This window comes from Ornithinimicrobium jinqii, assembly GCF_045032595.1.
Taxonomy (GTDB): domain Bacteria; phylum Actinomycetota; class Actinomycetes; order Actinomycetales; family Dermatophilaceae; genus Ornithinicoccus.
Window position 1 is genome coordinate 1 of sequence record NZ_JBJFZS010000019.1, and the last position, 57,671, is coordinate 57,671.

A 57,671-nucleotide genomic window follows, 5' to 3' on the forward strand; every position below is an offset into this window, starting at 1 on the left:
GGTAAAGCGCCCGGTGGCCGGGTTGTAGAACCGGGCGCCCATGAGGGTGAGGCCGAAGGTCTCGGGTGCGGTGGCGCGTTCTTTGGTGCCGAGCCATCCGTGGCCGAGGGGTCCACCGACGGTGGCGGCGGCGGTGGGGGTGCGGGGGGTGCCGTACTCGGTGTGGTCGGACCAGGCGGTGATGCCGTTGACCGCCCCGGTGGCCGGGAGGGTGATGGTGGTGACGACGTCGCCGTGGGGGTTGGCCACGGTGAGCTCGGCGGTGGTGGCCCCGCCGGTGGTGGTGGCGGACACGCCGAGGTCGCCGCCGATCCCGGACAGGAACCGGGTGGTCGTCCCGCCGTTGTCGTAGGAGCTCCAGGCGGGGTTGTCGGAGTCGTCGCCGTAGTGGCGGACCACCTGCGCCTTCGGGGTCGCGTCCGCGGGCAGGGGGCCTTGGCCGGTGGTGGTCTGGGTCAGGCGCCGCCCGGCCGGGTCGAGGGTGAACGTGGTCGTGGTGGTGCCGGACTTCACCAGGCGCGGGGCGTCGTTGTCGTAGTAGCCCAGGGTCAGGTCGTTGGTCCCCATGGGGGTGTCGGCCACCGGGATGAGGGTCTGCCGCCCGAGCTGGTCATAGACGTAGGTCCCCTGCCCGTTCGCGCCGGTGGTGGCGGCGTCACCGGTGTTGTACGCCCACGTGGTCGTGGTCCCGGTGGCGCTCCCGCAGGGGGTGGTCTTCAACGAGGTCCGGTTGGAGTTGGCGTCGAAGCCGTAGGTGCGGGTCTGGCACACCCCGGGCGCGGGAACCTCACCCTCGCCCGGGGTGGTGGTGACGGTGCCGGCGTGGGTGGTCGCGGTGAGGTCGTCGACCCGGGTCAGGCGGGACAGGGCGTCGTAGGTGTAGGCGCGTTCGTAGCCGTACCCGTCGCCGACACCACCGGTCCCGTCGGGCGTGGTGGTGTCCGAGCCGTCCAGCACCGCGCCGGCCGGGGTGGACTCCAGCGCGATCCGTCCCAGGGGGTCGTTGAGGATGCCCCACCCGAGCCAGGTCCCGGTGGTGCTGGTGCCGGTGTCGGGGTCGGTCAGGGGTCCGGTGAGGAACTGCTCGACCGGTTCCCCGGCCGGGTCGGTGCGCCACCTCTGGGTGATCCCGCCGGGGGCGCCCTGGGCGATGAGGGTGCCGTTGGCGTCGTGGGCGCCGGTCAGGGCGAAGCTGCGCCCGCCGGTGGTGTGGACCACCTCGGTGGGCAGGCCTCGCCGCTCAACCCGGCCGAGGGTGTCGGCGCCGTCGTAGGTGTAGGTGGAGGACCCGTTGGGGTCGGTGACCGTGGCGACCCTGCCCGCGGCGTCGAAGCCCGTGGTGGTGGTCTGACCCTGGGCGTTGGTGTAGGCGGTCTGCCGACCCCAGGTGTCGTAGGCGGAGGAGATGGTGGAGGTCACGACCCCGGAGTCGTTGAGGGTCTCGGTCCTGGACACCGCGCCGGTGGTGGCGTCGTAGACGGTGCGGGTGGTCGGGACCGCCGCGGCCCCGGTCAACCCGCTGGTCGAGGTCGCGGCGGTCAGGACCCGCCCGGCGGTGTCGTAGGTGCTGGTGGTGGTGCGGGTCGCGCCGCCGGAGGTCTCCACGACGGTGGTCGGTGCCAGCCACATGGAGTAGGCGGTGGTGCGCTGCGTCGGGAACCCGGTGGCCGGGGTGGTGGCGGGTCCGGTCGTGCAGACCAACCCGGCCCAGGCCGCCTTGTTCCCGCACGCCGTGTCGGTGCTGTTCACCCCGGCGGTCCAGTACACGGTGGCCCGGGTGCCCGGACCGGTGCCGGTGGTGGCCTCCGACGGTTGGCGCTGCTGCACCACCCGGCCCTCGGTGTCCAGCACGGTGACCGCGGCCGAGGTCGTGGTCCCGTGCCCGGTGGTCACCGTGGTGGGGGTGGCGAACTGCCACCCGGACCCGGTGCCGGCCACGACCGGGTCATACGTGTTCACGGTCCTGGACAGCACGACCGGGGCACCACCCGCCTGCAGGTCGTTCAGCAGGGTGTCGGCGGCGGTGACGGTGATGGTGGTGGGCAGGTTGTACCCGGTCCCGGACCTCGGGTTCAGGCCGCCGTCGGGGGCGCCCTGGTCGTAGACGGTGCTGGTGTGCGGGCGCACGCCTTCGGTGACGCCCAGGCCGGGCACCTGGGAGGTGCGGGCCGGGCCCCAGGTGTCGGTGACCAGCGTCCCCGCGGGCGCGAGCACCTTCCCCGCGTGCTCGGGGTCGTTCCCGGAGTAGACCAGGTCCTGGTCGTTGTACCTGGTGATGGTGGCCAGCTGTGCGACCTGGTCCGCGGTCCACGGGTCTTCACCCTCCTCCAGGCCGGTCGTGCCGAACGCGCCGGTCTTGGCGGTCGCGGAGGCATCCAGCTCACGGACGACGTTGCCGTGCGTGTCGTACCCGGTGGCGGTGACCTGCCACTGCCCGGCACCGTAGGAGGCGGTGTTGACGGTGTACCCGCGGGCGGTGGTGAAGTACAGGTCGGCGAAGGCCCAGTCCGCCGCTGCTACGCCCGCCGCCGTGGTGGCGGTGAGCTGCTTGTCCTGCCCGAACACGGCCGCCGTCGTCGTCGGGACCTCGTCCTGGGCCTGCCCCCACTTCCCGACGGTGGCCTTGTCCAGGTTCGGCAGACCGGCCGGCGGCGCGGCCAGGTCGATGGCGTAGACGAACCGGTTCAGCTGGGCCGGTCCACGCTCCACGGCGGTGAGCTGGGCCGGGACGGTGCCGGTGCCGCCGATGTACCTCAGGGTGTAGGGCTCCAGGCCGGGCGGTGTCAGGCTGGTGAGCCGGCCCGCGGCATCGTAACCGTAGCTCGTGGACAGCCCGGGGAAGCCCGACTGACGCGGGTCCCCCCGGGGAATACAGTGGCCACGAAGGTTCAATGCCGCAATGCAATCACGATGGTTGCGACGCCGGCTAGACAAACACCCACGATCCATATCCAGCCCAGAATGTTCAGAGTGGGATCATCCGATAGGCCGAGCAGGAATATCGGTGGAGTGACGATCAGGATGACAATCCATCGCACACCAAGAAACCCTTTATACTCGGTCCATCCCTCGTTAGCATTCTTCATGTCTTCTATCCCCACTTTCTTCCAGCCCAGTAACCGGCTCCTACGACACCGGCACGCGCAGCCGAGTACCCTGGCCGAACCTTCCAATTTCCTCGGAAGTGCCTGGCAGAATTTCGCACACTATTTCCGAATCCTCGCGCATGCGATGAGGCAGACCAGCCCTGCCGATGGGTGCCAGTGTGCCCTCGAGATCGCTGCCAATTACTCCACGCTGCCCGAAGCGGTGTCCGCGTCCTATGCATGTAGCTCCCCCACCTAGCAGCAGGAAGGGCCGTCAGGGCGAAACTAACGGACGACCTGCGGTAGAAGGTTCGCGTGTTGCCATATGTCTTCCAATTGCTCCCGGCCGTCGCGGCAAAGGCGATGCCGCCAGCCACAGCGCAAGCGCCTACCGACGCCACGATGCAAACTCCTAGAGCAGCGTATCCGGTCCAGCGAGCTGCGCGACCCCACGCCTTCTTACTTCCCCACAGGGTTCCATCTATGTCGTGGCCATTGATGGGGTCGGTGGGGTAGGTGTAGGTGTTTGGGTTTCCTCCGTAGACGGGGTCGGTGGAGGTAAAGCGCCCGGTGGCCGGGTTGTAGAACCGGGCGCCCATGAGGGTGAGGCCGAAGGTCTCGGGTGCGGTGGCGCGTTCTTTGGTGCCGAGCCATCCGTGGCCGAGGGGTCCACCGACGGTGGCGGCGGCGGTGGGGGTGCGGGGGGTGCCGTACTCGGTGTGGTCGGACCAGGCGGTGATGCCGTTGACCGCCCCGGTGGCCGGGAGGGTGATGGTGGTGACGACGTCGCCGTGGGGGTTGGCCACGGTGAGCTCGGCGGTGGTGGCCCCGCCGGTGGTGGTGGCGGACACGCCGAGGTCGCCGCCGATCCCGGACAGGAACCGGGTGGTCGTCCCGCCGTTGTCGTAGGAGCTCCAGGCGGGGTTGTCGGAGTCGTCGCCGTAGTGGCGGACCACCTGCGCCTTCGGGGTCGCGTCCGCGGGCAGGGGGCCTTGGCCGGTGGTGGTCTGGGTCAGGCGCCGCCCGGCCGGGTCGAGGGTGAACGTGGTCGTGGTGGTGCCGGACTTCACCAGGCGCGGGGCGTCGTTGTCGTAGTAGCCCAGGGTCAGGTCGTTGGTCCCCATGGGGGTGTCGGCCACCGGGATGAGGGTCTGCCGCCCGAGCTGGTCATAGACGTAGGTCCCCTGCCCGTTCGCGCCGGTGGTGGCGGCGTCACCGGTGTTGTACGCCCACGTGGTCGTGGTCCCGGTGGCGCTCCCGCAGGGGGTGGTCTTCAACGAGGTCCGGTTGGAGTTGGCGTCGAAGCCGTAGGTGCGGGTCTGGCACACCCCGGGCGCGGGAACCTCACCCTCGCCCGGGGTGGTGGTGACGGTGCCGGCGTGGGTGGTCGCGGTGAGGTCGTCGACCCGGGTCAGGCGGGACAGGGCGTCGTAGGTGTAGGCGCGTTCGTAGCCGTACCCGTCGCCGACACCACCGGTCCCGTCGGGCGTGGTGGTGTCCGAGCCGTCCAGCACCGCGCCGGCCGGGGTGGACTCCAGCGCGATCCGTCCCAGGGGGTCGTTGAGGATGCCCCACCCGAGCCAGGTCCCGGTGGTGCTGGTGCCGGTGTCGGGGTCGGTCAGGGGTCCGGTGAGGAACTGCTCGACCGGTTCCCCGGCCGGGTCGGTGCGCCACCTCTGGGTGATCCCGCCGGGGGCGCCCTGGGCGATGAGGGTGCCGTTGGCGTCGTGGGCGCCGGTCAGGGCGAAGCTGCGCCCGCCGGTGGTGTGGACCACCTCGGTGGGCAGGCCTCGCCGCTCAACCCGGCCGAGGGTGTCGGCGCCGTCGTAGGTGTAGGTGGAGGACCCGTTGGGGTCGGTGACCGTGGCGACCCTGCCCGCGGCGTCGAAGCCCGTGGTGGTGGTCTGACCCTGGGCGTTGGTGTAGGCGGTCTGCCGACCCCAGGTGTCGTAGGCGGAGGAGATGGTGGAGGTCACGACCCCGGAGTCGTTGAGGGTCTCGGTCCTGGACACCGCGCCGGTGGTGGCGTCGTAGACGGTGCGGGTGGTCGGGACCGCCGCGGCCCCGGTCAACCCGCTGGTCGAGGTCGCGGCGGTCAGGACCCGCCCGGCGGTGTCGTAGGTGCTGGTGGTGGTGCGGGTCGCGCCGCCGGAGGTCTCCACGACGGTGGTCGGTGCCAGCCACATGGAGTAGGCGGTGGTGCGCTGCGTCGGGAACCCGGTGGCCGGGGTGGTGGCGGGTCCGGTCGTGCAGACCAACCCGGCCCAGGCCGCCTTGTTCCCGCACGCCGTGTCGGTGCTGTTCACCCCGGCGGTCCAGTACACGGTGGCCCGGGTGCCCGGACCGGTGCCGGTGGTGGCCTCCGACGGTTGGCGCTGCTGCACCACCCGGCCCTCGGTGTCCAGCACGGTGACCGCGGCCGAGGTCGTGGTCCCGTGCCCGGTGGTCACCGTGGTGGGGGTGGCGAACTGCCACCCGGACCCGGTGCCGGCCACGACCGGGTCATACGTGTTCACGGTCCTGGACAGCACGACCGGGGCACCACCCGCCTGCAGGTCGTTCAGCAGGGTGTCGGCGGCGGTGACGGTGATGGTGGTGGGCAGGTTGTACCCGGTCCCGGACCTCGGGTTCAGGCCGCCGTCGGGGGCGCCCTGGTCGTAGACGGTGCTGGTGTGCGGGCGCACGCCTTCGGTGACGCCCAGGCCGGGCACCTGGGAGGTGCGGGCCGGGCCCCAGGTGTCGGTGACCAGCGTCCCCGCGGGCGCGAGCACCTTCCCCGCGTGCTCGGGGTCGTTCCCGGAGTAGACCAGGTCCTGGTCGTTGTACCTGGTGATGGTGGCCAGCTGTGCGACCTGGTCCGCGGTCCACGGGTCTTCACCCTCCTCCAGGCCGGTCGTGCCGAACGCGCCGGTCTTGGCGGTCGCGGAGGCATCCAGCTCACGGACGACGTTGCCGTGCGTGTCGTACCCGGTGGCGGTGACCTGCCACTGCCCGGCACCGTAGGAGGCGGTGTTGACGGTGTACCCGCGGGCGGTGGTGAAGTACAGGTCGGCGAAGGCCCAGTCCGCCGCTGCTACGCCCGCCGCCGTGGTGGCGGTGAGCTGCTTGTCCTGCCCGAACACGGCCGCCGTCGTCGTCGGGACCTCGTCCTGGGCCTGCCCCCACTTCCCGACGGTGGCCTTGTCCAGGTTCGGCAGACCGGCCGGCGGCGCGGCCAGGTCGATGGCGTAGACGAACCGGTTGAGCTGGGTGCTGTCGCGGCGGACCGCGGTCAGCTGGGCCGGGGTGGTCCCGGTGCCGCCGGTGTACTGCAGGGTGAACCCGTCCACGCCCGGTGGGGTGAGCCCGGTCAGCCGGCCGGCCGTGTCGTAGGCATAGGTCGTGGCCAGGCCGGTGCGGGGGTCGGTGACCGACGTGAGCCGCTTGGCGGAGTTGTAGGCGAACTCGGCGACCGTCACGGTCTCCATCGCACCGGCGGTGCCCTTGGCGGGGTCGAACAGGGTCGCCGAGACCGACCGCACCTGCCCGGCCACCTCGGTCCCGGACGTGGTCGTCCCGTAGGTGATGTCCAGCACCCGGCACCCGGGCGTGGTGACCGGACCGGTGCCGGGACAGGAGACGTCGGCCGGTGCCGGCGCCACGATCCGGGTGACCCGCCCGGCGGTGTCACGGGCGAACGTCATGGCGCCGGGGACCCCGACCTCGACGACGGAGGCGGGGGCGAAGATGCCGGCCGTGGCGGTCGTGGGAGCGGTGGTGGGGGTGAAGGTGGTGATGTTGCCGTCGATGTCGGTGATGGCCAGCGCGGTCGAGGTGCCGGTCCCGGTCACCTTCAGGGTCATGCCGGAGGCGGCGGTGTCCTCGCTGCCCGCCAGCCACGTCCCGACCTCCAGGGTGGCGGTCGTGCGGGCACGGTAGGTCCCGTCCGCGGACGAGGGCGGGTCGAAGACGACCGCCTCCCCGTCGCCGTCGACCAGGACGAGGGACCCGTCCAGTCGGGTGTTGTCGATCAGGGTGGCCCCGGCCAGCCCGACCTCGGAGCCGTCGAGGTTGGCGACCCAGCCAGGCCCGAACACGCCCTGAGCGGGGGTGGTGGGCAGCCCGTACGTGGCGTGCGAGCGGGACAAGGACATGTCGCCGGTGTAACCCGGGACGGAGACGTCGGTGACGGTGGTGTTGAACTCGCCGGTGAACAGGGCGACCTGCCCCGGGCCGGCGTCGGTGACGGGGAAGCCGTTGCCGAAGGCGTGCGGGACCCGGAACACCGAGCGGGCGTCCTGCTCCCCGGTGCACTTGGTCACCCCGCCGCCGTAGGTGAAGCAGACCTGAACCTCGAGCACGACCGGGACCCGTTCGTCGGCGCCGGTGTTCGTGTTCACCGCCGCGGCTGCGGTGTTCCACGTCCCGGCAGCCTCAGACTGGCCGTTCTTCTGGCTCACGAGGATCGGGTCGGGCGCGTCGAACCAGTTGGTCGCGGTGGAGCCGCCCTCGGACCCGGCGACACGGTACTTGAGCGTGGCGGTGACGCTCTGCCCGGCCTGGGCCGGTGGTGCGGCGGCCTCCACCGGGACCACCCCGGTCACCGTGGGACGCGGGTCACCCAGGGGTGCGCGCATCCCGGCGGCACCGTAGCCGAAGGAGTGCAGGACCGTGCCGGTCTTGACCCCGGTGCGGGAGACGCCGGTGACCCGTATCGTGTGCCCGCCGCCCGTCCGTGGGACGGTGACGTCCACGCCGGCGACGGCCGGGTCGGAGCTGTTCGGGATCGGGTGCGAGGTGAGCGTGCCGCCGTCGACCTGCACCTCGAGCCTGACGTTCTGGTCCCACGTGGACGGCGCCGCCCCGGTGGCGCGGCAGGTCACGTCCGTCGCCGGTGGGGTGTCGGCCCAGGACCCGTCGGTATACGGGTCGGGGCAGGTGATCACCGGGGCTGCGCCGGCGGTCCAGTCCACGTAGAACTTCTTGAACCCCGACCACGACCCGGTCGTGCCGGTGGAGTCGAGCGCCTTGGCCCGCAGGTAGTACGCGCTGTGGTTGACCAGGTCGACCGTCGGGGTGCAGCCCAGGACGGTCCCGCCCGTGCCCAGGGCGGTGGTGCAGGTCGCCTTCAGCGTCGCGTCGGAGACGTTCGTGTTGGTGGTGTGGACCTCGAACTCGAGCTTGACGGTGTTGGCGTCCGGGTCGGTCGTGCTCGACTCGAACCGGGGCCGCTTGGCCGCGGTCCACGACTGCGTCGAGCCGTCACCGGCGTTGTAGTACTGAACCGCGGCCGGCAGCACCGGCACCGCAGGGGTGGCCGGGGGCCGGTTGTAGTTCACCCCGAGCACGGGGGCGTACTTGCCCTCGGAGGAGTAGAACCGCTTCCATCCGTTGTTGTCGCTCTCGCTGCCGGCCTTGACCATCACCGACCTGGTCGTCGAGGTGCCTGCGGCCCAGGACTGCACCAGCGAGGTGAGGGGGATGTTCACCCGGCCGCCGGGGCAGGAGGTGCTGGCCCCGCGGGCGGCGTTCACCGACCCGGCCGGTGTCGAGGTATAGGTCGGTTTGGTCGGCCACGTCACCGTCGAGGCCACCGTGGTGGTGGTCGCGTGGGCGCCGACCGGGCTGGCGGTGCAGGACCAGGACCAGTGCTCGTACAGCGACAGGTTCGCCGACATCACCTGCTTGCCCACGACCGCCGAGGTCGGGAAGTTCAGGAACGACCGGGCGATGTCACCCCCGCCGTTGTGGGTGCCGACCAGCAGCTCGTCATCGCTCGCGTACGTCTGGTACGTCGCCGACTTCAGCACGTAGGTGTCCATCGAGGGCGATACGCTCACCAGCGCGTAGGTAGGGTCCACGGTGACCGGGAACACCCGGGCCGCATCGGTCAGCCAGGCCCGGTCCACCGACACCACCAGCTCGGCCCGGCCCTTGCCGGCGGCCGGGACCACGTCCAGGTCCACCTGCGTGGTGCTGGTCGGCAGCCCGGAACGGTCGTCGACCTGGGCGTCGAACGCGACCGGCGCCACGATCGTGGAGACCACGACGCCCTGGGCGTCGACGAACTCGACCACACCCTCTCCACCGGTCCGGGCGGTCAGGCCCTTGGTCAGCAACGGCACCGACCAGGACACCTTGTCCGCTCCGGGCAGGGCGTCGGCTGCGGCCGGGTCGGTGAGCACGAACGTCTGCTCGAACCCCGACCGGCGGGCATCGATGACCACGTCCACCCCGGGCCAGGCGTCCACGTACCGGGCGGTCGTCTCCTCCAGGACCGGCCTGCCCTTCACGGGCAGCCGCCACGTCACCTGCCGCCCACCCCCGGGGTGGGTCACGCTGATCGCGTCGACCAGCTTCCCGCCCGCCCCGGCATCCCCCGGCAGCCGGATGCCCAACGGGTGCGCCTTCGGCCCGACCGACCCGTCGGCGCGCACCGCCAGGTCCAGGTCGACCTCGACCCACTCCCCGTCGGTCCCGCGGAAACGTTGCTGCCCGGCCGACATCTGCGTCGTGTACGACCCGTCCGGGTTGACCGCGGTGGTGGAGAACTCATCGGTCAACGACTCCACCGTGACTGGTTTCCCGCTGACACGTGCCGCCACCGACGCCGCGACCACGTCATCCTTACCCACGGCCGGGACCGGCAGGTCCTCATCCTCGGCCGTGGAGTTAGCGTCCGAGGGCTGCTCGTCCTGGGGACTGGTCGTGCTCGTGCCCTCCTTCTGCGGAGCGGCCACCGACGCTGGCCCACCGATCGTCACCGCGAGCACCATCACCAGGGCCCCGGTCAACCAGCGCACCCATGTCCGCCACGCCTCCGGCACCCCGGTCCAACCCAGCCCAGCCCCACCCCGACCACCCACGACGCAACCTTGCTTCCCGAAGGCCCCACCCGACGTGAAGCAACGCGCAGAACGTACCCGGCAACGTCACCCCCAGGAAGCACCCACGGATCACGATCCGGTAACGAAACCACGACGGCCAGTCAGGCCACGTGCCGCGCTCCGGCACTGCCACCAGGTACGCCGAACTCATGCCTACGGGCTGACGCGACCACGGCGGCGCGGCCCGACCCGCGCTGGTGGCCACTCACGGCTGTTCTGTGGCCTTACGGATGAGCGCGGCCAGATGAGCCGCCACCGACCCAGGAGACGACCATGGCTGCCACCCTCACCCGCAAGCTCGTGTCGCTGACCGAGGCGGCCGACGTCCTCGCGGTCTCGACCAAGACCGTGCGCCGCTACATCGCCGACGGGCACCTCGACGCCGTGCGGCTCGGGCGCAGGACGCTGCGGATCAAGCTCGACTCGATCGAGAGGTTCATCGACGCCCGGCCAGTTGGCGGGTGGCGTCGGACCGGCTGAGAGTCCCATGCGTGCCCGGAAGGACCGCCCGCTGTTCCTCGCTTGTTCCTCAGACACAAGCAGAGGCCCTCGAAAGGGCCTCTGACCTGCGGTTATATGGTGGGCGATACTGGGTTTGAACCAGTGACCTCTTCCGTGTCAAGGAAGCGCGCTACCACTGCGCCAATCGCCCTGATCGGCTTTGTGCTCCGAACGAGGTGGAGACGGGATTTGAACCCGTGTAGACGGCTTTGCAGGCCGTTGCCTCGCCTCTCGGCCACTCCACCATGTGAGGCATTTCGTTGGTGGTTGTGCCTCCGAGCGGACGACCGGGCTCGAACCGGCGACCTCAACCTTGGCAAGGTTGCGCTCTACCAACTGAGCTACGTCCGCACTGTGTGCCCCACCTCACGGTGGCGCGAGACGCAACATTAGCCGACGGATCCGGGTGGGTCCAAATCGGACGAGGGCCGCGTGTCGTCGCAGGCGTCACAGGGGCCCCAGCAGGACGCCCGACCTGCTCGGCTCGTCCGCAGGACCCGCCGTCCCTCACAATGGGGACCGACGACGCGTCGCCTCCGATCCCGCTCCCCCCACCTGAAGGTGTTCTCCCACATGGACCTCTGGCCCGGTACCGCCTATCCCCTGGGCGCCAACTTCGACGGAAGCGGCGTGAACTTCGCGATCTTCTCCGAGCACGCCACGGCCGTCGAGCTCTGCCTCGTCGGTGAGCGCGCCAAGGAGGTGCGGGTCCCGCTGACCGAGGTGGACGCGCACGTCTGGCACGGCTACCTGCCCAACTGCCAGCCCGGCCAGCGCTACGGCTACCGGGTCCACGGCCCGCACGAGCCCGGCCGGGGCCACCGCTTCAACCCCAACAAGGTGCTCCTGGACCCCTACGCCAAGGCGGTCAGCGGGCAGATCCGCAACCACCAGGGCATCTTCGGCTACGACTTCGGCGACCCTGGGTCGTTCAACGAGGACGACTCGCTGCTGCACACGATGCTCTCCGTGGTCGTCAACCCGTTCTTCGACTGGGGCCACGACCGACCACCGCGGCACGCCTACGCCGACAGCGTCATCTACGAGGCCCACGTGCGCGGACTGACGATGAACCACCCCGAGGTCCCGCCGGAGATCCGGGGGACCTATGCCGGCGTGGCCCACCCTGCGGTCATCGACCACCTGACCCGCCTCGGCGTCACCGCCATCGAGCTCCTGCCGGTCCACCAGTTCGTCAACGACCCGCACCTGCAGGACAAGAACCTGTCCAACTACTGGGGCTACAACACCATCGGCTTCCTGGCCCCGCACAACGGGTACTCGGCCTACGGCCACCGCGGCCAGCAGGTCACCGAGTTCAAATCGATGGTCAAGGCCCTGCACGAGGCCGACATCGAGGTCATCCTCGACGTCGTCTACAACCACACCGCCGAGGGCAACCACCTGGGCCCGACGCTCGCCTACCGGGGCATCGACAATGCGTCCTACTACCGTCTGGTCGAGTCCGACCCGTCGCACTACTACGACACGACCGGCACGGGCAACAGCCTGCTCATGCGCAGCCCCCACGTGCTCCAGCTGATCATGGACTCCCTGCGCTACTGGGTGACCGAGATGCACGTCGACGGGTTCCGCTTCGACCTTGCCGCCACCCTGGCCCGCCAGTTCCACGAGGTGGACAAGCTCTCGGCGTTCTTCGACATCATCCAGCAGGACCCGGTGATCTCGCAGGTCAAGCTGATCGCCGAGCCCTGGGACCTCGGTGACGGCGGATACCAGGTCGGCAACTTCCCGCCCCTGTGGACCGAGTGGAACGGGCAGTACCGCGACACCGTCCGCGACTTCTGGCGCGGTGCCCCCGCCACCATGGGCGAGTTCGCCTCGCGCCTGACCGGCTCCTCGGACCTCTACGAGCACAGCGGCCGGCGGCCGATCGCCTCCATCAACTTCGTCGTCGCCCACGACGGCTTCACGCTGCGCGACCTGGTCTCCTACAACGAGAAGCGCAACGAGGCCAACGGCGAGGGCGGCAACGACGGCGAGTCCCACAACCGCTCGTGGAACCACGGGGTCGAGGGCCTCACCGACGACCCCGAGGTCAACGCCCTGCGGCTGCGGCAGCAGAAGAACTTCCTGGCGACGCTGATGCTCAGCCAGGGGGTGCCGATGCTCGCGCACGGGGACGAGATGGGCCGCACGCAGTTCGGCAACAACAACGTCTACTGCCAGGACAACGAGCTCTCCTGGGTGGACTGGGAGCTGGAGCCCGAGCAGCAGGACCTGCTCGACTTCACCTCACGCCTGATCCGGCTGCGCCGCGACCACCCGGTCTTCCGGCGTCGCCGCTTCTTCGCCGGCGACGCCGACCACGGTGGGCAGAGCGAGCTCGGCGACATCGTCTGGTACTCCCCCGACGCCGAGGTGATGGACGACGCCGACTGGGTCTCCACCCAGCAGGCGGTCACCGTCTTCCTCAACGGTGAGGCGATCCCCGACAAGGACGACCGGGGACGTCCCGTGGTCGACGACCACTTCCTGCTGATCATCAACGGGCACCACGATCCCGTGGCCTTCACCGTGCCGGACGGCATCGACACCACCTCGTGGGCCGTCGTCGTGGACACCACGTCGGCCTTCCGGACCACGGACCGCTGGGAGACCGGGACGACGCACGAGGTGCCCGGCCGGGCCGTCGTGGTCCTCGAGGCCAGACCCGAGCCGGAGCTCAACGAGTCCTGAGCCGTCTGCTCAGAGGGCGGCGAGCCGCTCCTTCTCCGACTCCACGTCGAAGTCGGCCACCGGCCAGGCCAGGTCCAGGGCTCGCAGGTGCTCGAGGAGCAGCTGCTGCACGGCCAGCCGGGCATACCACTTCCGGTCGGCCGGGACCACGAACCACGGTGCGCCCTCGGGGCTGCACCGCTGGAGGAGAGCCTGGTACGCGGTCTGGTAGTCGTCCCAGTGGGCCCGCTCGCCGAGGTCCCCGGGGTTGTACTTCCAGTGCTTGTCGGGGCGTTCCAGCCGCTCCGAGAGTCGCTCCTTCTGCTCGTCGGCCGAGATGTGCATCATCACCTTGATGAGGGTCACCTCGTCCTCGACCAGCTCCTTCTCGAAGTCGTTGATGGTCGCGTAGCGACCCTGCCACTCCTTCTCCGGCACGAGGTCGTGCACCCGCACGATGAGAACGTCCTCGTAGTGGGAGCGGTCGAAGACGCCGATCATCCCCGGGGTCGGCAGCGCCCTGCGAATCCGCCACAGGAAGTCGTGCTTCTTCTCGGCCCTCGTCGGGGCCTTGAAGGCCTTCAGGTCCACGCCCTGCGGGTCGACCGAGCCGACGACGTGCCGCATGATCCCGCCCTTGCCCGAGGTGTCCATCCCCTGGATCACCAGCAGCACGCGGCGACGGCCCCCCGCCCTGCTCATGGCGTAGAGCCGTTCCTGCAGCTCGTCGAGCTCGTCGTCGGCCGCGACGAGGGCCTCCTTGCCGTCAGCCTTGTCGCCGTCGAAGGCGGGGGTGGCGCGGGGGTCGCGGTCGCTCAACCGCATTCCGTCCTCGAACCGGAGCGCGTCGCTGAAGGGCGTGGCGTTCTTCTTTGTCGTGGCCATCGGCCCATCGTGGCACGACGCACCGACGCCGGTCCGGCATCATGGCGGCCATGTCGACGTGCCGCACCGGGACGGGTCCTCTCACCGCAGCCGAGCTCGAGGACTGGTATGCCGTGCCGCTGGGTCGCGCGGACGGCACCTGGGTGCGCGCCGGGCTCGTCACGAGCCTGGACGGGAGAGCGGCCGGACCGGACGGTCTGAGCGGCAGCCTGAACCGTGGTTCGGCAGGGGACCACGCCGTCTTCGACCACCTGCGTCGCTGGGCGGACGTGGTGGTCGTGGGGGCCGGCACGGTGCGGGACGAGGGGTACGGGCCGTTGCCGGCCGTGCCCCTCGTGGTCGTGAGCCGCTCCGGGGACGTCCCTGCGCGGTTGCGCCGAGCTGCCGAGAGCGGCACCCGTGACGGCCCCGCGGTCGTCGTGCTCGACGGCCACGGCGAGGACGTCGACCCTGGGCGCGTCCTGACCGAGGTCGCCTCCCGCGGCTGGCGAAGGGTGCTCCTCGAGGGGGGTCCGCAGCTCCTCGGTACCTGGCTGGAGGCCGACGCCGTCGACGAGCTCTGCGCCACGGTCCGCCCGGTCCTCGTCGGCGGCGACGGGCCCCTGCTCGTGCCACGGTCGACGAGCCTGCGCGCCCCCGTGGGGTCCACCACGCACCTCCTGGCGTGGGAGGGCGACGTGCTGGTGCGCACCCGTCTGCGGTGAGAGGCGACCCGTCAGCGCAGGAAGCTCGCGACCAGGTCCTCCCACAGGCCCGGGTTGGTGTTCCACTCCTGGCAGTGCCTCGCCCTCGGCCAGACGAACGTGTGGACCAGTCCCGGCCGGCGCCGGGCGAGGTCCTGGGACGGGCCGAAGGGCACCGTCTCGTCGGTCGCCGAGTGGATGATGAACATCCGGTGGCTCACCTCGTCCGCGCGGTCCACCCAGTTGGTCGCCGCCACGTCCACGGGCTCGGAGATCCGCAGCAGGTGCCGCGAGGCTTTGCTCCGCAGCAGGCTGCGCGCCAGGTGGTCGATGGGGCGGGGTATGAAGTGGAGGTCGGCCTGGTGCGCCAGGACGGACCCCCAGTCGATGACGGGGCCGTTGAGCACGACCCTGTGCACGCGGTGGGCCACGTCCGAGCGGTTCAGCGCCTGCAGCACGATCGCCCCGCCCATCGACCACCCCACCATCACGAGCCGCCGGGCGCCGTGGGCGAGGGCGTAGCGCATCGCTGCGTCGACGTCCCGCCACTCGGACAGCCCCAGGCTGTAGCGTCCGTCCGCGCTCGGGGGTGCGCCGATGTCGTTGCGGTACATGGGGATCAGGCTGGTGTACCCCATCCGGTGCAGGACCGGGACGGCACGCAGGGTCTCTTCCCGCATCGCGCTCCGTCCGTGCACGAGGATCGCCCAGTCACCGGTCTCCGTGCCGGGGGCCGGGGGCACCCGCCAGGTGGGCAGGTCCCCGACGTCCGAGGTCACCAGCACGTCCTCGTGCTCCAGCCCGTGCGCGGACAGCGGTGTGCCGCAGTAGAAGTACTTGTTCCAGCGCGCCGGTCCGGGAGCCAGGACGCCCTTGTCGACCCCCAGCACCTCACGCGTGACGACACCCTTGCGCGGGGCCCCGGCCGGGGGGGCCTCGAGCACCGCGCCCAGCCGGGCGTGACCCGTGCCCTTGTCCAGCCAGAGACCGTAGCGCCCCGCGGATGTCGTCTCCGGGCTCGCCCGCAGGGTGACCGTCCCCTCCCCCACCTCCACGATGGTCGTGTCGTCCTTCTTCTCGTGCTCCGGCGTGATGATCTTGTGCGCGAAGTAGGTGGCGGTGCCCATCGACACCGCGCCCCCGAGGGCCGCCCCTCCTGCCACACCCGCGCTGACCACGACCGCGCGCCGCGCCGCCGTCGCCTCGGGGCTCATCCGCGCACCCCCAGGACCGAGGACAGGTCGTGGTCGACCGGCAGCTCCAGCTGCTCGTAGGTGCAGGAGCCCGGGTCCCGGTCCGGCCGCCACCGCACGAACTGCGCCGTGTGCCTGAACCGCTCCCCCTCGAGGTAGTCGTAGCGCACCTCCACCACGCGCTCCGGACGCAGCGGCACGAACGAGAGGTCCTTGCCAGCGGCCCACCGCGACTGCTCGTTCTTGCGCGGCGTCCGCTCCCCCTCCAGGTGCGCCGCCCAGTCCCACGGGTGGCCCTCGAAGGTCGTCACGAGCGGCTGGAGCTCGGCCAGCAGCTCCCGCCGCCTCGCCATCGTGAAGGAGGCCGCCACCCCGACGCTGTTGAGCACCCCCCGCTCGTCGTAGAGGCCCAGCAGCATCGACCCCAGCGCGTCGTCGCCGCTCTTGTGGACCCGGTAGCCCGCGACCACGCAGTCTGCGGTGCGCTCGTGCTTGAGCTTCGTCATCACCCGCTTGTCGGGCTGGTAGGGCGCGTCCGGGTCCTTGGCGATGATCCCGTCCAGGCCGGCCCCCTCGAGCTCGCTGAACCACCGCATGGCCACCTGGGGGTCGTCGGTCAGCGGCGTGAGGTGCACGGATCCTCCCAGCCCCGACGTCCCCACCCCCGAGAGGGCCTCCTCGAGACGCGCGCGTCGCGCCGAGAACGGCATACCCGTCAGGTCCTCGTCACCGAGGGCGAGCAGGTCGAAGGCGACGAAGGCGGCCGGCGTCTGCCCGGCCAGCAGCCGGACCCGGGAGTCCGCGGGGTGGATGCGCTGCTGCAGGGCCTCGAAGTCGAGTCGCCGTCCGTCCCGGGTGGCGACGATGATCTCGCCGTCGACGACGCACCGCTCGGGCAGGTCGCGCTTCATGGCCTCGACGAGCTCGGGGAAGTAGCGGGTCAGGGGCTTGACGTTGCGGCTGCCGAGCTCGACCTCGTCGCCGTCGCGGAAGACGATGGACCGGAAGCCGTCCCACTTCGGGTCGTAGAGCCAGCCCTCCGGCAGGGTCCGCAGCGGCTTGGCCAGCATGGGCGCGAGTGGTGGTAGGAGAGGCAGGTCCACGACGTCAGTCTGCCTCAGCCTGCCGACGCTCCCCGTCCCCGACGCGGTTGCCCTGCTCGTCCCAGTGCTCGGCGACCTTCTTGCTGGGCTGGACGCGCGGGGGCTCACCCGGCATCTTGGGATGGTCGGGAGGGAAGCTCAGCTCACCGAGCCCGCGCTCCACGTCGGCCTCCCACAGGGCGTGGGCCCCGTCCACCTGCGCCGGTGCCGCGTGCAGGTCTGCCCACGGGTCCCCGTGCTCCCGCAGCCAGGCGGGCACGGTCCGCACCGTCAGCTCGCCCGGACCGACCTCGTCGAGCTGGTCCCAGGTGAGGGGCACCGACACCGGCCCTCCGGGCAGCACGCGGGGCGACCACGCTGCCGCCAGGGTCCGGTCCCGCGTGGCCTGGTTGAAGTCGACGAAGATCCGCTCGCCGCGCTCCTCCTTCCACCACGCGGTCGTGACGAGGTCCGGCATCCGCCGCTCGAGCTCGCGTGCCAGCCCGATGACCGCGTGCCGCACCTCGAGGAACTCCAGGCGAGGCGCGACAGCGGCGAAGACGTGGACGCCGCGGCTGCCGGTCGTCTTCACGAACGGTGTCAGTCCGGCCTCGACCATGACCTCGCGCAGACCGCGCGCAGCCTCGACGACGTCGGCGTAGACACGCCCGGGCTGCGGGTCCAGGTCGATCCGGATCTCGTCGGGGTGGTCGTTGTCCCCGGTCCGCACCGGCCACGGGTGGAAGGTGACCGTGCCCATCTGCGCGGCCCAGAGCACGCCGGCGAGCTCGTCGACGACCAGCTGGGGGTGCCGGCGCCCCGAGGGGTAGGTCACCATCGTGGTCCGCACCCACTCGGGCACGCCCTTCGGCGGGTTCTTGGAGTAGAAGATCTCCCCCTCGATCCCGTCGCGCACGCGCTGCAGGGTCACCGGGCGGTCGGCCAGTCCGCGGACGAGCGGCTCCGCGACGGCGGTCAGGTATGCCGCGAGGTCGGCCTTGGTGATCGCCCCACCGTGCTCGGTGGCGGGCCAGACCACCTTTCCAGGGCTCGTGAGGCGCACCTCGCGCGGCTGCCCCTCGGGCCCGGGAGCGGTCAGGGTCAGGGCGTCAGCCATGACCCCACGCTAGCCTGCAGCCCACGGTACTGACAGCATCGCTAGCATGAGCGTCATGGCGACGGTGACGGTGCGCGGCCTCGACGACGAGGTCCGGCGGCGGCTGAAGGTGAGAGCTGCGGCCAACGACCGGTCCATGGAGGCCGAGGTGCGGGCCATCCTCACGGCGACCGTCGCCGAACAGCCGGTCCATCCAGCTGGTGCGACGTCCGCCCCGTCGGACCTCCCTGTCGGTCGGTCCCGCACGTCCGTGCTGACCAGCCGCGAGGAGCGCATCGCGGGCCTCGTGTCGCAGGGGCTGACCAACCGGCAGATCGCCGGTGCGCTCTTCCTGTCGGAGCGCACGGTGGAGTCGCACGTGAGCGCGATCCTGCGCAAGCTCGGCTTCCACAGCCGCGCGACGGTCGCCAGCTGGTACACCGCTCGTCCCACCCCCCTCTGACGGCGGACCGCCCGTACTTCCACGGATGTCGCGCCGGCGGCTCACCACTAGGTTCTGCCGTAGGCGTGGTCAGCCGGGCGAGAGCCCCGGCGCGACCCACGCGCAACGGGGAGGACTGTCATGACGCAGCAGAGCATCCGGAGGGGACCTGCCCGGGGGGTCGGACCGAGGCGCTGGGTCGCCATGCTGACCGGGGGGATGCTCGTCCTGAGCGGGGTCCTCGGAGGGGGCGCGGCCGCCACGCCGCTGGAGACCGCACCGCAGGGCGACGCGAAGATCCAGCCGGACGTCGTCGAGGAGCTGGCGGACCGGGGCCGGGCGACGGTCCTGCTCCGGTTCGGCGACCGTCCCGACCTCGAGGCGCTGTCCGGCATCGCGTCCTGGGACGAGCGGGGCCAGGCGGTCTACGACGCGCTCCGCACCACCGCCGACCGCAGCCAGGCCGGTGCCCGCGCCGCGCTCGAGGACGCGGCCATCGACTACCGGCCCTTCTTCATCAGCAACGCCATCCTCGTCCGGGGCGGGGACGAGTCGTTGGTGAGCGCGCTCGCCGACGACCCCGAGGTGGAGGGCGTCTACCTCCCCTCCGACTACGAGGTTCCGGAGCCGGTCGTCAGCGAGCCGGTCTTCACGGCAGACGCCGTGGAGTGGGGCGTCGCGAACATCAACGCCGACGACGTGTGGTCCACCTACGGCGTCAGCGGCGAGGGCCTCGTCATCGCCAACATCGACACCGGGGTCGAGTACACCCACCCCGCCCTGGTCGACCAGTACCGCGGCAACAACAGCGACGGCACCTTCACCCACGACTACAACTGGTTCGACGCTGCGGGGACCGGCTCGGAGGAGCCGGTCGACGTCGATGCTCACGGCACCCACACGATGGGCACGATGGTCGGGAGCGACGGGGGCTCGAACCAGATCGGGGTAGCACCGGGCGCACGGTGGATCGCGGCGAACGGCTGCTGCCCGACCGACGAGGCACTCATCGCCTCCGGTGAGTGGCTCCTCGCCCCGACGGACCTCGCCGGGGAGAACCCGATGCCGTCCATGCGGCCCCATATCATCAACAACTCCTGGGGCAGCGGGTTCCCGTCCAACGACCCGTTCATGGAGGACGTGGCGGAGGCCTGGGCGGCCTCCGGGATCTTCGGCGTCTGGTCGAACGGCAACATGGGGCCGCAGTGCGACACCTCCGGGGCGCCGGGCAGCCGCATGATCAACTACTCGGTCGGCGCCTACGACGTCGGGAACACCATCGCGGGCTTCTCGTCCCGGGGGGCGGGACAGGACGGCGCAGTCAAGCCTGACATCTCCGCGCCCGGGGTGGACGTGCGGTCGTCGGTGCCCGGCGGGGGCTACGAGGCCTTCAGCGGGACCTCCATGGCGGCCCCCCACGTGGCAGGAGCCGTGGCCCTGCTGTGGTCGGCCGCACCCGACCTGATCGGTGACGTCACGTTCACGCGCGAGCTCCTGGACGGATCGGCGATCGACACCCCCGACGACCAGTGCGGGGGCACCGACGACGACAACAACGTCTACGGAGAAGGCCGGCTGGACGCCCTGGCGCTCCTGGACTCCGCACCCATCGGCGACACGGGCCAGCTGGAAGGCACCGTGACCGACGCCGCGACCGAGGAGCCGATCGGTGGCGCAACGGTCCTGCTCGAGGCCGAGCGCACCCGGACGACCGCGACCGCCACCGACGGCACCTACGGACTGCGTCTCGGGTCGGGCGACTGGGCGACCACCGTCAGCAAGTTCGGCTACCTCCCGGACGACGCGGTGGTCACCGTGCCGGTCGACGACACCGTCGTGCACGACGTGGCGCTCCAGCCGGCACCGACCGGGGTCCTCACCGGCACCGTCACGGACGGGTCCGGCCAGGGCTGGCCGCTCTACGCACGGATCAGCGTCGTCGGCGCGCCCTCGGTCGGCGCCTACACCGACCCCCAGACCGGCGCCTACAGCCTCACGCTGCCCGCCGGCACCCACCTGGTGCGCGCAACCTCGCAGCTTCCCGGATACCAGGTCGAGACCCGCGAGGTCGTCGTCACCGCCTCCGGCGACGTGGTGGCGGACTTCGGTCTCACCGTGGACCCGATGACCTGCACCGCGCCTGGCTACGCCCTGACCCTCGACGGACAGGCGCAGACCTTCGACGACCTCGCTCTGCCTGAGGGATGGACCGTGGAGGACCTCGCCGGCAGCGGTCTCACCTGGGAGTTCGAGGACCCGTGGGGAATCCCCAACGGGACCGGGGGTGACGGCGGCTTCGCCGTCGCGAACAGCGACTTCTCCCAGGGCACCTACGACACCGTCCTCGTCTCTCCGGTGATGGACGTCGCGGCGATGCCGAACGTGACCGTGAGCTACCGACAGTTCTTCGACACCTTCGGCTTCTCCGTCGGGTCCGTCGAGGTCAGCGCAGACGGTGGCACGACCTGGACCAGGGTCCACGAGGTGACCTCGTTCATCGAGCAGGACCTGGTCGTGCTCGACGTGAGCGAGCAGCTCGCCGGGTCGGAGCAGGCCCAGGTGCGCTACCGCTACGAGGCGGACGCCGACCTGTGGTGGCAGGTGGACGACGCCTTCCTGGGCAGCCGGACGTGCGACCCCACCGGCGGTGGCCTCGTCGTCGGCTACGTCCGGGACGACGTCGACGGAAGCGGGATCGTCAACGCTCGCGTCACGTCCGTCGACAACCCCGGGGACTTCGGCACCACCCGGGCGACCCCCGACGACCCGGCGCTCGACGACGGCTTCTACTGGCTGCACTCCGAACTGGTCGGTGCGCACCCCTTCGAGGCCACCGCCCGGAACTACGGCACCGACCAGCAGGACGTGGCCGTGGTGGACGGCGGTGTCGCGCGTGCCGACTTCGTGCTGGGCCAGGCGGTGCTGGAGGTGGACCCGACGATCATCGAGACGACGGTGGCCCTCGGCGAGGCGGACAGCGGTGACTTCACGGTCACGAACACCGGCACGAGCGGGGCCGAGATCACCTTCACCGAGCGTCGGGGCGGGTTCGAGATCCTCCGTGCAGACGGCAGCAGGATGACCTCGCAGCAGGTCGCTGCGGCGGACGGTGCTCCTCTGGTCACCAGGGCCGTCGAGGCGTCGTTCGGCGCGTCCGCCCTCCGGGACGAGATGTCCGAGGCGGCCCCCGCCCCGGCCCCCGCCGACGAACCCTGGACGGACCTGACCGAGCTCCCGGTCCCGGTCACCGGTAACCGCGTCGTCACCCTGGACGGCGTCTGGTACAGCGTCGGCGGCTTCTCCTTCGGAGACTTCGCCGGCCTGTACCGCTACGACGCGGTGGCGATGGAGTGGCAGACGCTCTCCGCGCTCCCTGCCCCGGTGGAGATGCCGCTCGCGGCGGCCGCTGACGGCCGCATCGTCGTCGCGGGTGGCTGGTCGATGACCGGGGAGCCGACGTCTGACACCTGGGTCTACGACCCGGACGCAGACAGCTGGGCACCCGGTGCCCCGATGCCGACACCCGTGGCCTCCATGGGCGTGGCCACCGCCGGGGGGCAGGCCTTCGCGGTCGGAGGGTGCACGACGGGCTTCTGCTTCCCGGTCGTCGACACCGTCCAGTCCTACGACGTCGCGGCCGACTCGTGGTCGGTGCACTCGCCCACCCCGACCCCGGTCGCCTTCTCCTCGTGCGGCGGGCTGGAGGGCGGCATCGTCTGCGCCGGCGGGGTCGACGAGGGCGAGACGGTGCTGGACACGACCTGGTCCTTCGACCTGTCCGCAGACTCCTGGACCTCCTTGGCGCCCGCGCCGGTCAGGTTCTGGGGCCCCGCCTCCGGGAGCGCGAACGACCAGCTCGTCGTCGTCGGCGGGATCCAGGAGGACCAGCTCACCAACGCGTCCTGGTCCTACGACCCCTTCACGGACAGCTGGTCACCGCTACCGAACGCCAACCACGCGGCCTACCGCGGCGGCGGTGCGTGCGGCTTCGTCCGCGCGGGCGGTCAGGACGACGTCGACATGGTGGCGTCGGCGGAGCTTCTCCCCGGCTTCGACCTCTGCTCCGAGGGCGGCGCCGACATCGACTGGCTCGAGCTCGACACCACCGAGGCCGTCCTGGCACCGGGCGAGAGCGTGACCGTCAGGGTGACCACGGACAGCGCCTTCGTCAACCAGCCGGGCACCTACACCGCCGGGGTCGGGATCGTCGCGAACGTGCCCGTGCAGGTCGAGCCGGTCGCCGTCACCATGCACGTCACGCCACCGCTCACGTGGGGCAAGGTGGCTGGCACCGCCTACCTCGAGGACTGCGCGGGCGGCCAGGTCGCCGGCGACTCGATCGTCGTCGACATCACTCCCGTGCGGGAGGACGTCGGCGACGGATGGGTCATCCTCACCGACCAGGAGGGCACCTACGCCCGTTGGATCAACACCCAGCTGGGAACCTTGCGGATGACGGCGCTGCTCGGCGGCTACCGTCCTGACGCCCACCTCGTGGACCTCATCCGTGGCGCCACGGTGACGCAGGACTTCTCGCTGCTCTCCCAGGAGTGCCAGGACAACCCTGACATCGTCCCGCCGGAGGTGGTGCGCGTCGCCGGTCTGGACCGCTACGACACCGCAGCCCGGGTCGCACGGCAGTTCGGCAGCGCCGACACGGTATACGTCGCCTCCGGGGCAGACTTCCCGGACGCGCTCGCCGCGGCGGCCCGCGCCGGCAGCCTGGGTGGACCGGTGCTGCTGGTCAAACCCGCGTCCGTCCCGAGCGTGACCGCCGTCGAGCTCGACCGGCTGCAGCCGCAGACGGTGGTCGTCGTCGGTGGGACCGGCGCGGTCTCCGCCGTGGTCGAGGACCAGCTGGAGTCTCTCCTGCCCGGCGCCACCGTCACGCGTCGCGCTGGCGCCAACCGGTACGAGACCGCTGCGGCGATCTCCAGCGACCTCCCGTCCGCCGAGGTGGTCTACGTGGCCACAGGCGTCGACTTCCCCGACGCCCTCGCCGGCGCGGCCCGCGCGGCGTCGCTCGACGCACCGGTTCTGCTCGTCCGTCCCGACCTGGTGCCGTCCGCGACGCGTGCCGAGCTCGACCGGTTGGGACCGGCGAGGATCGTCGTCCTCGGCGGGCCGCTCGCGGTCTCGGCGACGGTGGTGACTCAGCTCGGCGCCTACGGGGAGGTCGAGCGGGTGGCCGGCATCGACCGCTACGCCACGGCTGCCGAGGTGTCTGCGGCGCTCGCGACCTCGCAGGACGTCTTCGTGGCCACCGGTCTGAACTGGCCGGACGCGCTGGCCGGTGCGGCCCGCGCGGGCGCCACGGACTCACCTGTGCTGCTCGTGCGTCCGTCGAACGTCCCCGCTGTCACCTGGGCGGCCCTGGACCGGCTGGAGCCCGGCCGGATCTTCGTGCTCGGCGGGCCGCTCGCGGTCGGCGACGTCGTCCTCGAGGAGCTGCGGCTACTGCGCTAGCAGGGCCTCGTCGTACCCTGACCGGCATGAGCCACCACCACAGCACCCCCGCGACCGACGCCGCCAAGGCGGCCACGGCATACCCGAGCGCGAAGCCCGAGGAGGCCTGGCGCGAGCAGCTCAGCCCGGCGGAGTACCAGGTGCTGCGCGAGGCGGGGACCGAGCGCCCGTTCGTCGGGGAGTACACCGACACCACGACCGAGGGCGTCTACGCCTGCCGCGCGTGCGGCGCCGAGCTGTTCCGCTCCGAGACCAAGTTCGAGAGCCACTGCGGCTGGCCGTCGTTCTACGCCCCGCTGGCCGAGGACCGGGTGGAGTACATCGAGGACGCGTCCCTGGGGCGGGTGCGCACCGAGGTGCGCTGCGCCTCCTGCGGCTCCCACCTGGGTCACGTCTTCGAGGGCGAGGGCTACGCCACGCCCACCGACCAGCGCTTCTGCATGAACAGCATCGCGATGACCCTGCGCCCCCAGGGCGACGCCGGCTGAGACGGGTCGTTCTAGGACGCTCCGGGACCCTGGTCGGCCAGCCGGTCGGCGACGACGACCCGCAGCGCGGCGTGCCGGACGAGGAAGGCACGCTCGTCCAGACCCTTGCGCCGCAGCCAGACCGTCACCTCGGTGTGGCACTTGCTGGCGTTGCACGAGGCGCAGGCCGGGACGACGTTGTCGAGCGTGTAGCGCCCACCCCGGGAGATCGGCAGCAGGCAGTCCCGCTGCAGCGACCCGGTGGCGCCGCCGCAGTAGGCGCACCCGGCCCAGACCTCCTGCAGCACCGCCCACTGCGTGGGCGTGAGGTCGTGCTCCACCCGTGCCATGCGACGGGCCCGGCGTCGGGCGTGGCGCGCGGACCTGGTGCGGGAGGGCATGGGCCGAGGGTAGGTCGGCGGGCTGACGATCCTCAGGGCAGGGAGGCGACGAGCGCGTCCAGCTCCACGCGGGGCCCGGTGAAGAACGGGATCTCCTCACGCACGTGCCGGCGAGCGTCGACCGCCCGCAGGTCGCGCATGAGGTCGACGATCCGGTGCAGCGCGTCGGCCTCGAAGGCCAGCAGCCACTCGTAGTCCCCCAGCGCGAAGGCCGAGATGGTGTTCGCCAGGACGTCCTTGTAGTCCCGGGCGGCCTCCCCGTGCTCCCGCAGCATCCGGCCGCGCTCGGCCGGGTCCAGGATGTACCAGTCGTAGGACCGCACGAACGGGTAGACGCAGACGTAGCCCTTGGCTGCCTCCCCCGACAGGAACGCCGGCACGTGCCCCCTGTTGAACTCGGCCGGCCGGTGCAGCCCGACGTTGGACCAGACCGGCTCGAGGTGCTGCCCGAGGTGGGTCTGGCGGAAGCGCTGGTAGGCCGCCTGGACGAGCTCCACGGTCTCGGCGTGCCACCAGATGAGCAGGTCGGCGTCGGCACGCAGGCCAGCCAGGTCGTAGACGCCCCGGATCACCAGGCCCTCACCCTCGAGGTCGGCGAAGAGCTCACGCACCTGTTCCACGAGCGGCCCGCGGTCGACGGGCAGCGGCGCGACCGAGCGGAACACCGAGTAGGCGGCGTAGCGGATGGTCGCGTTGATCTGCTCGGCCTGGTCTGCGGTCGGGGAGGTGTAGTCGCTCATGCACCGCATTCTCGCCCGGGCGGCTGACCGTGCCACCCGCGGGGTTCGCTCAGCCGAGCTCCTCGACCGCCCGGCGGGCCGAGGCGATGCAGGCGGGGATGCCGACGCCGTCGAACGCCGCCCCGCCGGCGACGAGGTGCGGCACCCCGTCCAGCTCCGCCCGCACGCGCGCGACCAGGTCGAGGTGGCCCACGGCATACTGCGGCAACCCCCCGCCCCACCGCTGCACGTGCGCGTCGACGGGCTCGGGCAGCGCCCGGCCCAGGGCCTGGGCCAGCTCCGCCCGGCACACCGCGACGAGCTCGTCATCGCTGACCTGCAGCACGGACTCCTCCCGGTGCCGACCGACGGAGACCCGCAGCAGCGTCAGGTCGCAGCCGCCCGGACCCGCACCGCGCCCCAGCTCGCGCACCCAGTCCCACTTGACGGCGCTGAACGTCGACGCCTTGACGGTGTGCCCGTCCACAGGAGGCACGAGGAACCCCGAGCCGTGCAGCGGACCCAGCTCGTCGGTGCGGAAGGCAAGCGTGACGACGGCCATCGAGGCGCTCTCGATCCGGGCGAGCAGCCCGGCGGCCGTCGGCGCGACGTCCGTCAGCAGCCGCGCCGCCGGCGCCGCCGGCACAGCCAGGACCACCCGGTCGGCCAGGTATGACGTGGGCCGCGGGCGCGGGCCCGTCACCGCCTCCCACCGTCCGTCGGGCACCTGCCGCAGCTCGCGGGCCACGGTGCCGAGGACCACCCGGCCACCGCGCTCCCGGACCGAGGAGGCCAGCGCCTCCGGCAGCCGGTGCAGGCCGCCCGCCACGGTGGCGAAGACGGGGGGGCGGGAGGAAGGGCCGGCCGCCCGCGTGCCGCCGCCGACGGGGACGGCCCGATCGACGGTGGCGAGCAGCGGCTCCCCCGCCCTGGCTGCCGCCAGGAGAGCCGGCAGCGTGGCCGCGGACGAGAGGTGGGCGGCGTGCCCGGCGTAGACGCCTCCGAGCAGGGGTTCGACGAGCCGCTCCACGACCGCCAGTCCCAGGCGACCGCCGACGAGCTCGGACACCGAGACGTCGTCGGCGACCACCGTGCTCACCCGCTCGTGGCGGGCCCGCTCGACCTCCTCCTCGGTCAGCAGACCGCGCAGGGCGTCCGGGTCGGCGGGGACACCCATGAGCGTGCGGGCCGGGATGCGGTGCATCCGGTCCCGTGACCAGATCTGCGCCGGGGCCCCGGTCGGGTGCACCACCTCGTCGCTGAGGCCGGTCAGCCCGATGAGGTCGAGCGCCTCGGGCAGGCGGGCCAGGACGGCCTCCGCCCCGACGTCGACGACGCACCCGGCGACCCTGCCCGCGCGGATCTTGCCGCCCACCCGGTCGGCACCCTCCAGCACCGTGACGTCGGCCGCGGCGTCCCGCCGCAGGATCTCGTCCGCCGCGGTCAGACCGCTGATGCCGCCGCCGATCACGAGGTAGGACGTCATGGGGGCCATCGTGTCAGGGCTGCAGGCGCTCCAGGCACACGCGTAGCCGTGCACCGAGGCGCACGCCGCAGTGCACGCCGAGGACGTCACCCGCTGCCGATCGCTAGAGTCGGTCGCGTGACCGACAGGCAGACCCAGGACGAGATCCGCACCGCCCTCGAGGTGGTCGACCCCAGCACCTTCGACGCCGCGGCCGAGGCCGAGCGCCGCATCGAGTTCCTGGCGGCCTACCTCAGGGGCTCCGGCACGAGCGGCTACGTCCTCGGCATCAGCGGTGGTGTCGACTCCAGCGCCGGGGGCCGGATGGCCCAGCTCGCCTGCGAGCGGGTGCGCGCAGCCGGCGGCGAGGCGACCTTCGTGGCGGTGCGCCTGCCCTACCACGTGCAGCAGGACGAGGCCGACGCGCAGCGGGCGCTGGAGTTCGTCGCGGCCGACGAGGTGTGGACCGTCGACATCGGCCCGGGCGTCGACGCCCACTGGGACCAGCTGGTGGCCGCCGGTCTGGACCCCGCCGACGACCGCGACCACTACCACCTGGGCAACGTCAAGGCCCGGCACCGGATGGTCACGCAGTACGCCATCGCCGGGACACGCGGCATGCTCGTCATCGGCACCGACCAGGCGGCCGAGGCGGTGGTCGGCTTCTACACCAAGTTCGGCGACGGGGCGGCCGACGTCACCCCCCTGTTCGGGCTGCCGAAGCGACGGGTCCGTCAGATCGCGCGGCACCTCGGTGCGCCCGAGTCCCTCGTCGAGAAGGTCCCGACCGCCGACCTGGAGAGCGACAGGCCGCTGATCCCCGACGAGGTCGCGCTCGGGGTCCGCTACGAGGCGGTCGACGACTACCTCGAGGGGAGGGACGTCTCGGAGCAGGACGAGGCGACGATCGTGGGCTGGTACCGCCGCACGGGTCACAAGCGCGCACTGCCGGTCACGCCGGACGGCTCCCTCCGGGACCGCTGACCGTGCCGGCGTCTGCCCGGCGCCGTGCGAAACTCGGTCGGTGAGCACCTCCCCCACCGCCGAGACCACCACCACCAGCGAGCCGGCCGCCACCAGCGGCCCGACCACCGCCGACTCGACGCTCGTCCGCGCCGCTCGCCGGCAGCCGGTGCCCCGCGCCCCCGTGTGGTTCATGCGCCAGGCCGGACGCTCGCTGCCGGAGTACCGCGCCATCCGCGAGCACGTCCCGATGCTCGAGTCGTGCCGCACGCCCGACCTCGTCACCGAGATCACCCTGCAGCCGGTGCGCCGCCACGGCGTGGACGCCGCCATCTTCTTCAGCGACATCGTCGTGCCCCTGCAGGCCGCCGGCGTCGACCTCGACATCGTGCCCGGCACCGGACCGGTGGTGGCCGAGCCGGTGCGCACCCGCGCGGACCTCGACCGCCTCCCCGAGCTCACGCCCGAGCACGTGCCCGACATCACGCGGTCCGTGCAGCAGATCGTCGCCGAGCTCGGTGCCACCCCGCTCATCGGCTTCGCCGGCGCCCCGTTCACGCTGGCGTCCTACCTCGTCGAGGGCGGCCCGTCCAAGAACCACGAGCGCACCAAGGCGATGATGCACGGCGACCCGGCGCTCTGGCACGACCTGTGCGCCCGGCTGGCCCAGATCTCGCGGACCTTCCTGCGGGTGCAGATCGAGGCGGGGGCGAGCGCCGTCCAGCTCTTCGACTCCTGGGTGGGTCACCTGAACCGCTCCGACTACCTGCGCCACGTCGAGCCGCACAGCCGCTCCGTCCTCGAGGGCGTCGCCGACCTGGGTGTGCCGCGCATCCATTTCGGTGTCGGCACCGGCGAGCTGCTCCTGCAGATGGCGCAGGCCGGGGCCGACGTGATCGGCGTGGACTACCGCGTCTCGCTCACCGACGCGGTGGAGCGCACAGGGGGCCGGTATGCCGTGCAGGGCAACCTCGACCCGGCGCTCCTCTTCGCCCCCTGGCCGGCGCTGGAGGCCCGGGTGCGCGAGATCGTGGCCGAGGGCCGGCAGGCGCCGGGGCACATCTTCAACCTGGGTCACGGCGTGCTGCCGACCACCGACCCTGAGGTGCTCACCCGGGTCGTGCAGCTCGTCCACGAGGCGTCGGCCCTCGAGGCCTGAGGCTGTCCAGGGTGCGCGCGACGCCCGGAGGGACGGGCACCCGTCCCTCCGGGCGTGGCGGTGCAGGCGTCCGGCCGCGGATCGGCCTAGTCTGGACGGTGTGGTGAACCGGAGCTCTGGCAATCGACCGCGGACGCGCGCCGCGAGCACGGTGAGCCTGCCCGAGACCACCACGCTCTTCAGCCGGGCCATGGAGGACCTGCGCGAGGTGACGGTGCGACCCGAGCTCCAGCTCGAGGAGGTGCCGGCCCCCACGCGGCTGGCGCCGCACGCGGTGGCGCTCTCCGGCGAGGTCGTCACCTCCCACCTGGACGACGACGAGGAGCCGGCGGCCACCGGGCGTTTCGTGCTCCTGCACGACCCCACCGGCCCCGAGCCCTGGGAGGGCACCTGGCGCGCGGTCAGCTACGCCAAGGCACAGATGGAGCCCGAGGTGGGTCACGACCCCCTCGCCGGGCAGGCCGGCTGGTCCTGGCTGACCGACGCCCTGGACGCCGCCGAGCTCGGGTGGGCAGCCCCCGCCGGCACTGTCACCTGCGTCACCTCCGAGAGCTTCGGTGCGCTCGTGGACCGCGAGCCGAGCGTGGAGCTGGAGATCAGGGCCTCCTGGACGCCCGTGCTGACACCGGGCCGGGAGGGCCCGGAGCTCGCCGCCCACCTCGCCGCCTGGGGCGACCTGCTGTGCACGCTGGCCGGCCTGCCGCCCCTGCCCGAGGGAGTCGTCGCCCTGCCCGGTCTGCGCCGCTGACGTGGACCGACCCGACCCGACCTGGACGGACCCGGACCTGCTGGCCCCCGGCGCCCTCGACCCGGCCGACCTCGACCCGGCCGACCTTGACCCGGACCCCACCTCCGACTACGAGCGGCTGGACGCGCCCGACGCGGGGGTTCCCGAGGTCGTCGAGACCGAGGAGGGGCTGGCCCGGGCGGTGGCGGCCATCGCGGCCGGCTCGGGCCCCGTGGCGGTCGACGCCGAGCGCGCCTCGGGCTACCGCTACGGGCAGAAGGCCTACCTCGTCCAGCTGCGGCGCGAGGGCGCCGGCACCTGGCTGATCGACCCCGTGCCGCTGGGCGACCTCAGCGTGGTCGACGAGGTGCTGGGTGGGACGGAGTGGGTCCTGCACGCCGCCACCCAGGACATCCCCTGCCTGGACGAGGTGGGGATGCGGCCACGGGCGCTCTTCGACACCGAGCTCGGTGCCCGGCTCGCCGGACTGCCCAGGGTGGGGCTGTCGGCGTCGATGGAGTACTACCTCGGCGTCACGCTGGCCAAGGAGCACTCCGCCGTCGACTGGTCGACGCGACCCCTGCCCGAGCCGTGGCTGCGCTACGCAGCCCTCGACGTCGAGCTGCTCGTGGAGCTGCGCGACCGGATGGAGCGCGACCTGCTGGAACAGGGCAAGCTGGAGTGGGCCCGCCAGGAGTTCGCCGCGCTCGTCGACTTCCAGGGACCGCAGAAGGACCAGGCCGAGGCGTGGCGCCGCACGTCCGGCATGCACAAGCTGCGCAAGCCCCGTGCCAACGCCGTGCTGCGCGAGCTGTGGTGGGCGCGCGACGGGGTCGCCCGCGAGCGGGACGTCGCCCCCGGTCGCGTCGTGCCGGACAGCACGCTCGTCGACCTGGCCGCCCGGATGCCCCGCCAGCCCTCCGACCTGGCCGCCGCACGCCCCGACCAGTCCCACTCCCGGCAGCGCCGGGCCCAGCAGGGACTGCTGCGCTACCAGCGCACCTGGCTGTCGGCGATCAAGCGGGGCCTGGAGCTGCCGGAGGACGAGCTGCCGGAGCCGACACCCCGCGGCGACGGCCCTCCCCCACCGCGGGCCTGGGTCGACCGGGACCCCGCGGCCGCGGCGCGGCTGGAGCTGGCGCGCGGCGACCTCGCGGCCCTGTCCGAGCGCGTCGACGTCCCCGTGGAGAACCTGATGACCCCGGACCTCGTGCGTCGGGTCCTGTGGCGCCCGCCCCGACCGGCCACCGCCGCGAGCGTGGACGTCGCCCTCGCCGAGCTCGGGGCCCGACCGTGGCAGCGCGAGCTCGTGGCCCCCCTCCTGGCCGCCGCGGTGGACGAGCACCCCTGACCAGCAGGTCGGGCAGCGGCGCGCCGAGCGTCGGTGGGCCCCGCCCGGACCGAGTCCCGGGTCTCACGCCTATCTCATATATGTGATCTACAGTGGCGTTCCATGACTGAGAGCTACCTCTCCCGCATCGGCGGCCTGATCCGTGACGCCCGACGCCACAAGTCCCTCACCCAGGCCGAGCTGGCCGAGCTCCTGGGAACCAGCCAGAGTGCCGTGGCCCGGATCGAGCAGGGCAAGCAGAACCTGTCGCTGGAGATGATCGCGCGCATCGGCGAGAAGCTCGACTCCGAGATCGTCTCGGTCTCCTCCGGGGTCCCCCAGAACCTGCGCATCACCGGCGGCGTCAAGCTCGCGGGCGAGATCGACGTGCGCACCTCCAAGAACGCCGCGGTCGCCCTGCTGTGCGCGTCGTTGCTCAACAAGGGCCGCACGACCCTCCGCAACCTGGCGCGCATCGAGGAGGTCAACCGCATCACCGAGGTGCTGACCTCGATCGGCTTCAAGATCCGCTGGCTGCCGGACTCCTCCGACCTGGAGATCGTCCCGCCGGAGCGGATCGACCTCGGCTCGATGGACGAGACGGCAGCGCGCCGCACCCGCACGATCATCATGTTCCTCGGGCCGCTCATGCACGAGTTCGAGACCTTCGAGCTTCCCTACGCCGGAGGCTGCGACCTCGGCACCCGGACCGTCGAGCCGCACATGATCGCGCTGCGCCACTTCGGCCTGGACGTGACGGCCACGACCGGCACCTACCACGTGAGCGTGGACAAGACCGTGTGGCCGCCCCGGCCCATCGTCCTCACCGAGCGCGGCGACACCGTGACCGAGAACGTCCTGCTGGCCGCCGCCCGCCGCCCCGGGACCACGGTCATCCGCAACGCCTCGTCCAACTACATGGTCCAGGACCTGTGCGTCTTCCTCCAGCAGCTCGGTGTCACGATCGAGGGCCTGGGCACCACGACCCTCACCGTCACCGGGGTCGAGCACATCGACCAGGACATCGAGTACTCCCCCTCCGAGGACCCGATCGAGGCGATGAGCCTGCTCGCGGCCGCTGTCGTCACCGGCAGCGAGATCACGATCAAGCGCGTGCCGATCGAGTTCATGGAGATCGAGCTGGCCGTGCTGGGCACGATGGGCTTCCAGTGCGAGCTCTCGGAGGAGTACACCTCCGCCAACGGACACACCCGGCTCCTCGACCTGCGCACGATCCCCGGCCCGCTGAAGGCGCCGCTGGACAAGATCCACCCGCTGCCCTTCCCCGGGCTGAACATCGACAACCTGCCGTTCTTCGCGATCATCGCCGCCTGCGCCCAGGGCTCGACGCTCATCCACGACTGGGTCTACGAGAACCGCGCCATCTACCTCACCGAGCTCACCACCCTCGGCGCCAAGGTCCACCTGATGGACCCGCACCGGGTGATGATCGAGGGCCCGACCAAGTGGCGCGCCGGCGAGATCATGTGCCCTCCCGCGCTGCGTCCCGGCGTCGTCATCCTCCTGGCGATGCTGGCCGCGCCAGGCGTCTCGGTGCTGCGCAACGTCTACGTCATCAACCGCGGCTACGAGGACCTGGCCTCCCGGCTCAACGCCCTCGGCGCCCAGATCCAGACCTTCCGCGACATCTGACCCGTGGGCGTGCGCTGGGGCGGGCGACGGCATACCCGATGAGCATCGTCTGGGACGAGCGGGGGGGCGCCACGGTCGTCCGCGACGGGCACCCGCAGTCCTACGTCGACCCCGACGACCCGTTGCTGCTGGTCTTCGAGTACGTCCAGCAGTTCGGGCTGGTCCTCGAGTCGCTGCGGCCCGACCCCGCCCCGCTGGCGGTCACCCATGTCGGCGGGGCGGGTATGACACTCGCCCGGTGGGTGCACCGGGTGCACCCCGGATCGCCGCAGATCGTCCTCGAGCCCGACGTCGCGCTGACCGAGCTCATCCGACGCGAGCTGCCCCTCCCGCGCGGCCACCGCATCAGGGTCCGCCCGGTCACCGGCCAGGAGGGAGTCGTCGCCCTGCGCGACGGGTCGGCCGACGTGGTGGTGGTGGACGCCTACGACGAGGGCCGCCTCCCCGGCGAGCTCGCCGGCACCCGGTGGGTCGGTGAGCTGGACCGCGTCCTGACGCCCGACGGCCTCGTGCTCGTGAACGCGGCGGACGAGCCGGGCCTGCGGTGGGTGGCGCGGTCGTGCGCCACCCTGGCCACCCGCTTCGCGCACGTCGGGCAGCTGGTGCTGCGCGAGGTGGCCAGCGGCAAGAGGTACGGCAACGTGGTCCTCGTCGCCTCGCGGCGACCGCTCGACGACGTGAGCCTCACGCGGGCGGCGGCTCGGGCCGACTTCCCCACCACCTGGCGCAGCAGCGACCAGGTGAGCAGGCTGGTCGCCGGGTCCAGGCCCTTCGGCGAGGTGGGCGAGCCCTCCCCCGCCCCGCCCGTGGGGAACCTCCTCCGTCTCCGGTAGGGCACGCACCCTCTCACCGCCTTTCGGGGAAACCCGGACGGGTCGCTCCCGCGGCCGGGGGGACTACGGTTGTGCCGTGCGCACGGCCTACCTCGACCATCCGGGCCCGGTCCCGATGGCCCACCGCGGCTTCGACCTCGACGGTCTCGAGAACTCGATGCGGGCCTTTGACGCGGCCGTCCGGCTGGGCTACCGCTACGTCGAGACCGACGTGCACGCGACGCGCGACGGGGTGCTGCTCGCCTTCCACGACGTGAGCCTCGACCGCGTCACCGACCGCCGGGGGGAGATCCCCGAGCTGTCCTGGCGCGAGGTGTCCCGGGCCAGGATCGGCGGGGTGGAGCCGGTGCCGCAGCTGGAGGACCTGCTGGGCGCCTGGCCGGAGCTGCGCGTCAACATCGACGTCAAGAGCTCTGGTGCCATCCTGCCGCTGGCGCGCGCCATCGAGCGCACCCGGTCCCACGAGCGGGTCTGCGTGGCCTCGTTCTCGGACCAGCGCCGGCAGGCGGTGCTGATGCGGCTGACCCGGCCGGTGGCCACGTCCGCCGGACAGACCACGGCCGCCCGGTTCCGCGCGGCCGCCGCCCTGCCCCACCTCGTGCGCACGCCGGTGCTCACCCGCGTGATGCGCGGCGTCCACGGCCTGCAGGTGCCCGTCCGGCACGCGGGTGTCGAGGTCGTCACCCCCTCGACGATCGAGGCCGCCCACGAGGTCGGGGTCTTCGTGCACGTGTGGACGGTCAACGACGTCCCGGAGATGACCCGCCTGCTGGAGATGGACGTCGACGGGCTGGTCACCGACCGTGCCGACCTGCTCAAGGAGGTGCTGCTCGCCCGCGGCCAGTGGGTGAGCTGAGCTCAGCGGTCGCAGCCGGTGAATCGCCAGAGCGAGGCGGAGCCCCCGCGGTCAACCAGCTCGAAGGCGGGGCCCTGCGGCTCGAGGTTGCGCAGCCCCGGCGTGGTGTCCTCCCACTTGGCGTTGAGCTCGTCCTCGAAGGTGAGGGTGTCGGCGTACACGTGCGTGACCCCGAGGGACCGGACCGCCTCGCACACCTCCGGGGTGTCCTCCCAGGCGTCGAAGCGCTCCTCCAGCAGGGTCCGCTCGGGCGATCCGGGGATCGGGCTGAGCTGGGGGAAGACCACCTGGACGTCGGCCCGGTGCAGCAGGTAGGGAGAGCCGGCCACGGCCTCGCCGAGCACGACGGCCTCGTCGGGCAACGTCTGGGCCGCCCGGTCGATCATCGCGATCTCCTCCGGCTCCAGGATCGTCCCCCACGCGATGGGGTACGTGGTGTAGGTGGAGGCCATGACCTGGGTCTGGCTCGTCCACCGCAGGCCCGAGGACAGCCCGACGAGGGCGACGGCCAGGATCAGCGCGACCGCGGTCACCGGGACCTGGAGACGTCGGGCCACCGCGCGGGAGAGCCAGGCTCCGGCCCCGGCGGCCAGCATGATCGCCGGCACGAGGACGAGCTGGTTGATCCTCGAGGCCTGGGTGTACCAGAAGCCGGCGAGCACCCGCAGCGGCTGGTCCGCGGGGCCGGCGGCGAGCAGCGTCAGGGCGACCGCGGCGAGCAGGGAGACCACGAGCCAGCGCGCGTGCCGACGGCGCACGGTGAGGGCGACCCCCAGCCAGACGAGCAGCGTGGCGACCAGGTTGACCGAGGTGATCTTGTAGACGTAGATGAGCGGGTGGTCGATGAGCAGCGAGCCGAGGGCCGGGAGGTAGGAGTCCTGGCCCCCGCGCTGGTAGTCCATGATCGAGCGCACCGGAGGGAAGGTCACCAGGAAGGCGAGCACCCCGACGATCGAGACCACCCACAGCACCATGACCAGGGCGGCGCCGAGCCTGGCGCCGCGGCGGGCGTGCCGCCGCAGCTGCCGCGCCAGGAGGACCGTGAGCAGCGGCAGTGCCAGCAGCATGAGCGAGAACAGGCCCGACGGGTGGGCCAGGGTCACCCCCGCCACCGCCCAGACGAGCCCCAGCGCCAGCGCGAGGTGCATCCGCCAGCTCAGCACCCCGCGCAGGGTGGCGATCACCAGCGCGATCGTGCCGGGAAGGCAGGCGACGGACAGGGCGTAGGGCCAGACCGCCAGCATCGAGACCGCGATGGCCGGGAACGTGACGTAGCTGGCGGCGAGCAGCGGCACGAGGACCGTAGGAAGGGCGCGGTGCGGGAAAACCACGCGGGACAGGGCTACCAGCCCGGCGATCCACACGACCGACCCGATGACCAGGGAGCTGGCGTTGGCGGCCTCGGTGACACGGGGGAAGCCGGGTGCCACGGCCACCAGCGCGTGCCAGACGGCGGGGTAGAACGGGGCGACGTTGTCGGCGTACATCGGGGCCAGACCGCCGAGGGAGCTGGCGTTGCCGGTGTCCCGGATGAACCAGAGGGCGTTGAGGTGGAACACCGCGTCCCAGGCCTGTGGAGGCTGGTCCGCCCGCCCCATGCCGTGCGTCATCGCGGCGGCCAGGGTGCCGCCGCCGACCGCCCACGACACGGTGAGCCACACCTTCTCGCGGGTGCGCAGCTGGCGTTCGCCGCCGACCTCCACCCCGGCGGGGTGGTGGGTCGTGCCCAGGCCCCTGCCCAGGGCGGCCGCCACCGCGACGACGACGAGCAGACCCAGCAGGAGGCTGGGCAGGCCCCACGCGATGCCGACCAGGTCGTAGACGACGGCCAGGACGCCGGCGAGGCCCGTGGTGACCGGTGCCCCACCCCCGAGCGCGAGGAGCCCACGGAACCCGAGGAGCCGCAGCACGGCATACCCCGGCAGCACCCACAGCAGCGCGAGCCCGACGATCCCGGGCGCGACCTCCCACCAGCTCATGCGGGGACCGGCTCACCGCCGCCGATGGTGAGGCGGGGGGTGCCGGTGAAGTTGCTGGGGTCGGTGGTGCGGCGGCCGTCGAGGAGCAGGCGCAGCCCGGGCAGGTCGGCGGCGCAGAGGTGCGCGTACTCGGGGTGGTCGGCCTGGACGATCGCGACGTCGACGGGCTCGCCGGGCTGTCCGGCCGCCCAGTGGTAGGGGGTCCACCCGAAGGAGGCGAGCTCGTCGTCGGTGTACATGGGGTCGTGGACGAGGACCTGGGCGCCGCGGGAGCGCAGGGCCGCCACGGTGGCGAACACGCCGGAGAAGGCGGTCTCCTTGACCTTGCCGCGGTAGGACGCGCCGAGGACGAGGACGCGCAGTCCGTCCAGGGAGCCGAGGAGGGACGCGGCGCGGGCGACGGCGTACTCGGGCATGGCGGCGTTGGCGGCGCGGGCGCTGGCCACGACGGTGGCGTCGGGGTCGGTGGAGAGGTAGAGGCGGGGATAGACCGGGATGCAGTGGCCGCCGACGGCGATGCCGGGGGTGTGGATGTGGGAGTAGGGCTGGGAGTTGCAGGCCTCGATGACCCTGTGGACGTCGATGCCGACGGTGTCGGCGAACCGGGCGAACTGGTTGGCCAGGCCGATGTTGACGTCGCGGTAGGTCGTCTCGGCCAGCTTGGCCATCTCGGCGGCCTCGGCGCTGCCGAGGTCCCAGACCCCGTTGGGTCGGGGCAGGTCCAGGCGGGTGTCGAAGTCCAGGACGTCCTGGTAGAACGCGACCGCGGCGGCGGTGCCGGCCTCGCTCAGGCCGCCGACCAGCTTGGGGTAGCGCCGCAGGTCCGCGAAGACCCGTCCGGTGAGGACCCGTTCGGGGCTGAACACCAGGTGGAAGTCGCTGCCCTCGGCCAGGCCGGAGATCTCCTCGATCATCGGCTTCCACCGGTCCCGGGTCGTGCCCACGGGCAGGGTGGTCTCGTAGGAGACCAGGGTGCCGGGGCCCAGGTGCTGCGCCAGGGAGCGGGTCGCGGCGTCCATCCAGCCGAAGTCGGGCGCCCCGGTGGCCTCGTCCACGAACAGCGGCACGACGACGACCACGGCGTCGGCGCCGGGGATCGCGTCGGCGTAGTCGGTGCTCGCGCGCAGCCGCCCGGCCGGGACGAGGTCGGCGAGCTTGTCGGCGAGGTGGTCCTCCCCCGGGAACGGCTCCTGCCCGCGGTTGACGCTGTCCACGACCCGCTGGTCCACGTCCACGCCCACGACCTCGTGCGCGGGGTCGGCGTCCGCGAACTGCACGGCCAGCGGCAGCCCGATCTTGCCCAGCGCGACAACCGCGATCTTCATGTCCGTGTGTGTCCGTCCTCGTGGGGCTGTGGGTGCCCGCTCAGGATACGTGGCCTTCCCCACGGAGCCGGCTCAGCGGCGCCGTGCGGCGAGCGAGGAGGCCATGAAGCGCAGCGGGGCCTCCCGGTGCAGGACGTGGCGCCACGAGGACGGCAGCAGGGTGCGCGGGCGGCCGTGCCGGCGCCGGTCCCGGGCCCGCGCGAGGAGGACGGCCGCGGGGACCGTGGGGTCGAGCACCGCGGCCAGCAGGTCGTGGTCGGCGCGGCTGAGGGGGTCGGCGGCGCCGGGGGCGGCGTCGAGCGTACGCCGGGTGAGGTCGGCAAGCGCCCTCCTCTCCGCCACGGACCACCAGCCGGGGTCGGACCGGGTGAGGACGGCGCCGAAGACGTGGATGCGCAGGACCTTGGTGGCCACGGCCCGGCGCTGGCGGGTCGTGAGGTCGCGCACCCAGGGCAGGTCCCACAGCATGTCGACGCTGCGCAGCTGGGCGGCGACGGGCCGTGGCGCGTAGGTCACCCGGTCGGGAGCGTCCTCGTGGATTCGGTACGCCGGGGCACCCGGAGCCCTGAGCACCCGGGCCCGCGCCCAGAGAGCCGTGACCATCGGGACGTCACCGCCGACCTCGGCCTGCGGCAGCAGCCGCGCCCCCGGCAGACGCAGCGCCCCGCGGGACAGCAGCCCCAGGGGCGCGGAGCGGTAGCTGAGCCGATCCCGCACGAGGTCCAGCGGTGCACCCGCACGCCGGGCCGGACGCACCGGCGGGGTGGGGACCGGTCGCCCCGCCAGCTCGAGGGGCGCCAGGACGACGACCGGTTCCGCCGGGTCGAGGCCCTCAGCCGCCTCCAGCCACGCGGGGATCGCGCCCGGTGCCAGCGTGTCGTCCGAACCGAGGACGGAGACCCAGGGGGCGGTGGCCGCGTCGAGGCCGGCGTTGAACGGGCCGCTCGGACTGGGTATGCCGTCGCGCAGCTCGAGCAGGCGCACGCGCGGGTCCTCCCGGGTGCGGGCGCTGAAGGACCCCGCCACCTCGCCCGCGGACAGGTTGTGGCAGACCACCGTCACCCGCACGCGATCTGCCAGGGCACCCGAGCCGTCGAGCACCGAGCGGACCGCCCGCTCGGTCCGACGCTGCGCCGAGTGCACAGCCACGACCACGTCGACCACCGGACCGTCCGGGGCAGGGAGAAGGGAGCGGTACACGGCGTCGACGCGCTCGGCATACCGGTGGGCCCCGTAGCGCTCCAGGACGGGGGCGGCGATGGCGGAGGCGGTCAGGCCCGCGCTCGAGCGCCATGCTCCCTCGACGGCGTCGGCCCACGTCATTGCCGGAGCGCCGGGGGCCACCAGGGCCCCCGAGGGTGGCCCGACGAAGTCACGGGGCCCGGAGGTGTCGCCCACGACGACGGGACGTCCGGCCGCCAGGGCCTCCGCGGCGGCGACGCAGAAGGTCTCGGCGCGGGTGGGCAGCAGGAAGACGTCGGCGTCCGCGACGAGCGGCTGCACCTCGTCCGGTGTGATGTCGCCGGTCAGCCGCAACGGCACCCCGGAGGCGTCCGCCGCCCTCACGACCGCGGCGCGCAGCGGACCCTCCCCCACCCACGTCAGGCGGGCGTCGGCCCCGCGGGCGCGAAGCTCCGCGACCGTGGCGACGGCGGTGAGCGGGTCCTTGCGGTCGATGAGACCGCCGACGCCCACGAGCCCCGCCACGCCACGGCCCGGGTCGGTCAACGGCACCTCCGGTCGGCGCCGGGCCGACAGCTCCTCGGGCGCGGTGACGATGTTGGGCACCACCACCACCGGACCCGTGCGCAGCCGGCGCACCCCCGCGGCCAGCTCCTCCCCCACCACCACGACCACGTCGGGACGGGCCAGGAGGTGGCGGACGGCCAGCCGGGCGCCACGCAGTCCGAGGGTCAGCGTCTCGGGTGCCATCAGACCGGACCAGTGCTCGGTGTGCACCCACGGCACGGCAGGGCGCGGGCCGGTCGTCGGCAGCAGCGCCGAGACTGCCATCGTGTGCAGCAGGTCCGCGTGCCTGGTGAGCTCGAGGACCCGGCGGCGGGCCCGCAGCACGTGGTCGGGGCGCCGCGGGTCCATGGCGAGACGCTCGAGGCTGACCCGCCCGCCGGTGCCGGGGACCTCCGGACCTGGGTCCCCGTGGGTCAGCAGCCGGGGCGCGCACAGGTGCAGCACGTGCACGTGGTGGCGGGTCGCGATGGCCTCGACGTCCCGCGCCACGAAGCTGCCCGTCGACGGCGACGACGGGGTCGGGAACCAGGTCGTCACCACCAGCACGCGCATGGGGCACACGCTATCCGGCGACCGGCCCGGGTCCACGGTGCCGCTCCTTCCTGGTCCGGCCCCCACGCCCTACCCTGGGCCGGTGAGGATCCTCAGCGTGGTCGGTGCGCGTCCGCAGTTCGTCAAGCTGGCCCCGGTCGCGGCGGAGTGCGCGCGACGGGGGGTGGAGCACGTGATCGTGCACACGGGGCAGCACTACGACCCGATGCTCTCCGACGTGTTCTTCGCGGACCTGGGGATCCCGGACCCGGACGTCCACCTGGGGGTGGGGTCGGGCGGTCACGGGGTGCAGACCGGGTCGATCCTGGGGGCGATGGACGGGGTGCTGGACGCGCAGCGCCCGGACTGGGTGCTGGTCTACGGCGACACCAACTCCACGCTGGCGGGGGCCCTGTCGGCGGTGAAGCTGCACGTCCCGGTGGCGCACCTGGAGGCCGGCCTGCGCTCCTTCAACCGCAGGATGCCGGAGGAGCACAACCGGGTGCTGACCGACCACGCGGCCGACCTGTGCCTGGCGCCCACGCAGGTCGCGGTCGAGCACCTGAGGGCCGAGGGCCTGGGCGGGCGCACGGTGCTGGTGGGCGACGTGATGATCGACGTGCTGCACCGGGTGCGCGACGAGCTCGTGGACGGCGAGGCGGTGCTGGCGGAGCTGGGGGTGAGCGAGGGCGGTTTCTCGGTGGCGACGGTGCACCGGGCGGAGAACACGGACGACCCGGTGCGGCTGCGGGCGATCGTGGAGGCGCTGCGGGAGGTCGACCACCCGGTGCTGCTCCTGGCTCATCCGCGTCTGCGGGCCCGTGCCCAGGAGCAGGGGCTGGACCTGGACGGCGGGTCGTTGACGACGCGGCCGCCGTTGCCCTATCCGGCGCTGGTGGGTGCGGTCGCCCGGGCGCGCGGGGTCATCACCGACTCCGGCGGTCTGCAGAAGGAGGCGTTCGCGCTGCGGACGCCGTGCACGACCGTGCGGACCGAGACCGAGTGGGTCGAGACGGTGCGGCTGGGGTGGAACGTGCTCGTCGAGCCCGGGCCCGCGGTCCGCGAGGCCGCCTCCCGCCCCGCGCCCGCACCCACCGACGAGGCGCCCTACGGCGAGGGGCGGGCCGCGGCGGCCGTGCTGGACGCGCTGACCTGAAACCCGTTGCCGGGAGGTCGGCGCGGCAGGACACTACTGGTCATGGGACTGCAGATCGTCGCCGTGCCGCACCCCGGGCGGCCGGGCACGGACCCACCTCGGCTGCTGGCCGGGTTCGTCGAGGCGTCGCGACGTCACCTGCTGTCGGTGCTGGGCGACGACGACCTGGCCGACAGCGCGCAGAGCCTGACGGTGGCCTACGCCGACCAGTCCTTCCGTCGCACCCTGCTCCTGGTCGCGGTCGACAGCGACCAGGTGCTCGGGGGGATCTGGCTGACGATGCCGCTGCGCGACAACACGACGCTGGCCGAGGCTGGTGTCGCCCTGGACCCCGGGGCCGACCCCGCCGAGGTCCTGCCGCTCCTGTGGGAGCACGCGCGCCCGGTCCTCGTCGCGGACGGTCGGCGCACGGCCCAGGTCTGGATGACGCACGCCGTGCACGGAGCCGGGGAGGTCATGGTCCCGCGCACGGGTGCGGGCCGGCTCAGCGGCGACCGGGCGGCGACGACCCTTCGCGACCTGGGCTTCGTGCTCGAGCAGGTGGAGCGGCACAGCGCGGTCGAGATGGCCCGGGCCCTGGCGCTGGCCGAGGACGCGGGACCGAGGGCGGCAGACGTGGCGGGCACGGCATACCGCGCCGTGAGCTGGGTGGGGTCCACCCCGCCGGAGCACCTCGAGGCGATGGCCGGTCTCATGGCGCGGATGAGCGTCGACGTGCCCACGGGAGACCTGGAGCTGGAGCCCGAGGCGTGGGACGCCGAGCGGGTCGCGCACGGTGACCGGAAGGTCGAGGCCATGGGCCGGGTGCGGGTGACGACCGTGGCCCAGCAGGTGGCCAGCGGGTCGCTGGTGGCCTACACGACGATCGACGTCCCCACCGACAAGCCGCACGTCGCCTACCAGGAGGACACCCTCGTCCACGGAGAGCACCGCGGTCACCGGCTGGGCATGCTGGTCAAGGCCGTCAACCTCGGCGTCCTGGCCGCAGCTGCGCCCCAGGTGGCCCGGATCCACACCTGGAACGCGGGAGAGAACGCGCACATGCTCGCGATCAACGAGGCGCTGGGGTTCCGTGAGCGCAGCGTGGAGGGTGGCTGGCAGCTGACGGCGCTGACGTGAGGGGGACGGTGGGCGTCGCCCCTGCGGTCCGGCGGTCCGACGACGGGGCGCTCAGCCGTTGACCCGGGCGGCGAGCGTGTCGATCGCCCGGGTCCAGCCGCGGACCTGCTCCTGGGCCGAGAGCTCGGAGGCGGCGGCGTGCGAGGCCGCCTTGAAGCCGGCGACCTGCTCGTCGGTCAGCGCGTCGAGGGCGGCGGCCAACGACTCGGCGGTGAAGTCCTCGGTCACGACGCCGAGGCCGTGGTGGCGCACGAGGTCGGCCATCTCCGGGCTGGGTCCCACGACGACGGCGAGCCGGGCCTGGACGAAGTCGAAGAACTTGTTCGGCAGGGTGAACCTGTAGTTGAAGTTGACGGGCGGCAGCACGAAGACGCCGACGTCGCACGCGGCCAGCGACTCCCCCAGTCGGTCCGGGGGGACCGGGTCGTGGAAGCGCACCCGGGGCAGGTCGGCCGCCAGCTCGCGCAGCTCCTGCAGGTAGCCGGGGTCGTTGGGCATGAGGTAGAGGTCGAGGGTCAGCGGCCGGGCGGCGGCGCGGACGGCCTCGATCATGACGTACAGGCTGCGACCCCGACGGGCCAGGCCGGAGTGGACCAGTCTCAGGGGCGACCCGACCGGGGTGGGCGACCGGTCGGCGAACGGCGCCGCGTTGGGCACGACGACGGGGCCCAGGCCGAACTCGCGCCGGTACTCCCGCGCCAGCCAGGTGCCGACGGTGCTGACCGAGTCGGCAGCGGGCGCGTAGCGGCGCAGCAGCCACCGGTAGTAGGGGGCGACGAAGAGACGCCAGCGCCAGGACTCCTCGCTCTGGCGCGACGCGTACTCGTGCAGGTCCAGGTGCAGGCCGCCCGCCGGCGCCAGGTCCAGGGCCACCGGGAGCGTGTCCGCGTCGTTGGCCAGCACCACGTCGTAGCTGCCTCGCCGTCCCTCCAGGAGGGTCCGGGTGGCGCGGACCACCGGGGAGGCGCGGTAGGCCGTCTCGAACCGTCGGGTGGCCAGGAGGCGCCGGTCCTTGTGCCAGGCGACCACGTCGTCGGGCAGGCGCAGGTGCTCGACGACGCCGTCGGGAGCCTCGCCGTAGCCGAGCGTGGTCACGGCGTAGCGCTCCGCGAAGAGGCGGACCTGACGCAGCACGCGTGCGTCGGAGCGCAACGGGCTGAAGGAGACGATCAGCAGCCGGGGACGCGGCTCGGACCTCACAGCGGCTCCTCGACCAGGTCGGCGGTGCCGTCGGCGATCGCCCGGACCGACGTGACCCACCGACGCGACTCCTCTGCGTCGGACAGCACGTGGGCGGCCGCGTGGGCGGCGGCCTTGAAAGTGGCGACCTGCTCAACGTCGAGGTGGCGCAGGACGGCCGTGAGCGAGGCGGCGTCGAAGCCGTCGGCGACCACGCCCAGCCCGTGGCGGTGCACCAGCGCGGCCATCTCCGGGCTGGGTCCGACGACGAGCGCGAGACGGGCCTGGACGTAGTCGAACACCTTGTTGGGCAGCGCGTTGGCGTTGTTGAACGACAGGGGTGGCAGGACGTGCACCCCGACGTCGTGGGCGTGGAGGGTGGTGACGAGGTCGGCGTAGGGCACCGGGTCGTGCACGGTCACCGCGCCACCGGTGCGCGACGCCTGCTCCCGCAGCTGCTGGAGGTAGGCGGGGTCGTTGGGTGTCAGGTACAGGTCGAGGGTGAGGTCCGCGCCCTCGGCGACCGCCGCGTCCACGGCGTCGACCAGGACGTGGAGGTCGCGGTTGCGCAGGCACGCGCCGGAGTGCACCAGCCGCATCGGCGACCCGACGGGCAGCGGCGCGAGATCGGCGTACGGGCTGGCGTTGGTGACCACCCCCACCTCGACGCCGAACTGCTCGGCGTACTCCTCGGCGATCCGGCCGCTGACGGTGGTGACGGCGGCGCAGCGCGGCAGGAAGCGTCGGCAGAGCCACTCCTGGTAGGGCGCGATCCGGCGCATCCAGGCCGCGTGCTCCTCGTGGAGGCGAGGAAAGTACTCGTGGAGGTCCGCGTGGACGCCGCCTCGGGGCCGGAGCGACAGGGCCAGCGGCACGGCGTCGAGGTCGTTGGCGAGGATCACGTCGGCGCCGTCCGGGGTCAGGTGCCGCCGCACCCAGCGGACGCCCGCCTGCGCCCGGTAGGCGGTCCGGTAGCCGTGGGCGGTGATGAGGCGGCCGTCGAGCCGGTTCTGCGCCGCGTCCGGGACCCGGAGGTGCGCGGTGACACCGGCGGGCGCCGGCCCGAAGCCGCAGGTCACGACGTCGAACTCGCGGCTCAGGTGGCGCACCTGCCTGAGGACGCGCGCGTCCGAGGCGATCGGGCTGAACGAGAGGACGAGGACGCGGGGTCGCTCGCCCGGCTGAGGTGCACGGGGTGCCCGTCCGGCACGGAGGCGGGCGAGCGCGGTCGCGGTGGCGGCCTCGGCGTGGGCGCGCAGGGTCGCCTCCGGGTCGAGGTTGGCGCGGGGGTCGGAGGTGAGGAGGATGTCCCACCGGGACGACGAGGCCCGGCGGGCCGACGCCGCGGCGAGGGCGTCGGTGTCGCGCGCGGTGAGGACCGCCTCCACCAGCTGCTGGTCGGCGCGGTGCAGGGCGCGCAGCGCGTCGGGCGCCATCGTGACGAGGTCGCGCGTCAGCTCCTGCACCCAGCGGGCCTCCCCCGGCCCCCAGTCCACCGGTGACGGACGACGCCGCACGGCGCCCAGGACGTGGATCCGCAGCGTCTTGACGGCGATGGCGCGGCGGGCGCGCTCGGGCAGGGCCAGGACCCACCGCTCGTCCAGGAGGCGGGCGTGGGCGGCGAGCTCGTCGGCGACCGGACGAGGGGTCGTGGTGGTGCGCGAGCCGGGGGTCGAGGGGTCCCCCGTGCCGACCAGGTAGGGCGGCAGGTCGAGGCCGTAGTCGATGCGCTCCCCCGAGGTGGCCAGCCGCAGGGACAGGGCGACGTCCTCGCCGGTCCGCAGTCCGGGGGTCAGCGGCTCGGGCAGCAGCCCCAGGTCCTCGAGCACGCTGCGCCGCAGGAGCCCGAGCGGGGCGGTCCGGTAGGCGAGCCGGTCACGCACGAGGTCGAGCTCGCGGGTGCGCCCGGGGCGGGTGCGGGGCGTCGGGACGAGCTCGCCGCGGTCGGTCTCCAGGCGCGCGACCAGCCAGGCCGAGCCCAGCTCGTCGGCGAGCGTGCCCCAGGCGGCCAGGGCCCCGTCGGCGAAGCGGTCGTCGGAGCCGACGATGCTCACGTAGCGACCGGTGGCCGCCGCGAGCCCGGTGTTGAAGGGGCCGGAGGGGCTGCCGGTGCCGTCGTGCACCTCGAGGTAGCGCACGTGGGCACAGAGGTCGGCCTCGCCGGCGTCCTCCAGGCCCCGCTCGACGCGCTCCCGCACCGCGGCGGACGCGAGCTCGTGGCAGACCACGGTCACGCGCACCCGGTGCCCGCTGGGCAGCACCCCGCGCAGGTCGGCCCCGCGGAGCGCCGAGAGCACGGTGCGCCCGACCGGGCGGTCGAGGTCGTGCACGGCGACGACCACGTCGATGTCGACGGAGGGCAGCATCAGGCCAGCCCCGACAGCCGCGCCTGGGTGGCGAACTCCGGGTGCGCGGCGACGACGTCCTCGAAGCTCCCGCGCGCCGCGATCGTGCCGCCGGTCATGAAGCAGACCTGGTCGGAGTGGCGGACCGTGGAGAGGCGGTGGGCGACCGCGATGACGGTGACCGATCCGTGCAGCTCGCGGATCGCGCGGGCGACCGCGTCCTCGGTGGTGGTGTCGAGCGAGGAGGTGGCCTCGTCGAGGACGAGGACGAGGGGATCGGCATACAGGGCCCGCGCGATCCCCAGCCGCTGCCGCTGCCCGCCGGACAGGGCCAGCCCCCGCTCGGCCACGCGCGTGCGCAGCCCGCCGCGGCCGGCGACGACCCCGCTGAGCTGGGCACGCTCCAGGGCCCGCACGACCCGCTCCTCGTCGATGTCGTCCCCCCAGGTGAGGGCGACGTTCTGGGCGATCGTGCCGTCGAAGAGGTTGACCTCCTGCGGCACGTAGCCGACCCGGGACCGCCAGGCGGCCAGCACGTCGCCGAGCGGCTGGTCGTCGACGAGGATCCGGCCGGAGGAGGGGACGAGCAGCCCCAGCACCACGTCGACGAGGGTGGACTTGCCGGCGCCCGAGGACCCCACCAGCGCGACCGAGGAGCCGAGGGGGATGTCGAGGTCGACGTCGTGCAGCGCCGGCTCGGTGGCTCCCGGGTAGGTGAACGCGACGTCCTCGAGGACGAGCCGTCGGGGCTCGGCTGCCAGCGGTTCCTGCCCGAGCCGCTCGGCCGCCTCGACGTAGCCCTGCGCAGCCTGGATGTCCGCGATGACGGCCTCCGCGTGCGGGAGGGTGGAGGCCGTCTGGGTCATGATCGACTGGAAGCGGTTGACGCTGGGGATCATCCGCATGCCGGCCACCGCGAAGAGGGCGATCGCCTCGAACGCCTGCCCCGCCCCCCCGAGCAGGTAGGACACCCCGCCGACGAGCGCGAAGCCGAGCACCAGCCCGGTGTCGGTGACGAACTTGGGCACCGAGTTGAGGAACATCAGGTGCGAGCGGGCGCGCGTGGCGTGCACCCGGTTGGCGTGCACCAGGGTGGCGACCTCGTCGGCCTTGCCGCGCAGGGTCACCTCCTTCAGGGCCCCCATCATCTCGGTCATCAGGCCGGCGACCTTGAACGAGTAGTCGCGTCCCACGCGGCCCGCCACGACCGCACGGGGCGAGATCACGACATACATGAGCACGGCGAGCCCGCCGAGGTAGCCGAAGGTGATGAGGGCGGTGAGCGGCTGCGCCACGAGCAGCACCACCAGCACGGCGGCGAAGGTCGCCAGCTCGGCCGGCAGGGAGGCGGCCGGGAGCAGCAGCCCGGTGGTGGTGTTGGCGATGCCGACGTCGGCCAGGCGGACCAGCTGGGCGGTGTTGCGCCGCAGCCGCTCGGTCCAGGGGGCGCGGATGTAGGCGCCGAAGAGCCGGTCGCCGATGACGAGGTCGTAGGCCGCCAGGCGCGACGCGACCACCCACTGCAGCACGAGCGCCGCCAGGCCCTTGACGACCACGAGGAGGCAGATGCCGCCCAGGAGCCAGGCGTAGCGCTCGGGCTCGACCTCGCCGATCAGGGGCAGGGAGACCGGCCGGTCCTGGATCATCGGGGCCAGGGTGAGCGCCAGCAACGACAGGGCGAGGATGTCGACGACCGCGAGGAGGCTCGCGAGCACGGCATACCCGCCGAGGAAGGCGCGGGTGGAGGGCGGCAGGAGGGGCAGCAGCCGACGCAGGGCACGCCACAACCGGCTCACGCGCACCACCTCGTCATGGCGACCATCGTAGGCTGCCGGTGTGCCCGATCCCGTGAGCTCCGTGCGCCGGTGGGCCTGGCGGGCCGTCGGCGCCCTCCCCGCCCCCGTGCGCGACCTCGCCACCGTCCCCGTGCGACGACGCGCGGACGCCGAGCTGCGCGCCCTCGCACCGATGCCGCCGGCACGCCGGCGTCTCTACCTCGGTCCGTGGAACACCGCTGGGCAGGCCTACGCGTGGGCGCGGGCGGTCGAGCAGCACCTGCCGGACACTGCCGCCCAGAACCTGTGGGCCCAGCGCTCGGCCGCGCAGGCCCACTTCCACTACCCCGCCGACCACCACCTCTCGGTGCTGGCCCAGCGCGGCCACGTCCGGGAGATCCACGGCGAGCGGGTGCTGCGCGAGGCGACGCACGTCGTCCTCGAGTCGGGTCGGCCGGTGCTCGCCGACTTCCACGCCGGCACGATGCTCACGGACCTGCCCGCGCTGGACGCGGTCGGGGTGGAGCACGCGGTGCTCTACCACGGCAGCGAGATACGGGACCTGCGCGAGCACGCCGAGCGCTACCCCCACTCCCCCTTCGGTGGCGGGTGGGACGACTACTTCCGCACCGTGCAGTCCGTCGTCGACAAGAACCGCGCCGACCTGGAGCGGTATGCCGTCGCCGGGGGGCGGGTGCTCGTCTCCACACCCGACCTCCTCGACGCGGTGCCCGGAGCGACGTGGCTGCCGCTGGTCGTGGACGTGGAGCGCTTCGCGACGGCGGCCGAGGGGACGGGGGTCGTCCCGCTGGAGCGGAAACGCCCGGTGGTGCTGCACGCCCCGTCGAACCCCCGGCTCAAGGGGACCGAGGTGGTGGAGGAGGTCCTGGCGCGTATGGAGCGTGCCGGGCTCCTCGAGTACCGACGCGTGCGCGGGGTGCCGCACGCGCAGATGGCCGGCTTCGTCGCCGACGCGGACGTGGTCGTGGACCAGCTGGTCCTCGGCAACCCCGGCGTGCTGCTGGCCGAGTCCCTGGCCGCCGGCCGGGTCGTCGTCTCCCACCTGACGCCGGCCGTGAGGGCACGGATGGACGAGGCGGACGCCGGGCTGGGGGGCAGGGGTGCGGTCGACGGTGGGGTGCCGGTGGTGGAGGCGGACGCCGAGAGCTTCGAGGCGGTGATGCACGAGCTGCTGAACGGGCGTGCCGCAACGCACGAGGTCGCTGCCCGGGGCCCGGGGTGGGTCCGCCGTCACCACGACGGTCGTCGGGCGGCCGCGGTGCTCGGCGGGTGGATGGGCGTGGAGCCTGTCGGTGGCTGAGGCCCTCGTCGTCTCCGGCGCCTCCTGGAACCGGATGATCTATCTCCCCGAGCTGCCCCGCGGCGGGTCGCAGACGATCTTCGCCACCGGCAGCCACGAGGCGGTCGGCTCCAGCGGCGCGGGCAAGGCGCTGAACCTGCGGGCCTGCGGCGCGGACGTGGCGCTGTGGTGCCGGCTCGGGGACGACGAACCGGGCCGGCGGGTCAGGCGCGACCTCGGGGCCGCCGGTGTGGAGCTGCTCGTCGAGGCCGACCCGGCCGGCACGATGCAGCACACCAACCTCATGGACCCGGACGGGGGCCGGGTCTCGATCTTCGTCGAGAGCGGGTCGCTGGAGGACCCGGTCGGGGAGCCGTGGCGCTCGGCGCTGGTGGAGCGTGCCAGGAGCGCGGACGTCGTGGCGGTCACCATCTTCGAGCAGACCCGTTCCCTGCTCGCGCCGCTGCGGGCGGCGGGTGTCCCCCTGTGGGTCGACGTGCACGACTACGACGGGGTGGCGGCCTACCACCGTGACTTCGTCGAGGCCGCAAGCATGCTCCAGCTCAGCTCGGTGGCCCTGCCGGGCTGGCGCAGCTTCGCCGAGGGGCGGGTCGAGGCGGGCACGGTCGCGGTCCTGTGCACGCACGGGGCGGAGGGGGCGTCGGTGGCTACGGTCGACGGCTGGGTCGAGGTCCCTGCCGTCCCGGTGCCGGCGCCGGTCGACACCAACGGCGCGGGGGACGCCTTCTTCGCCGGGTTCGCCTCGGCGTGGGTGGAGGGGCTGGACGTGGCGGCGTGCGGTGCCCGGGGCGCGGCGCGCGCCGCCGTGGCGGTCGCCTCCCGCGGGCTGGCCTGACGCCGGGCCGCGACGCTCGGGTGGCCCGCCGCCCACGGGGTGCGCGGCCAGGCACCGGGCCTGGCGGGCGCGTAGGCAGGGACCGGTTCCATCGCTGCAGGGTGGCACCAGCCTCAGCGCCGAGGCAGGACCACCTCCGCTGCGGCCTCGCCCGTCGCCGCGAGGCTCCGGTGCTCCCGCACCCAGGCCGTCCGGTGCCCGGCACCCTCGGACGGGGCCCCGCGCAGGGCGCGGAGCATCGCGGACGCCACCGCGCGCACGTCGTAGGCCACGGGTTCGCCGAGGGCGTACCCGCGGAGGTCGGCGGCGGCGGGGCCCGGCCCCGCGAAGACGACGGGGGTTCCGCAGGCCAGTGCGGCGATGACCTTGGTGGGGTAGGCGAAGTCGTAGCCGACCCCGGGGCGCACGCTGACCAGGGCCGCCGCGGCGCCCCGCAGCCACGCGGCCGCCTCGGCGGGCGGAACGAGGGGCCTCAGCTCGATCGCCCCGACCGGGACCTCGTCCCGGACCCGTTGCAGCACAGGCCAGGACGAGCCCTGGCCCAGGAACACCAGTCGCGCGCCAGGTTCGTCGCGCAGGACCTCGCGCAGCGCCTCCGCGAAGATCTCGGCGCCCTGCCACTCCGAGGCCGTGCCGGCATAGACCAGGTAGGGCGTGCTCGGCGCGTCCGGGTGCCGCTCCCCCTCGGGCGTGAAGACGCTCGTGTCGATCCCGTTGGGCACCACGGTGATCGGCGTCCCGGGCCCGGCCAGGGCGCTGACCCGCTCGGCGACGCCGTCAGAGACGGCCACGACGTCGCGGGCGCCGCGCAGGGCGAAGGTCTCGACGGCCCGCATGATCGCGACGACCGGCCGCGGTGCGCCCGTCGAGGCGGTCGCGTCCGACCAGACGTCGGCGGCGTAGTACACGTAGGGGACGCGGCCCCCGACCACCGACCGCAGGGTCAGGACGACCCGGGTCACCGCTCCGGTGGTGGGCGGTGGCTCGACGACGACGACGTCGGGTCGGGGCGTGGTGAGCAGGCGCCACGCCAGGGGCAGGTCGAAGGAGAGGTAGGGCAGGTAGCCGCGGACGTAGCCGGTGCGGTCGCGCAGCACCGGCCACCGGCCCACCCCGACGTGCGAAGGCACAGCCGCGTCGGGGTCGGTGCCGACGGCGCGCAGGGACGGCGGCGGGTTGCTGGTCAGCACCCGTACCTCGGCGCGGGAGGCCAGGGAGGTGACCAGCGCGCGGAGGCGGAAGGTGGCCGCGGCCGCCTCGGGCACGAAGATCCGGGAGGCGAGCACCACCCGGCGCGTCCGGTCCGGTCGCGTCACCGCCACCCGGCGCGTCCGGTCGGATCGGGCGGGCACGGGGTCACAGGTGGACGGTCTGCCCGGTGGAGGCGGAGGTCAGGATGGCTTCGACGACGCGGAGGGTGTGGACGCCCTCGGCCATGGACACGGCGTCCGAGGGTCTGCCCCAGAGGGCGTCGCGGAAGTTCTCCTGCTCCACGCGCAGCGGTTCGCGGCGGGCGATGGCGTAGCGCACCGAGTCGCCCTCGGACACGCCGCGGAAGGCTGAGACCTGGTCCCACTCGGTGGTGACGTCGCCGTTGGCCACGAACGTCAGGTCCCCGGTCAGGGTGTTGGCCACGAACGCACCCTTCTCCCCCGTCGCGACGGTCTGGCGCACCTTCAGCGGGGAGAGCCAGTTCACGGTGTGGGAGACGATGATCCCGTTGGCCAGCCGCCCGGTGGCCACGACCATGTCCTCGTGCTCCCGACCGGAGCGGTGCGTCACCTGCCCGGCGACCACCTCGTAGGGCGAGCGGGCGATCCAGGACGTGAGGTCGATGTCGTGGGTGGCCAGGTCCTTGACCACGCCCACGTCGGCGATCCGCGCCGGGAACGGACCCTGGCGGCTGGTCGTGATCTGGTAGACCACGCCCAGCTCCCCGGCCTCGATCCGCCGCCGCATCTGCAGCAGCGCCGGGTTGCACCGCTCCACGTAGCCGACCGCACCGACCAGGCCGGCGGACCTGAACGCGTCCGCGACCCGCTGCCCCGACTCCGCCGTCGCCGCGATCGGCTTCTCCACCATCGCGTGCACCCCCGCCGCCGCCAGCGCCAGCGCGACCTCCTCGTGCAGGTAGGTCGGCACCGCGACCATCGCCGCGTCGATCCCCGCCCCGATCAGCGCGTCCACGTCGGGAAGCACCGCCAGCCCACCGGCGACCCGGTGCCGGTCCCCGACCGGGTCCGCGACCGCGACCAGCTCCATCCCCTCCACCTCACGGATCACCCGCGCGTGGTGCCGGCCCATCGAGCCCAGCCCGATCAGGCCCATCCGCACCGGCCTGCCCTCCTCCAGCGTCCCCATCAGGCGCCCGCCCCCAGGACCGCGTGGACCGCGGCGCCGACCCGCTCCAGGTCACCGGTGGACAGCGAGGGGTGCACCGGCAGGCTGATGACCTCCGCCGCCGCCCGCGCGGTCTGCGCCAGCTCGACCTCGGGGGCGAAGCGCGCCAGCGAGACCAGCTCGTGGTTCGGCGTCGGGTAGTACACCCCGCACCCCACCCGGTGCTCCTCCCGCAGCGCCTGCACCACCCGGTCCCGCTCCGCCGCGGACGCGCCGTCGACGCGGACCGTGTACTGGTGGTAGACGTGCGTACAGCCATCGCGCACCGTCGGCACCACCACCACCCCGGACAGCGCCTCGTCCAACCACGCCGCGTTGGCCTGCCGCTGCGCCGTCCACCCCCACACCTTCCTCAGCTGCACCCGCCCGATCGCGGCATGGATGTCGGTCATCCGGTTGTTCAGCCCCACCACCTCGTTGGCGTACTGCTTCTCCATCCCCTGGTTGCGCAGCAGCCGCACCCCCCGGGCGATCTCCTCGTCCGCGCACGCGACCATCCCCCCCTCACCCGAGGTCATGTTCTTCGTCGGGTACAGGCTGAACATCCCGAACACCCCGAACGACCCCACCGGAGCCCCGTGGTAGGACGCCCCGTGCGCCTGCGCCGCGTCCTCGAACAGCACCAGCCCGTGCTCGGCGGCCACCTCCCCCAGCCCGTCCATGTCCGCCGGGTGACCGTACAGGTGCACCGGCATCACCGCCGCCGTGCGGTCGGTCACCGCCTCCCGCACGCTGGCCGGGTCCAGGTTGAACGTGTCCGCGCTGATGTCCGCGAACACCGGCGTCGCCCCCGTCAGCGCCACCGCGTTCGCGGTCGCCGCGAACGTGAACGAGGGCACGATCACCTCGTCCCCCACCCCGATCCCCGCCGCCAGCAACCCCAGGTGCAGCCCCGAGGTCCCCGAGTTCACCGCCACGCACGTCCGCCCACCCACCAGCACCTGCGCGAACTCCACCTCGAACGCCGCCACCTCCGGACCCTGCGCCACCATCCCCGAGCGCATCACCCGGTCCACCGCCGCCCGCTCCTCCTCACCGATCAACGGCCTCGCCGCAGGAATCATGGGCTGCTCGGTCGTGCGCTCGGTCTCAGTCATGGGTGTCGCCTTCCTCGGTGAGGGTGCCGTCGTGCTCGCGGTAGAGGGTGCCGGTCGTCGGGCACCGCCAGCGGCCCGGGGTCGTGTCGGGCTCGAGCGGGTGGCCGGCGCGGCCCACCCACCCGACCTGCCGGGCCGGGACGCCGACGACCAGCGCGTGCGCCGGGACGTCGCGGGTGACGACGGCTCCGGCCGCCACCGTGGCCCACGCCCCGATCGTCACCGGGGCCACGCAGACGGCCCGGGCCCCGACCGAGGCACCCCGTCCGATGGTCACGCCGACCGGTTCCCAGTCGGTCGCGCTCTTGAGCGAGCCGTCCGGGTTGATCGCCCTCGGGAAGGTGTCGTTCGTCAGCACCGCGGCGGGTCCGACGAAGACCCCGTCCGCCAGCTGGGCGGGCTCGTAGACCAGCGCGTAGTTCTGGATCTTGCAGTGGTCGCCGAGCCGCACCCCGGTGCCGATGTAGGCCCCCCTGCCGATCACGCAGCCCCGGCCCAGCACCGCGCCCTCACGCACCTGCGCGAGGTGCCACACCGAGCAGTCGTCGTCGACGGTCGCGTCCGGGGAGACGTCGGCGCTGTCCATGATGCGTGTCGTCACACCACTCCTTCGTCGGGCTTCGTCGGGCTTCGTCGGGCATCCCGCGGACGGTGCGGGACAATGCTCGGTATGACCTTATCGCCCCCGCTCGACGACGCCTGGCTCGTCGTCCCGCTCTTCAACGAGGAGGCGGTGGTCGAGGGGGTGCTCCGCGCCGCGCGGGAGGTGTTCCCGCACGTGGTGTGCGTCGACGACGCCTCGACCGACGCGTCGGCGGCGCGTGCGGAGGCCGCGGGTGCCGTGGTCGTGCGGCACCCGTTCAACCTCGGTCAGGGGGCGGCGCTGCAGACCGGTATGCGGTACGTGCTCGAGGCGACGGACGCGGCCTACCTGGTGACCTTCGACGCCGACGGGCAGCACCGCGTGGAGGACGCGGCAGCGATGGTGCAGCGGGCCCACGACGAGGACCTGGCGGTCGTCTTCGGGTCACGCTTCCTCGACGACCGGACCCGGCCCGGGCGGGTCAAGAAGGTCGTCCTCAAGGCGGCTGTGTGGCTGACCAACCAGCAGACCGGGTTACGGCTGACCGACGCGCACAACGGACTGCGGGTGATCCGGAGGGACGCGGCCGCAGCGCTGGACCTGCGGCAGAACCGCATGGCCCACGCCACGGAGATCGTGCTGCAGCTGGGCCGGACCGGGCTGCCGTGGGCCGAGCACCCCGTGCACGTGCTCTACACGGACTACAGCAGGGCCAAGGGCCAGTCGCTGATGAACTCCGTCAACATCCTCATCGACACCCTGATGAAGTGAGGCCGGCCCGATGCTCGACCGACTGATGGACCAACCGCTCGACCAACCGCTGATCAAGATCGTCCTGCTCGTCGCGATCGTCGTGGTCACGGGCATGCTCAACGCGTCGTCGGCCGGGGCCCGGCACCAGGCGGTGCGTCGCCTGCTCCTCATCGGTTTCGTGCTGCTGGCCGCCATCGCGGTGCTGTTCCCCCGGCTGCTCACCCAGCTCGCGCAGGTCCTCGGGGTGGGCCGCGGTGCCGACCTGCTGCTCTACGGGCTGACGGTCTTCTTCCTCGGCTACGTGGCGTCCTCCTACCGCCGGATGCGGCAGATGGAGCAGCAGGTCACGACCCTGGCCCGGGAGCTGGCCCTGCGCGCCGCCGTGCACGACACGACCGAGCACCCGGACCACCACGAGGACAGCCCGCCCGACGACGGGGCCGACGCAGCACGGTAGGTCAGCAGTGGTCCTGCAGGGTCCGCAGCACCTCCGGCGAGGCTGCGGCGACGATGCCGCGCACCGGGGTGCCGGGCGCGTAGTCCTCGCCGTCGACCGACCCGACCGCGCCCCCGACCTCCTCGACCATGAGCGAGCCCGGGGCGTGGTCCCAGGGCATCGTCCCGACGTAGACGAGGGCGTCGCAGACGCCCTCGGCGAGCTGGGGATAGTCGATGCCGCAGCTGACCCAGGTGAGCTCCAGCGGCCCGACGGGGCCCAGCATGGCGCCGACCTGCTTGCGCCGCGAGGTCCGCGCCCGCCACCGGGCCGGGTCCGTCGCCGGGGCGGCGCGGACGACCCGCTGGCCGTTGCGCCACAGCCCCGCCCCCCGCTCGGCGACGTAGGCCAGCCGGTGCTGAGGCTGCCAGATCCACGCCCTCACGGTGCGGCCCCCGCGGGTCTCGGCGACCATCACCGCGTGGTCCGGCGACCCGTGCACGAAGTTGCGCGTCCCGTCCACCGGGTCGACGGTGAAGGCGTGCTCCGCGGCGCGGAACGCCGGCAGCAGGCCCGGGTTCTCGGCATACGCCTCCTCCCCCAGCACCAGCGCCTCCGGGTAGGCCTCGCGCAGCGCTGCGGTGATGATCACCTCGGCCTCCCGGTCGGCCACCGTGACGTAGTCCTCCGGGTGGGACTTGGACCCGACGTCGCCCTCGGCCAGTGCCCGGAAGCGCGGGTCGATCACCTCCGCGGCGGTCTCCTGGAGCAGGGTCAGCACGGTCTGGGTGTCCATGGGCACGGGCACCACCCTGTCACGTCCGCTCAGCCGGTGGAGCGGTGCACCTTGTGCTGGGCCGCCTGGGCGACCGGACGCACCACCATCCGGTCGATGTTGACGTGCCGCGGCCGGGCGGCCACCCAGGCGACGCACTCCGCGATGTCGTCCTCGACCAGCGGCTCGGCCACGCCCGCGTAGACCTTGGCCGCTGCCTTCTCGTCGCCGTGGAAGCGGGTCCGGGAGAAGCCCTCGGACCTGACCATCCCCGGCGCGATCTCGCTGATCCGCACGTCGGTGCCGCTCAGCTCGAGGCGGAGGGTGTCGACGACGGCGCGCTCGGCGAACTTCGCCGCGCAGTAGCCGCCGCCGCCCTCGTAGGCCACGAGCCCCGCCGTCGAGCCGATGACGACGATCGTCCCGTGGTCCGCGGTCGTGAGGGCCGGCAGCAGGGCCTTGGTCACCGCCGCGGTGCCGATGACGTTGGTCTCGTACATCGCCCGCCACTCGTCGAGGTCGGCGGACGCCACGGGGTCGAGCCCCAGGGCGCCCCCCGCGTTGTTGACGAGCACGTCCAGCCGCTCCCCCACTGCCTCCGCCAGCCGGGCGACGTCCCCCGGGCTCGTGACGTCGACGACGAGCGCACGCCCGCCGATCTCCTGGGCCACCTGCTCGACGCGCTCGGCCCGCCGCGCGGTGACCCACACGTCATACCCGTCCTGGGCCAGCCGTCTGGCGCAGGCGGCGCCGATGCCGCCGCTCGCCCCCGTCACCACGGCCGTCGGTCTCGTGCTCATGCTGGGTGCCTCCCCGCCCCGGTCAGACCAGGGAGGCCGAGAGGGTGATCTCGGTCCCGGTGAGCGCCTTGGAGACCGGGCAGCCCTCCTTGGCCGCCTCCGCGAGCCGTTGGAAGTCCTCGTCCTCGAGCCCCTCGACCTGCGCCTGGACCGTGAGGTGGACGCCCGAGATCGCGGGGACCGTCGGGTCGAAGGTGACCTCGGCGACCGTGTCGATCCGGGTGGGCGGCGTGCCGTTCTTGTCCAGGACGTTGGAGAACGCCATCGAGTAGCAGGAGGCGTGGGCCAGCCCGATGAGCTCCTCGGGGTTCGTCGTCCCCCCGTGCTCCTCGGTGCGGGCCTTCCAGCTGATGTCGAAGGTGGCGAGCTTGGAGCTGTCCAGGCTCGCGGTGCCCGACCCGCCCGTGAGGTTGCCGGTCCAGGACGCGCTTGCCCTGCTGGTGAGTGCCATGGGTCTTCACAAACCTCTCGTCGGCCGCCCGGCCGGTCCGGACGTGCGTCGTGCCCCACTCTGCCCCGGCCCGCCCCCGCCCCGCCACCCGGGGTCCCCGGTCAGACCTGCGTCAGAGCCTCGATCGCGGCCACGTCGGCGGCCAGCTGGCGCTCCAGCCGGCTGCGCTGCTCGGGCGTCAGGTCCACCAGCCCCAGACCCAGTCGGGTCGCCTCCGCGACCGTGCGCGCCTGGTCGGGCCGGATCAGCCCGGCCCGCAGCGCGTGGGCGGCCGCTCCGGCGTAGGTGTCGAAGACGTGGACTCCGTCCACGGCGCGCTCGGCCCGCTGCTCCGGGGTGAGGTCGGTGACGTTGTGCAGGAGCGTGGCGACGATGTGCTGGGGGTCGCGAGCGTGCATCTGGGCGCCCACGTCGCCGTCGGCCTGCCCGCTGTCACCGATGAAGACCATCCGGCACTCCGGGAAGAGGAGCCTGTCACGCTCCATGTTCTGGATCTTGCGCTCGGCGATC

General features: G+C 72.9%; 43 protein-coding genes and 3 tRNA genes (1 of these 46 running past the window's edge). 19 read left to right on the forward strand and 27 right to left on the reverse strand.

Annotated elements, in window-relative coordinates; all coding sequences use genetic code 11:
- The 3 genes from ACI3ET_RS08890 to ACI3ET_RS08900 form a co-directional block, all read right to left on the reverse strand.
- A partial coding sequence (locus ACI3ET_RS08890) for an RHS repeat domain-containing protein (RefSeq protein WP_405032664.1) occupies positions 1-2,892 on the reverse strand: 2,892 nt, incomplete at its 3' end.
- Positions 2,889-3,086: a hypothetical protein gene (locus ACI3ET_RS08895; RefSeq protein ID WP_405032665.1), complete on the reverse strand. Its 198-nt coding sequence runs from the start codon at positions 3,084-3,086 to the stop codon at positions 2,889-2,891. The genes ACI3ET_RS08890 and ACI3ET_RS08895, both read right to left, overlap by 4 nt.
- A gap of 5 nt (positions 3,087-3,091) precedes the next feature.
- Complete coding sequence (locus tag ACI3ET_RS08900) at positions 3,092-9,859, reverse strand: DNRLRE domain-containing protein (RefSeq protein ID WP_405032666.1); 6,768 nt, start codon at positions 9,857-9,859, stop codon at positions 3,092-3,094.
- Positions 9,860-10,225: 366 nt separating this feature from the next.
- Here ACI3ET_RS08900 and ACI3ET_RS08905 point away from each other — a divergent pair, with 366 nt between their 5' ends.
- Positions 10,226-10,432 (forward strand): helix-turn-helix domain-containing protein, encoded by a 207-nt coding sequence (locus ACI3ET_RS08905; protein ID WP_405032667.1) that lies wholly within the window; start codon positions 10,226-10,228, stop codon positions 10,430-10,432.
- 97 nt (positions 10,433-10,529) lie between these two features.
- Here the strand turns inward: ACI3ET_RS08905 and ACI3ET_RS08910 are convergent.
- From ACI3ET_RS08910 to ACI3ET_RS08920, 3 genes are all read right to left on the reverse strand, one after another.
- A tRNA-Val gene (locus tag ACI3ET_RS08910) sits at positions 10,530-10,604 on the reverse strand.
- Between the two features lie 23 nt (positions 10,605-10,627).
- Positions 10,628-10,698 (reverse strand) — tRNA-Cys (locus ACI3ET_RS08915).
- 33 nt (positions 10,699-10,731) lie between these two features.
- Positions 10,732-10,804, reverse strand: a tRNA-Gly gene (locus ACI3ET_RS08920).
- Positions 10,805-11,026: 222 nt separating this feature from the next.
- Between ACI3ET_RS08920 and glgX the strand changes: the two genes are divergently transcribed.
- A complete protein-coding gene (gene glgX / locus ACI3ET_RS08925) occupies positions 11,027-13,153 on the forward strand; it encodes a glycogen debranching protein GlgX (RefSeq protein WP_405032668.1) in 2,127 nt (708 codons plus the stop codon).
- A 9-nt stretch (positions 13,154-13,162) separates the two neighbouring features.
- On the opposite strand, the gene ACI3ET_RS08930 is transcribed toward glgX, so the two are convergent.
- Positions 13,163-14,017, reverse strand: a complete 855-nt coding sequence (locus ACI3ET_RS08930; RefSeq protein WP_405032669.1) for a PPK2 family polyphosphate kinase — start codon at positions 14,015-14,017, stop codon at positions 13,163-13,165.
- Positions 14,018-14,067: 50 nt separating this feature from the next.
- Here ACI3ET_RS08930 and ACI3ET_RS08935 point away from each other — a divergent pair, with 50 nt between their 5' ends.
- Positions 14,068-14,721 carry a dihydrofolate reductase family protein gene (locus tag ACI3ET_RS08935; protein WP_405032670.1) on the forward strand — a complete coding sequence of 218 codons (654 nt, stop codon included), beginning with the start codon at positions 14,068-14,070 and terminating at the stop codon, positions 14,719-14,721.
- Between the two features lie 11 nt (positions 14,722-14,732).
- Here the strand turns inward: ACI3ET_RS08935 and ACI3ET_RS08940 are convergent, their stop codons facing one another.
- Genes ACI3ET_RS08940 through ligD form a run of 3 tightly spaced genes read right to left on the reverse strand, consistent with a single transcriptional unit; the run spans position 14,733 to position 18,092 of the window.
- Complete coding sequence (locus ACI3ET_RS08940) at positions 14,733-15,914, reverse strand: alpha/beta hydrolase family protein (protein ID WP_405032671.1); 1,182 nt, start codon at positions 15,912-15,914, stop codon at positions 14,733-14,735.
- Positions 15,911-16,996, reverse strand: a complete 1,086-nt coding sequence (locus tag ACI3ET_RS08945; RefSeq protein ID WP_405032672.1) for an ATP-dependent DNA ligase — start codon at positions 16,994-16,996, stop codon at positions 15,911-15,913. Before ACI3ET_RS08945 ends, ACI3ET_RS08940 begins: the two co-directional genes overlap by 4 nt.
- Before the next feature lie 4 nt (positions 16,997-17,000).
- Entirely contained in the window at positions 17,001-18,092 is a 1,092-nt protein-coding gene (gene ligD / locus ACI3ET_RS08950; RefSeq protein ID WP_405032673.1) for a non-homologous end-joining DNA ligase, read from the reverse strand.
- Positions 18,093-18,138: 46 nt separating this feature from the next.
- Between ligD and ACI3ET_RS08955 the strand changes: the two genes are divergently transcribed.
- The 3 genes from ACI3ET_RS08955 (at position 18,139) to msrB (ending at position 24,467) form a co-directional block, all read left to right on the forward strand.
- Positions 18,139-18,534, forward strand: coding sequence for a FitA-like ribbon-helix-helix domain-containing protein (locus tag ACI3ET_RS08955; RefSeq protein WP_405032674.1), 396 nt, complete (start codon positions 18,139-18,141; stop codon positions 18,532-18,534).
- Between the two features lie 120 nt (positions 18,535-18,654).
- Positions 18,655-23,979, forward strand: coding sequence for a cell wall-binding repeat-containing protein (locus ACI3ET_RS08960; RefSeq protein WP_405032675.1), 5,325 nt, complete (start codon positions 18,655-18,657; stop codon positions 23,977-23,979).
- Positions 23,980-24,005: 26 nt separating this feature from the next.
- Positions 24,006-24,467, forward strand: a complete 462-nt coding sequence (gene msrB, locus ACI3ET_RS08965) for a peptide-methionine (R)-S-oxide reductase MsrB (RefSeq protein WP_405032676.1) — start codon at positions 24,006-24,008, stop codon at positions 24,465-24,467.
- 11 nt (positions 24,468-24,478) lie between these two features.
- Here the strand turns inward: msrB and ACI3ET_RS08970 are convergent, their stop codons facing one another.
- The 3 genes from ACI3ET_RS08970 to hemG are packed head-to-tail and all read right to left on the reverse strand — an operon-like array spanning position 24,479 to position 27,052.
- Positions 24,479-24,847 (reverse strand): HNH endonuclease, encoded by a 369-nt coding sequence (locus ACI3ET_RS08970; protein WP_405032677.1) that lies wholly within the window; start codon positions 24,845-24,847, stop codon positions 24,479-24,481.
- Positions 24,848-24,879: 32 nt separating this feature from the next.
- Positions 24,880-25,587, reverse strand: a complete 708-nt coding sequence (gene hemQ, locus ACI3ET_RS08975) for a hydrogen peroxide-dependent heme synthase (protein WP_405032678.1) — start codon at positions 25,585-25,587, stop codon at positions 24,880-24,882.
- Between the two features lie 49 nt (positions 25,588-25,636).
- Positions 25,637-27,052 carry a protoporphyrinogen oxidase gene (hemG, locus tag ACI3ET_RS08980; protein WP_405032679.1) on the reverse strand — a complete coding sequence of 472 codons (1,416 nt, stop codon included), beginning with the start codon at positions 27,050-27,052 and terminating at the stop codon, positions 25,637-25,639.
- A 117-nt stretch (positions 27,053-27,169) separates the two neighbouring features.
- Between hemG and nadE the strand changes: the two genes are divergently transcribed.
- From nadE to ACI3ET_RS09015, 7 genes are all read left to right on the forward strand, one after another.
- Positions 27,170-28,015, forward strand: a complete 846-nt coding sequence (gene nadE, locus ACI3ET_RS08985; protein ID WP_405032680.1) for an ammonia-dependent NAD(+) synthetase — start codon at positions 27,170-27,172, stop codon at positions 28,013-28,015.
- Between the two features lie 40 nt (positions 28,016-28,055).
- Positions 28,056-29,153: a uroporphyrinogen decarboxylase gene (hemE, locus tag ACI3ET_RS08990; RefSeq protein WP_405032681.1), complete on the forward strand. Its 1,098-nt coding sequence runs from the start codon at positions 28,056-28,058 to the stop codon at positions 29,151-29,153.
- A gap of 190 nt (positions 29,154-29,343) precedes the next feature.
- A complete protein-coding gene (locus tag ACI3ET_RS08995) occupies positions 29,344-29,901 on the forward strand; it encodes a DUF3000 domain-containing protein (RefSeq protein WP_405032742.1) in 558 nt (185 codons plus the stop codon).
- A gap of 1 nt (position 29,902) precedes the next feature.
- Positions 29,903-31,231, forward strand: a complete 1,329-nt coding sequence (locus ACI3ET_RS09000; protein WP_405032682.1) for an HRDC domain-containing protein — start codon at positions 29,903-29,905, stop codon at positions 31,229-31,231.
- A gap of 102 nt (positions 31,232-31,333) precedes the next feature.
- Positions 31,334-32,863 (forward strand): helix-turn-helix domain-containing protein, encoded by a 1,530-nt coding sequence (locus ACI3ET_RS09005; RefSeq protein ID WP_405032683.1) that lies wholly within the window; start codon positions 31,334-31,336, stop codon positions 32,861-32,863.
- A gap of 38 nt (positions 32,864-32,901) precedes the next feature.
- Positions 32,902-33,696, forward strand: coding sequence for a spermidine synthase (locus ACI3ET_RS09010; protein WP_405032684.1), 795 nt, complete (start codon positions 32,902-32,904; stop codon positions 33,694-33,696).
- A gap of 76 nt (positions 33,697-33,772) precedes the next feature.
- A complete protein-coding gene (locus ACI3ET_RS09015) occupies positions 33,773-34,552 on the forward strand; it encodes a glycerophosphodiester phosphodiesterase (RefSeq protein ID WP_405032685.1) in 780 nt (259 codons plus the stop codon).
- A 2-nt stretch (positions 34,553-34,554) separates the two neighbouring features.
- On the opposite strand, the gene ACI3ET_RS09020 is transcribed toward ACI3ET_RS09015, so the two are convergent.
- The 3 genes from ACI3ET_RS09020 to ACI3ET_RS09030 all read right to left on the reverse strand — a co-directional run bounded on the left by ACI3ET_RS09020 (position 34,555) and on the right by ACI3ET_RS09030 (position 40,157).
- Positions 34,555-36,531, reverse strand: a complete 1,977-nt coding sequence (locus tag ACI3ET_RS09020; protein WP_405032687.1) for a DUF6541 family protein — start codon at positions 36,529-36,531, stop codon at positions 34,555-34,557.
- Positions 36,528-37,856: a nucleotide sugar dehydrogenase gene (locus ACI3ET_RS09025; protein ID WP_405032688.1), complete on the reverse strand. Its 1,329-nt coding sequence runs from the start codon at positions 37,854-37,856 to the stop codon at positions 36,528-36,530. The genes ACI3ET_RS09020 and ACI3ET_RS09025 overlap by 4 nt, the downstream gene beginning before the upstream one ends.
- Positions 37,857-37,928: 72 nt before the next feature.
- A complete protein-coding gene (locus ACI3ET_RS09030; protein WP_405032689.1) occupies positions 37,929-40,157 on the reverse strand; it encodes a glycosyltransferase in 2,229 nt (742 codons plus the stop codon).
- Positions 40,158-40,239: 82 nt separating this feature from the next.
- Here ACI3ET_RS09030 and wecB point away from each other — a divergent pair, with 82 nt between their 5' ends.
- Both wecB and ACI3ET_RS09040 read left to right on the forward strand, forming a co-directional pair.
- On the forward strand, positions 40,240-41,292 hold the full coding sequence (wecB, locus tag ACI3ET_RS09035; RefSeq protein WP_405032690.1) for a non-hydrolyzing UDP-N-acetylglucosamine 2-epimerase: 1,053 nt from the start codon (positions 40,240-40,242) through the stop codon (positions 41,290-41,292).
- A gap of 42 nt (positions 41,293-41,334) precedes the next feature.
- Positions 41,335-42,411, forward strand: coding sequence for a hypothetical protein (locus ACI3ET_RS09040; RefSeq protein WP_405032691.1), 1,077 nt, complete (start codon positions 41,335-41,337; stop codon positions 42,409-42,411).
- Positions 42,412-42,462: 51 nt separating this feature from the next.
- Here the strand turns inward: ACI3ET_RS09040 and ACI3ET_RS09045 are convergent, their stop codons facing one another.
- From ACI3ET_RS09045 to ACI3ET_RS09055, 3 genes are read right to left on the reverse strand one after another with little or no spacing between them, the layout of a single operon-like run.
- Positions 42,463-43,611 (reverse strand): glycosyltransferase, encoded by a 1,149-nt coding sequence (locus ACI3ET_RS09045; protein WP_405032692.1) that lies wholly within the window; start codon positions 43,609-43,611, stop codon positions 42,463-42,465.
- Complete coding sequence (locus ACI3ET_RS09050; RefSeq protein ID WP_405032693.1) at positions 43,608-45,956, reverse strand: glycosyltransferase; 2,349 nt, start codon at positions 45,954-45,956, stop codon at positions 43,608-43,610. The genes ACI3ET_RS09045 and ACI3ET_RS09050 overlap by 4 nt, the downstream gene beginning before the upstream one ends.
- Positions 45,956-47,731, reverse strand: a complete 1,776-nt coding sequence (locus ACI3ET_RS09055) for an ABC transporter ATP-binding protein (RefSeq protein WP_405032694.1) — start codon at positions 47,729-47,731, stop codon at positions 45,956-45,958. The genes ACI3ET_RS09050 and ACI3ET_RS09055 overlap by 1 nt, the downstream gene beginning before the upstream one ends.
- Before the next feature lie 40 nt (positions 47,732-47,771).
- Here ACI3ET_RS09055 and ACI3ET_RS09060 point away from each other — a divergent pair, with 40 nt between their 5' ends.
- Together ACI3ET_RS09060 and ACI3ET_RS09065 are read left to right on the forward strand one after the other, a co-directional pair.
- On the forward strand, positions 47,772-49,031 hold the full coding sequence (locus tag ACI3ET_RS09060) for a hypothetical protein (RefSeq protein ID WP_405032695.1): 1,260 nt from the start codon (positions 47,772-47,774) through the stop codon (positions 49,029-49,031).
- Positions 49,024-49,866, forward strand: a complete 843-nt coding sequence (locus tag ACI3ET_RS09065; RefSeq protein ID WP_405032696.1) for a carbohydrate kinase family protein — start codon at positions 49,024-49,026, stop codon at positions 49,864-49,866. Before ACI3ET_RS09060 ends, ACI3ET_RS09065 begins: the two co-directional genes overlap by 8 nt.
- A gap of 113 nt (positions 49,867-49,979) precedes the next feature.
- Here ACI3ET_RS09065 and ACI3ET_RS09070 read toward each other — a convergent pair whose 3' ends face one another.
- From ACI3ET_RS09070 to ACI3ET_RS09085, 4 genes are read right to left on the reverse strand one after another with little or no spacing between them, the layout of a single operon-like run.
- The gene (locus tag ACI3ET_RS09070) at positions 49,980-51,218 is read right to left on the reverse strand and encodes a glycosyltransferase (RefSeq protein ID WP_405032697.1); all 1,239 of its coding nucleotides are present in this window, start codon (positions 51,216-51,218) and stop codon (positions 49,980-49,982) included.
- A gap of 4 nt (positions 51,219-51,222) precedes the next feature.
- Positions 51,223-52,227, reverse strand: coding sequence for a Gfo/Idh/MocA family protein (locus tag ACI3ET_RS09075; protein WP_405032698.1), 1,005 nt, complete (start codon positions 52,225-52,227; stop codon positions 51,223-51,225).
- Positions 52,227-53,363, reverse strand: a complete 1,137-nt coding sequence (locus tag ACI3ET_RS09080) for a DegT/DnrJ/EryC1/StrS family aminotransferase (RefSeq protein WP_405032699.1) — start codon at positions 53,361-53,363, stop codon at positions 52,227-52,229. The genes ACI3ET_RS09075 and ACI3ET_RS09080 overlap by 1 nt, the downstream gene beginning before the upstream one ends.
- The gene (locus ACI3ET_RS09085) at positions 53,356-53,964 is read right to left on the reverse strand and encodes an acyltransferase (RefSeq protein ID WP_405032700.1); all 609 of its coding nucleotides are present in this window, start codon (positions 53,962-53,964) and stop codon (positions 53,356-53,358) included. The genes ACI3ET_RS09080 and ACI3ET_RS09085 overlap by 8 nt, the downstream gene beginning before the upstream one ends.
- 69 nt (positions 53,965-54,033) lie before the next feature.
- Between ACI3ET_RS09085 and ACI3ET_RS09090 the strand changes: the two genes are divergently transcribed.
- A complete protein-coding gene (locus ACI3ET_RS09090; RefSeq protein ID WP_405032701.1) occupies positions 54,034-54,717 on the forward strand; it encodes a glycosyltransferase family 2 protein in 684 nt (227 codons plus the stop codon).
- A 10-nt stretch (positions 54,718-54,727) separates the two neighbouring features.
- Positions 54,728-55,156: a DUF2304 domain-containing protein gene (locus tag ACI3ET_RS09095; protein ID WP_405032702.1), complete on the forward strand. Its 429-nt coding sequence runs from the start codon at positions 54,728-54,730 to the stop codon at positions 55,154-55,156.
- A gap of 1 nt (position 55,157) precedes the next feature.
- Here ACI3ET_RS09095 and ACI3ET_RS09100 read toward each other — a convergent pair whose 3' ends face one another.
- The 4 genes from ACI3ET_RS09100 to ACI3ET_RS09115 form a co-directional block, all read right to left on the reverse strand.
- On the reverse strand, positions 55,158-55,931 hold the full coding sequence (locus tag ACI3ET_RS09100) for an inositol monophosphatase family protein (protein WP_405032743.1): 774 nt from the start codon (positions 55,929-55,931) through the stop codon (positions 55,158-55,160).
- A 29-nt stretch (positions 55,932-55,960) separates the two neighbouring features.
- A complete protein-coding gene (locus tag ACI3ET_RS09105; protein WP_405032703.1) occupies positions 55,961-56,710 on the reverse strand; it encodes an SDR family NAD(P)-dependent oxidoreductase in 750 nt (249 codons plus the stop codon).
- Between the two features lie 22 nt (positions 56,711-56,732).
- Positions 56,733-57,161, reverse strand: a complete 429-nt coding sequence (locus ACI3ET_RS09110; protein WP_405032704.1) for an OsmC family peroxiredoxin — start codon at positions 57,159-57,161, stop codon at positions 56,733-56,735.
- 101 nt (positions 57,162-57,262) lie between these two features.
- Positions 57,263-57,671, reverse strand: partial view of a phosphatase domain-containing protein gene (locus ACI3ET_RS09115; protein WP_405032706.1) — the end only. Its footprint extends 770 nt past the window's final position; the window shows 409 of its 1,179 coding nt (coding positions 771-1,179); its start codon lies off the right edge, out of view; its stop codon occupies positions 57,263-57,265.

Coding starts and splice junctions, on each gene's coding strand:
- ACI3ET_RS08895 (WP_405032665.1), bottom strand. CDS start 3,086: ATGAAGAATGCTAACGAGGGATGGACCGAGTATAAAGGGTTTCTTGGT.
- ACI3ET_RS08905 (WP_405032667.1), top strand. CDS start 10,226: ATGGCTGCCACCCTCACCCGCAAGCTCGTGTCGCTGACCGAGGCGGCC.
- glgX (WP_405032668.1), top strand. CDS start 11,027: ATGGACCTCTGGCCCGGTACCGCCTATCCCCTGGGCGCCAACTTCGAC.
- ACI3ET_RS08930 (WP_405032669.1), bottom strand. CDS start 14,017: ATGGCCACGACAAAGAAGAACGCCACGCCCTTCAGCGACGCGCTCCGG.
- ACI3ET_RS08935 (WP_405032670.1), top strand. CDS start 14,068: ATGTCGACGTGCCGCACCGGGACGGGTCCTCTCACCGCAGCCGAGCTC.
- ACI3ET_RS08940 (WP_405032671.1), bottom strand. CDS start 15,914: ATGAGCCCCGAGGCGACGGCGGCGCGGCGCGCGGTCGTGGTCAGCGCG.
- ligD (WP_405032673.1), bottom strand. CDS start 18,092: ATGGCTGACGCCCTGACCCTGACCGCTCCCGGGCCCGAGGGGCAGCCG.
- ACI3ET_RS08955 (WP_405032674.1), top strand. CDS start 18,139: ATGAGCGTCATGGCGACGGTGACGGTGCGCGGCCTCGACGACGAGGTC.
- ACI3ET_RS08960 (WP_405032675.1), top strand. CDS start 18,655: ATGACGCAGCAGAGCATCCGGAGGGGACCTGCCCGGGGGGTCGGACCG.
- msrB (WP_405032676.1), top strand. CDS start 24,006: ATGAGCCACCACCACAGCACCCCCGCGACCGACGCCGCCAAGGCGGCC.
- ACI3ET_RS08970 (WP_405032677.1), bottom strand. CDS start 24,847: ATGCCCTCCCGCACCAGGTCCGCGCGCCACGCCCGACGCCGGGCCCGT.
- hemQ (WP_405032678.1), bottom strand. CDS start 25,587: ATGAGCGACTACACCTCCCCGACCGCAGACCAGGCCGAGCAGATCAAC.
- hemG (WP_405032679.1), bottom strand. CDS start 27,052: ATGACGTCCTACCTCGTGATCGGCGGCGGCATCAGCGGTCTGACCGCG.
- ACI3ET_RS08995 (WP_405032742.1), top strand. CDS start 29,344: ATGGAGGACCTGCGCGAGGTGACGGTGCGACCCGAGCTCCAGCTCGAG.
- ACI3ET_RS09005 (WP_405032683.1), top strand. CDS start 31,334: ATGACTGAGAGCTACCTCTCCCGCATCGGCGGCCTGATCCGTGACGCC.
- ACI3ET_RS09010 (WP_405032684.1), top strand. CDS start 32,902: ATGAGCATCGTCTGGGACGAGCGGGGGGGCGCCACGGTCGTCCGCGAC.
- ACI3ET_RS09020 (WP_405032687.1), bottom strand. CDS start 36,531: ATGAGCTGGTGGGAGGTCGCGCCCGGGATCGTCGGGCTCGCGCTGCTG.
- ACI3ET_RS09025 (WP_405032688.1), bottom strand. CDS start 37,856: ATGAAGATCGCGGTTGTCGCGCTGGGCAAGATCGGGCTGCCGCTGGCC.
- ACI3ET_RS09030 (WP_405032689.1), bottom strand. CDS start 40,157: ATGCGCGTGCTGGTGGTGACGACCTGGTTCCCGACCCCGTCGTCGCCG.
- ACI3ET_RS09040 (WP_405032691.1), top strand. CDS start 41,335: ATGGGACTGCAGATCGTCGCCGTGCCGCACCCCGGGCGGCCGGGCACG.
- ACI3ET_RS09050 (WP_405032693.1), bottom strand. CDS start 45,956: ATGCTGCCCTCCGTCGACATCGACGTGGTCGTCGCCGTGCACGACCTC.
- ACI3ET_RS09075 (WP_405032698.1), bottom strand. CDS start 52,227: ATGGGGACGCTGGAGGAGGGCAGGCCGGTGCGGATGGGCCTGATCGGG.
- ACI3ET_RS09080 (WP_405032699.1), bottom strand. CDS start 53,363: ATGACTGAGACCGAGCGCACGACCGAGCAGCCCATGATTCCTGCGGCG.
- ACI3ET_RS09090 (WP_405032701.1), top strand. CDS start 54,034: ATGACCTTATCGCCCCCGCTCGACGACGCCTGGCTCGTCGTCCCGCTC.
- ACI3ET_RS09095 (WP_405032702.1), top strand. CDS start 54,728: ATGCTCGACCGACTGATGGACCAACCGCTCGACCAACCGCTGATCAAG.
- ACI3ET_RS09100 (WP_405032743.1), bottom strand. CDS start 55,931: ATGGACACCCAGACCGTGCTGACCCTGCTCCAGGAGACCGCCGCGGAG.
- ACI3ET_RS09105 (WP_405032703.1), bottom strand. CDS start 56,710: ATGAGCACGAGACCGACGGCCGTGGTGACGGGGGCGAGCGGCGGCATC.
- ACI3ET_RS09110 (WP_405032704.1), bottom strand. CDS start 57,161: ATGGCACTCACCAGCAGGGCAAGCGCGTCCTGGACCGGCAACCTCACG.